The organism is Streptomyces sp. NPDC004752 (genome assembly GCF_053601275.1).
In genome coordinates this window covers 1-55,507 of record NZ_JBSGBN010000035.1, presented here as the reverse complement: position 1 = coordinate 55,507, position 55,507 = coordinate 1, and the positions used below count along the sequence as shown (strand labels likewise).

At 71.2% G+C, this 55,507-nt stretch carries 54 protein-coding genes, 1 tRNA gene and 1 riboswitch (1 of these 56 cut by a window edge); of the genes, 23 read left to right on the top strand and 32 right to left on the bottom strand.

Annotation, left to right across the window (positions count from 1 at the left end):
• A protein-coding gene (locus ACWEKM_RS17130; protein ID WP_451621985.1) for an LCP family protein crosses the window boundary here: on the bottom strand, positions 1-674 show its 5' portion. Its footprint begins 646 nt before the window's first position; only the first 674 of its 1,320 coding nucleotides appear in the window; the start codon lies at positions 672-674; its stop codon lies beyond the left edge, outside the window.
• 309 nt (positions 675-983) lie between these two features.
• Here ACWEKM_RS17130 and ACWEKM_RS17125 point away from each other — a divergent pair, with 309 nt between their 5' ends.
• Together ACWEKM_RS17125 and ACWEKM_RS17120 are read left to right on the top strand one after the other, a co-directional pair.
• The gene (locus ACWEKM_RS17125) at positions 984-1,535 is read left to right on the top strand and encodes an acyl-CoA thioesterase (protein ID WP_451621984.1); all 552 of its coding nucleotides are present in this window, start codon (positions 984-986) and stop codon (positions 1,533-1,535) included.
• Positions 1,536-1,906: 371 nt separating this feature from the next.
• Positions 1,907-3,250, top strand: a complete 1,344-nt coding sequence (locus ACWEKM_RS17120; protein WP_451621983.1) for a UDP-glucose dehydrogenase family protein — start codon at positions 1,907-1,909, stop codon at positions 3,248-3,250.
• Between the two features lie 269 nt (positions 3,251-3,519).
• Here ACWEKM_RS17120 and ACWEKM_RS17115 read toward each other — a convergent pair whose 3' ends face one another.
• From ACWEKM_RS17115 to ACWEKM_RS17105, 3 genes are read right to left on the bottom strand one after another with little or no spacing between them, the layout of a single operon-like run.
• Positions 3,520-4,698, bottom strand: a complete 1,179-nt coding sequence (locus ACWEKM_RS17115) for a dipeptidase (RefSeq protein ID WP_451621982.1) — start codon at positions 4,696-4,698, stop codon at positions 3,520-3,522.
• Positions 4,699-4,703: 5 nt separating this feature from the next.
• Positions 4,704-5,201 carry a 5-(carboxyamino)imidazole ribonucleotide mutase gene (gene purE / locus ACWEKM_RS17110; RefSeq protein ID WP_451622001.1) on the bottom strand — a complete coding sequence of 166 codons (498 nt, stop codon included), beginning with the start codon at positions 5,199-5,201 and terminating at the stop codon, positions 4,704-4,706.
• 20 nt (positions 5,202-5,221) lie between these two features.
• A complete protein-coding gene (locus ACWEKM_RS17105) occupies positions 5,222-6,361 on the bottom strand; it encodes a 5-(carboxyamino)imidazole ribonucleotide synthase (RefSeq protein ID WP_451621981.1) in 1,140 nt (379 codons plus the stop codon).
• A gap of 208 nt (positions 6,362-6,569) precedes the next feature.
• On the opposite strand from ACWEKM_RS17105, the gene ACWEKM_RS17100 reads away from it, so the two are divergent.
• Positions 6,570-7,082 carry a GtrA family protein gene (locus tag ACWEKM_RS17100; protein ID WP_451621980.1) on the top strand — a complete coding sequence of 171 codons (513 nt, stop codon included), beginning with the start codon at positions 6,570-6,572 and terminating at the stop codon, positions 7,080-7,082.
• Between the two features lie 349 nt (positions 7,083-7,431).
• Here the strand turns inward: ACWEKM_RS17100 and ACWEKM_RS17095 are convergent, their stop codons facing one another.
• Both ACWEKM_RS17095 and ACWEKM_RS17090 read right to left on the bottom strand, forming a co-directional pair.
• Positions 7,432-8,703, bottom strand: a complete 1,272-nt coding sequence (locus ACWEKM_RS17095) for an ATP-binding protein (protein ID WP_451621979.1) — start codon at positions 8,701-8,703, stop codon at positions 7,432-7,434.
• Positions 8,704-8,734: 31 nt separating this feature from the next.
• Positions 8,735-9,412, bottom strand: coding sequence for a response regulator transcription factor (locus ACWEKM_RS17090; protein ID WP_451621978.1), 678 nt, complete (start codon positions 9,410-9,412; stop codon positions 8,735-8,737).
• Between the two features lie 485 nt (positions 9,413-9,897).
• Between ACWEKM_RS17090 and ACWEKM_RS17085 the strand changes: the two genes are divergently transcribed.
• Together ACWEKM_RS17085 and ACWEKM_RS17080 are read left to right on the top strand one after the other, a co-directional pair.
• The gene (locus ACWEKM_RS17085) at positions 9,898-11,394 is read left to right on the top strand and encodes an oligopeptide:H+ symporter (RefSeq protein WP_451621977.1); all 1,497 of its coding nucleotides are present in this window, start codon (positions 9,898-9,900) and stop codon (positions 11,392-11,394) included.
• A gap of 613 nt (positions 11,395-12,007) precedes the next feature.
• Positions 12,008-12,529 carry an NUDIX domain-containing protein gene (locus ACWEKM_RS17080; RefSeq protein ID WP_451621976.1) on the top strand — a complete coding sequence of 174 codons (522 nt, stop codon included), beginning with the start codon at positions 12,008-12,010 and terminating at the stop codon, positions 12,527-12,529.
• A gap of 361 nt (positions 12,530-12,890) precedes the next feature.
• On the opposite strand, the gene ACWEKM_RS17075 is transcribed toward ACWEKM_RS17080, so the two are convergent.
• Positions 12,891-13,427 carry an ATP-binding protein gene (locus tag ACWEKM_RS17075; RefSeq protein WP_451621975.1) on the bottom strand — a complete coding sequence of 179 codons (537 nt, stop codon included), beginning with the start codon at positions 13,425-13,427 and terminating at the stop codon, positions 12,891-12,893.
• 245 nt (positions 13,428-13,672) lie between these two features.
• Positions 13,673-14,050, bottom strand: a complete 378-nt coding sequence (locus ACWEKM_RS17070) for an STAS domain-containing protein (RefSeq protein WP_451621974.1) — start codon at positions 14,048-14,050, stop codon at positions 13,673-13,675.
• A gap of 305 nt (positions 14,051-14,355) precedes the next feature.
• On the opposite strand from ACWEKM_RS17070, the gene ACWEKM_RS17065 reads away from it, so the two are divergent.
• Positions 14,356-15,231 carry an RNA polymerase sigma factor SigF gene (locus tag ACWEKM_RS17065; RefSeq protein WP_451621973.1) on the top strand — a complete coding sequence of 292 codons (876 nt, stop codon included), beginning with the start codon at positions 14,356-14,358 and terminating at the stop codon, positions 15,229-15,231.
• 106 nt (positions 15,232-15,337) lie between these two features.
• Here the strand turns inward: ACWEKM_RS17065 and hutI are convergent, their stop codons facing one another.
• The 4 genes from hutI to hutU form a co-directional block, all read right to left on the bottom strand.
• Positions 15,338-16,546 (bottom strand): imidazolonepropionase, encoded by a 1,209-nt coding sequence (gene hutI, locus ACWEKM_RS17060; protein WP_451621972.1) that lies wholly within the window; start codon positions 16,544-16,546, stop codon positions 15,338-15,340.
• 35 nt (positions 16,547-16,581) lie between these two features.
• The gene (locus ACWEKM_RS17055) at positions 16,582-17,946 is read right to left on the bottom strand and encodes a formimidoylglutamate deiminase (RefSeq protein ID WP_451621971.1); all 1,365 of its coding nucleotides are present in this window, start codon (positions 17,944-17,946) and stop codon (positions 16,582-16,584) included.
• Positions 17,943-19,148 carry an allantoate amidohydrolase gene (locus ACWEKM_RS17050; protein ID WP_451622000.1) on the bottom strand — a complete coding sequence of 402 codons (1,206 nt, stop codon included), beginning with the start codon at positions 19,146-19,148 and terminating at the stop codon, positions 17,943-17,945. The genes ACWEKM_RS17055 and ACWEKM_RS17050 overlap by 4 nt, the downstream gene beginning before the upstream one ends.
• Before the next feature lie 116 nt (positions 19,149-19,264).
• Positions 19,265-20,983 carry a urocanate hydratase gene (hutU, locus tag ACWEKM_RS17045; protein ID WP_451621970.1) on the bottom strand — a complete coding sequence of 573 codons (1,719 nt, stop codon included), beginning with the start codon at positions 20,981-20,983 and terminating at the stop codon, positions 19,265-19,267.
• Positions 20,984-21,122: 139 nt separating this feature from the next.
• On the opposite strand from hutU, the gene ACWEKM_RS17040 reads away from it, so the two are divergent.
• From ACWEKM_RS17040 to ACWEKM_RS17020, 5 genes are all read left to right on the top strand, one after another.
• Positions 21,123-22,598: a diaminopimelate decarboxylase gene (locus ACWEKM_RS17040; protein ID WP_451621969.1), complete on the top strand. Its 1,476-nt coding sequence runs from the start codon at positions 21,123-21,125 to the stop codon at positions 22,596-22,598.
• Between the two features lie 202 nt (positions 22,599-22,800).
• Positions 22,801-23,190, top strand: coding sequence for a hypothetical protein (locus tag ACWEKM_RS17035; RefSeq protein ID WP_451621968.1), 390 nt, complete (start codon positions 22,801-22,803; stop codon positions 23,188-23,190).
• On the top strand, positions 23,187-24,002 hold the full coding sequence (locus tag ACWEKM_RS17030; RefSeq protein WP_451621967.1) for a transcriptional regulator: 816 nt from the start codon (positions 23,187-23,189) through the stop codon (positions 24,000-24,002). Before ACWEKM_RS17035 ends, ACWEKM_RS17030 begins: the two co-directional genes overlap by 4 nt.
• A gap of 31 nt (positions 24,003-24,033) precedes the next feature.
• A complete protein-coding gene (locus ACWEKM_RS17025; protein WP_451621966.1) occupies positions 24,034-24,537 on the top strand; it encodes a roadblock/LC7 domain-containing protein in 504 nt (167 codons plus the stop codon).
• Between the two features lie 17 nt (positions 24,538-24,554).
• Positions 24,555-24,929, top strand: coding sequence for a hypothetical protein (locus tag ACWEKM_RS17020; RefSeq protein ID WP_451621965.1), 375 nt, complete (start codon positions 24,555-24,557; stop codon positions 24,927-24,929).
• Positions 24,930-24,981: 52 nt separating this feature from the next.
• Here ACWEKM_RS17020 and ACWEKM_RS17015 read toward each other — a convergent pair whose 3' ends face one another.
• The gene (locus ACWEKM_RS17015) at positions 24,982-25,566 is read right to left on the bottom strand and encodes a hypothetical protein (RefSeq protein ID WP_451621964.1); all 585 of its coding nucleotides are present in this window, start codon (positions 25,564-25,566) and stop codon (positions 24,982-24,984) included.
• A gap of 97 nt (positions 25,567-25,663) precedes the next feature.
• Complete coding sequence (locus ACWEKM_RS17010; protein WP_451621963.1) at positions 25,664-26,506, bottom strand: MurR/RpiR family transcriptional regulator; 843 nt, start codon at positions 26,504-26,506, stop codon at positions 25,664-25,666.
• A 335-nt stretch (positions 26,507-26,841) separates the two neighbouring features.
• Here ACWEKM_RS17010 and ACWEKM_RS17005 point away from each other — a divergent pair, with 335 nt between their 5' ends.
• Entirely contained in the window at positions 26,842-27,288 is a 447-nt protein-coding gene (locus ACWEKM_RS17005) for a hypothetical protein (protein ID WP_451621962.1), read from the top strand.
• A 457-nt stretch (positions 27,289-27,745) separates the two neighbouring features.
• Here ACWEKM_RS17005 and ACWEKM_RS17000 read toward each other — a convergent pair whose 3' ends face one another.
• On the bottom strand, positions 27,746-29,137 hold the full coding sequence (locus tag ACWEKM_RS17000) for a cystathionine beta-synthase (protein WP_451621961.1): 1,392 nt from the start codon (positions 29,135-29,137) through the stop codon (positions 27,746-27,748).
• 162 nt (positions 29,138-29,299) lie between these two features.
• Between ACWEKM_RS17000 and ACWEKM_RS16995 the strand changes: the two genes are divergently transcribed.
• The 3 genes from ACWEKM_RS16995 to ACWEKM_RS16985 all read left to right on the top strand — a co-directional run bounded on the left by ACWEKM_RS16995 (position 29,300) and on the right by ACWEKM_RS16985 (position 32,834).
• Complete coding sequence (locus ACWEKM_RS16995) at positions 29,300-30,340, top strand: SGNH/GDSL hydrolase family protein (RefSeq protein ID WP_451621960.1); 1,041 nt, start codon at positions 29,300-29,302, stop codon at positions 30,338-30,340.
• A 183-nt stretch (positions 30,341-30,523) separates the two neighbouring features.
• A complete protein-coding gene (locus tag ACWEKM_RS16990; protein WP_451621959.1) occupies positions 30,524-31,744 on the top strand; it encodes an acetyl-CoA C-acetyltransferase in 1,221 nt (406 codons plus the stop codon).
• 292 nt (positions 31,745-32,036) lie between these two features.
• On the top strand, positions 32,037-32,834 hold the full coding sequence (locus ACWEKM_RS16985) for a hypothetical protein (RefSeq protein WP_451621999.1): 798 nt from the start codon (positions 32,037-32,039) through the stop codon (positions 32,832-32,834).
• 508 nt (positions 32,835-33,342) lie between these two features.
• Here ACWEKM_RS16985 and ACWEKM_RS16980 read toward each other — a convergent pair.
• Positions 33,343-33,654 (bottom strand): hypothetical protein, encoded by a 312-nt coding sequence (locus ACWEKM_RS16980; RefSeq protein WP_451621958.1) that lies wholly within the window; start codon positions 33,652-33,654, stop codon positions 33,343-33,345.
• Positions 33,655-33,753: 99 nt separating this feature from the next.
• Between ACWEKM_RS16980 and ACWEKM_RS16975 the strand changes: the two genes are divergently transcribed.
• Positions 33,754-33,984, top strand: coding sequence for a DUF4287 domain-containing protein (locus tag ACWEKM_RS16975; RefSeq protein WP_121890605.1), 231 nt, complete (start codon positions 33,754-33,756; stop codon positions 33,982-33,984).
• A gap of 142 nt (positions 33,985-34,126) precedes the next feature.
• Here the strand turns inward: ACWEKM_RS16975 and ACWEKM_RS16970 are convergent, their stop codons facing one another.
• The 3 genes from ACWEKM_RS16970 to ACWEKM_RS16960 form a co-directional block, all read right to left on the bottom strand.
• Positions 34,127-34,993, bottom strand: a complete 867-nt coding sequence (locus tag ACWEKM_RS16970; RefSeq protein ID WP_451621957.1) for a Bax inhibitor-1/YccA family protein — start codon at positions 34,991-34,993, stop codon at positions 34,127-34,129.
• 272 nt (positions 34,994-35,265) lie between these two features.
• Positions 35,266-35,481: a hypothetical protein gene (locus ACWEKM_RS16965; RefSeq protein WP_451621956.1), complete on the bottom strand. Its 216-nt coding sequence runs from the start codon at positions 35,479-35,481 to the stop codon at positions 35,266-35,268.
• The gene (locus tag ACWEKM_RS16960; protein WP_451621955.1) at positions 35,478-36,140 is read right to left on the bottom strand and encodes a CGNR zinc finger domain-containing protein; all 663 of its coding nucleotides are present in this window, start codon (positions 36,138-36,140) and stop codon (positions 35,478-35,480) included. Before ACWEKM_RS16960 ends, ACWEKM_RS16965 begins: the two co-directional genes overlap by 4 nt.
• 38 nt (positions 36,141-36,178) lie before the next feature.
• Here ACWEKM_RS16960 and ACWEKM_RS16955 point away from each other — a divergent pair, with 38 nt between their 5' ends.
• Complete coding sequence (locus ACWEKM_RS16955; RefSeq protein ID WP_451621954.1) at positions 36,179-37,522, top strand: MFS transporter; 1,344 nt, start codon at positions 36,179-36,181, stop codon at positions 37,520-37,522.
• Between the two features lie 136 nt (positions 37,523-37,658).
• Here ACWEKM_RS16955 and ACWEKM_RS16950 read toward each other — a convergent pair whose 3' ends face one another.
• The 4 genes from ACWEKM_RS16950 to ACWEKM_RS16935 all read right to left on the bottom strand — a co-directional run bounded on the left by ACWEKM_RS16950 (position 37,659) and on the right by ACWEKM_RS16935 (position 39,061).
• A complete protein-coding gene (locus tag ACWEKM_RS16950) occupies positions 37,659-38,204 on the bottom strand; it encodes an ATP/GTP-binding protein (protein ID WP_451621953.1) in 546 nt (181 codons plus the stop codon).
• Positions 38,205-38,526: 322 nt separating this feature from the next.
• On the bottom strand, positions 38,527-38,682 hold the full coding sequence (locus tag ACWEKM_RS16945; protein WP_451621952.1) for a hypothetical protein: 156 nt from the start codon (positions 38,680-38,682) through the stop codon (positions 38,527-38,529).
• Positions 38,679-38,870 carry a hypothetical protein gene (locus tag ACWEKM_RS16940; protein WP_451621951.1) on the bottom strand — a complete coding sequence of 64 codons (192 nt, stop codon included), beginning with the start codon at positions 38,868-38,870 and terminating at the stop codon, positions 38,679-38,681. The genes ACWEKM_RS16945 and ACWEKM_RS16940 overlap by 4 nt, the downstream gene beginning before the upstream one ends.
• A 108-nt stretch (positions 38,871-38,978) precedes the next feature.
• Positions 38,979-39,061 (bottom strand) — tRNA-Leu (locus ACWEKM_RS16935).
• A gap of 426 nt (positions 39,062-39,487) precedes the next feature.
• Between ACWEKM_RS16935 and ACWEKM_RS16930 the strand changes: the two genes are divergently transcribed.
• Positions 39,488-40,261, top strand: coding sequence for an ABC transporter ATP-binding protein (locus ACWEKM_RS16930; RefSeq protein ID WP_451621950.1), 774 nt, complete (start codon positions 39,488-39,490; stop codon positions 40,259-40,261).
• Between the two features lie 33 nt (positions 40,262-40,294).
• Positions 40,295-42,823 (top strand): ABC transporter permease, encoded by a 2,529-nt coding sequence (locus ACWEKM_RS16925; protein ID WP_451621949.1) that lies wholly within the window; start codon positions 40,295-40,297, stop codon positions 42,821-42,823.
• Positions 42,824-43,045: 222 nt separating this feature from the next.
• Here ACWEKM_RS16925 and ACWEKM_RS16920 read toward each other — a convergent pair whose 3' ends face one another.
• Entirely contained in the window at positions 43,046-44,335 is a 1,290-nt protein-coding gene (locus tag ACWEKM_RS16920; RefSeq protein ID WP_451621948.1) for a class I SAM-dependent methyltransferase, read from the bottom strand.
• A 284-nt stretch (positions 44,336-44,619) separates the two neighbouring features.
• Here ACWEKM_RS16920 and ACWEKM_RS16915 point away from each other — a divergent pair, with 284 nt between their 5' ends.
• Both ACWEKM_RS16915 and ACWEKM_RS16910 read left to right on the top strand, forming a co-directional pair.
• Positions 44,620-44,772, top strand: a complete 153-nt coding sequence (locus ACWEKM_RS16915) for a hypothetical protein (protein WP_451621947.1) — start codon at positions 44,620-44,622, stop codon at positions 44,770-44,772.
• A 17-nt stretch (positions 44,773-44,789) separates the two neighbouring features.
• The gene (locus tag ACWEKM_RS16910) at positions 44,790-44,933 is read left to right on the top strand and encodes a hypothetical protein (RefSeq protein WP_451621946.1); all 144 of its coding nucleotides are present in this window, start codon (positions 44,790-44,792) and stop codon (positions 44,931-44,933) included.
• A 220-nt stretch (positions 44,934-45,153) separates the two neighbouring features.
• Here ACWEKM_RS16910 and ACWEKM_RS16905 read toward each other — a convergent pair whose 3' ends face one another.
• Positions 45,154-46,551, bottom strand: a complete 1,398-nt coding sequence (locus ACWEKM_RS16905) for an NAD(P)/FAD-dependent oxidoreductase (protein WP_451621945.1) — start codon at positions 46,549-46,551, stop codon at positions 45,154-45,156.
• A gap of 525 nt (positions 46,552-47,076) precedes the next feature.
• Here ACWEKM_RS16905 and ACWEKM_RS16900 point away from each other — a divergent pair.
• Positions 47,077-47,349: a type II toxin-antitoxin system Phd/YefM family antitoxin gene (locus ACWEKM_RS16900; RefSeq protein WP_451621944.1), complete on the top strand. Its 273-nt coding sequence runs from the start codon at positions 47,077-47,079 to the stop codon at positions 47,347-47,349.
• The gene (locus tag ACWEKM_RS16895) at positions 47,346-47,615 is read left to right on the top strand and encodes a type II toxin-antitoxin system RelE family toxin (protein ID WP_451621943.1); all 270 of its coding nucleotides are present in this window, start codon (positions 47,346-47,348) and stop codon (positions 47,613-47,615) included. Before ACWEKM_RS16900 ends, ACWEKM_RS16895 begins: the two co-directional genes overlap by 4 nt.
• Positions 47,616-47,619: 4 nt before the next feature.
• On the opposite strand, the gene ACWEKM_RS16890 is transcribed toward ACWEKM_RS16895, so the two are convergent.
• The 7 genes from ACWEKM_RS16890 to ACWEKM_RS16860 form a co-directional block, all read right to left on the bottom strand.
• The gene (locus ACWEKM_RS16890) at positions 47,620-48,585 is read right to left on the bottom strand and encodes a Ppx/GppA phosphatase family protein (RefSeq protein WP_451621942.1); all 966 of its coding nucleotides are present in this window, start codon (positions 48,583-48,585) and stop codon (positions 47,620-47,622) included.
• Positions 48,582-49,157, bottom strand: a complete 576-nt coding sequence (locus ACWEKM_RS16885) for a DUF501 domain-containing protein (protein WP_451621941.1) — start codon at positions 49,155-49,157, stop codon at positions 48,582-48,584. The genes ACWEKM_RS16890 and ACWEKM_RS16885 overlap by 4 nt, the downstream gene beginning before the upstream one ends.
• A 28-nt stretch (positions 49,158-49,185) precedes the next feature.
• On the bottom strand, positions 49,186-49,662 hold the full coding sequence (locus tag ACWEKM_RS16880; RefSeq protein WP_451621940.1) for an FtsB family cell division protein: 477 nt from the start codon (positions 49,660-49,662) through the stop codon (positions 49,186-49,188).
• Positions 49,663-49,773: 111 nt separating this feature from the next.
• Positions 49,774-51,060, bottom strand: coding sequence for a phosphopyruvate hydratase (gene eno / locus ACWEKM_RS16875; protein WP_451621939.1), 1,287 nt, complete (start codon positions 51,058-51,060; stop codon positions 49,774-49,776).
• A 619-nt stretch (positions 51,061-51,679) separates the two neighbouring features.
• Entirely contained in the window at positions 51,680-52,423 is a 744-nt protein-coding gene (locus tag ACWEKM_RS16870; RefSeq protein ID WP_451621938.1) for a transglycosylase family protein, read from the bottom strand.
• 4 nt (positions 52,424-52,427) lie between these two features.
• A riboswitch (cyclic di-AMP (ydaO/yuaA leader) is annotated at positions 52,428-52,595 on the bottom strand.
• Positions 52,596-52,777: 182 nt separating this feature from the next.
• Complete coding sequence (locus ACWEKM_RS16865) at positions 52,778-53,905, bottom strand: transglycosylase family protein (protein WP_451621937.1); 1,128 nt, start codon at positions 53,903-53,905, stop codon at positions 52,778-52,780.
• A gap of 194 nt (positions 53,906-54,099) precedes the next feature.
• Positions 54,100-55,380 (bottom strand): cytochrome P450 family protein, encoded by a 1,281-nt coding sequence (locus ACWEKM_RS16860; protein WP_451621936.1) that lies wholly within the window; start codon positions 55,378-55,380, stop codon positions 54,100-54,102.
• Between the last annotated feature and the right edge of the window lie 127 nt (positions 55,381-55,507).

The following is a 55,507-nucleotide window of genomic DNA, read 5'->3' as shown; positions in this document are numbered from 1 at the left end:
CTCGGGATCTCCACGTCCGAGTCACGCGGCAGCGAGATCAGCGTGTCGCCGTTGTCGCCGACGTGCAGGATCATCATCGAGTCGGTGCGCTGCCCCTCGGCGGAGCCGGTGTGCAGCTTCTTCTTGTCCTCGTCCGACATGCCCTTGCGGCTGTCGGAGCCGACGATCAGGTAGTTCGTGCCCTGGCCCGACTCCGGGCGGTCGATGACCGTCGAGAGGTCGACGTCCCGGTTGAGCTTGGAGTCGGCCCAGAAGTAGGTCGCCACGGTGGTGACGACCAGCACGCCGACCACGGTGATCGCGGTCCACTTGATCCGGCGCCGCCAGTTCGGCGCGGGCCGCGGCCTGCGGGAGGCCGCGTCGGCCGGCCCGCCCGGACCGCCGCCGCCCGGACCGCCGTAGACCTGCCCGGTGTTGTAGCCGCTGTCGTACCCGTGCGGGTCACCGTAGTCGTCGTAGCCCTGGCCGTCGGAGTACGTCGGCTGCTGCGGGACCTGGCCGTGCGGCGGCGCCGACGGGCCGGGGCCGCCGTACCCGCCCTGTCCGGGCGGGGCCGGCCGGCCGCGCCGGACCTGGCGCATCACGCGGGCGCCCTCCGGCTGCGCGCCAGCACTGCCGCGTCCGTAGCGGCTGCCGCGGTTGTCGTCGGACCATCCCTCGGGCCAATCATTCATGCGCCCCAGTGTGCAGGGCAGGGCTGTATGGCTTACAAGGGCCGTCGGAAAATAAGAGCGCCGCTGTTGCCAATCTGACACAAACTCTTCCGATATCGGCTCGGCATAAGGTGGAGGCCATGACAGACCAGGCCCGCCCAGCAGAAGCAGACATTTCGGGCAAGTCCCTGCCCCTGCCTCTGTCGGCGCCCCTGTCCCTGTCGGCGTCTCGCACCACGCTCAGCCACATCATCGTGCGGCGAGGGCGCACAGGGCGGCCCCGACAGGGTCGGAGCATGGCGCCGGGACCGTCCGCTTATGGTGGTGAACATGACTGATCAGGGCCCCTCGTCGGCAGGGGACGACCTTCCCGGCAAGCCGACATCGGCGTCGCGTACGACGCTGTCGCACATCATGACGGCGAACGAGACGAACCTGCTCGGGACCGTGCACGGCGGCGTGATCATGAAACTCGTCGACGATGCGGCCGGGGCGGTCGCGGGGCGGCACTCGGGCGGGCCCGCCGTCACCGCTTCCATGGACGAAATGGTGTTCCTGGCGCCGGTCAGGGTGGGCGATCTCGTTCATGTGCGGGCGCAATGCAACTGGACGGGGCGCAGCTCCATGGAGATCGGCGTACGGGTCCTCGCCGAGCGCTGGAACGAGTCGACGCCGCCCACGCAGGTCGGATCGGCGTACCTGGTATTCGCGGCGGTCGACGCGGACGGGAAGCCGCGCCGGGTGCCGCCGGTGATCCCGGAGACGGAGAAGGACAAGCGCCGCTACCAGGAGGCCCAGATCCGCCGCACCCACCGGCTGGCGCGACGACAGGCGATCACGGAACTGCGGGAGAAGCGGGCGGCGGAGGGCTTCGAGGACTGAGAGCTGCGAACAGAATGGGAGTCCGGCGGGCAAACGCGAGCCGCCGAGGGCGGGCCCACTCGCTCGGATAATTCGGGTGGCGGTGCCGACTCTTGAGGACCGGCTGGGGCGCTGTACCCGGTCCGCACCCCATCTGGAGATGCGCGACGAGTACCTGCGCTCCGATCCGCTGCCCGGATCGTGTCGGAGCCCGCGCCGGACCACATCTGGCGATGACGCTAATTACCGTTAAGTAACCCAGTGTTCAGGGGACCGCCCGCCGGGCGCCTGTGTGAGCTGGGCGACCGTGGGAAAGTTGCCCGCCGGAGGGCGCACACAGCCCCCGACTATGCTCGGGCCTCGCATCGCATTCGTTTCCCCCTGGAGCACCCATGAGCCTGAAGATCACCGTGATCGGAACCGGCTATCTCGGCGCCACACACGCCGCGGCCATGGCCGAGCTGGGCTTCGAGGTGCTGGGGCTCGACGTCGTGCCCGAGAAGATCGAGCTGCTGCAGCGGGGCGAGGTCCCGATGTACGAGCCGGGGCTCAGGGAGTTGCTGCGGCGGCACGTGGCCGGTATCGAGGGCGCCACGGGGCGGCTGCGGTTCACCCTGGACTGGGCCGAGGTGGCGGACTTCGGCGATGTGCACTTCGTCTGTGTGAACACCCCGCAGAAGCACGGCGAGTACGCGGCGGACATGTCGTACGTCGACGCGGCCGTCGCCTCCCTCGCGCCCCATCTCACCGGTCCCGCCCTCGTCGTCGGCAAGTCCACCGTGCCCGTCGGTACCGCGGACCGCCTGGCCGCCTATCTGGCCGCGCACGCGCCCGCCGGGGCCGACGCCGAGCTGGCCTGGAACCCGGAGTTCCTGCGGGAGGGCTTCGCCGTCGAGGACACCCTGCACCCGGACCGGATCGTGGTGGGCGTGCGCAGCGAGCGGGCGGAGAAGCTGCTGCGCGAGGTGTACGCGACGCCGGTCGGTGAGGGCACCCCGTTCGTGGTGACCGACTTCCCGACCGCCGAGCTGGTGAAGACCTCGGCGAACTCCTTCCTGGCCACCAAGATCTCGTTCATCAACGCGATGGCGGAGCTGTGCGAGGCCGCCGGCGGCGATGTGGTCCGGCTCGCCGAGGCCATCGGCTACGACGACCGGATCGGGAAGAAGTTCCTGCGCGCCGGGATCGGCTTCGGCGGTGGCTGTCTGCCCAAGGACATCCGGGCGTTCATGGCGCGGGCCGGCGAGCTGGGCGCCGACCAGGCGCTGACCTTCCTGCGCGAGATCGACTCCATCAACATGCGCCGCCGCGGCCAGATGGTCGAGATGGCCCGGGAGGCGCTGGGCGGTGGCTCCTTCCTGGGCAAGCGGGTCGCGGTGCTCGGCGCGGCCTTCAAGCCCGACTCGGACGACGTCCGGGACTCGCCCGCGCTCAATGTGGCGGGCCAGATCCATCTCCAGGGCGGTCAGGTGACGGTGTACGACCCGAAGGGCATGGACAACGCCCGCCGGGTCTTCCCGACGCTCGGATACGCGGACTCGGCGTCGGCGGCCGTGCGGGGCGCGGACATCGTCCTGCACCTCACGGAGTGGCGGGAGTTCCGCGAACTGGACCCGGCCGAGCTGGGCGAGGTCGCGGCGGCGAAGGTGATCCTCGACGGCCGTAACGCCCTGGACCCCGGGCTGTGGCGCCGGGCCGGCTGGACGTACCGCGCGATGGGCCGCCCGACCGCGTAACGGCACCACCGCGTAACGGCATCGCCCGGCAACTCAGACGTACGACGCCGGTTCGGCCGAGGCTCAGTCGGCCGAACCGGCGTCCTGGTGCATTCTGCCCCACCGGGCCGGGGCGCGGCCGACGAACCGGGCGCATAGCACGCCTCCCTGGCCGGCCACCTGTTCCGCCTGTGCGCCCGCTGACCGGGACCGGTCGGTCATGTACGGGACCGGTCCGTCATGTATGTGGGCGGGGCGGACGGCCACCACGGCCGCCCCGCCCCGGGCGGTCAGCCGTCCAGCGACTCGATCGTGGCGTTGGACGGAGCGCGCGTCGCCTGGAGCGAGCGGGCCACGTCCTCGGCCGCGCCCAGCACCCGTACCGCGTTCTGCCAGGTCAGCTTGGCCAGGTCGGCCTTGGACCAACCGCGGTCGAGCAGTTCGGCGATCAGGTTCGGGTAGCCGGAGACGTCGTTCAGGCCATCCGGGGTGAAGGCCGTGCCGTCGTAGTCGCCGCCGATGCCGAGGTGGTCGACGCCCGCGACCTCGCGCATATGGTCCAGGTGGTCGGCGACGGTGGCCACCGTGGCGACGGGACGCGGGTGCGCCTCCTCGAAGGTCCGGTGGACCTTCATCGCCTCCTCCGTCGTGTCGAGGTGGTGGAAGCCGTGCGCGTGCATGTTCTCGTCGGCCGCGGCCGTCCAGTCCACGGCGGCCTGGAGCACGAACTTCGGGACGAACGTCACCATCGCCATGCCACCGTTCGCGGGCAGCCGTTCGAGGACATCGTCCGGGATGTTGCGCGGGTGGTCGCACACGGCACGGGACGAGGAGTGCGAGAAGATCACCGGCGCGGACGTCGCGTCCAGCGCGTCCCGCATCGTCGTCGCCGCCACATGGGACAGGTCGACGAGCATGCCCAGCCGGTTCATCTCCCGCACGACCTCACGGCCGAAGGCCGACAGGCCGCCGACGTCCGGCTCGTCCGTCGCCGAGTCCGCCCACGGCACATTGTCGTTGTGGGTGAGCGTCAGATAGCGCACGCCCAGGCCGTACAGGCCGCGCAGGGTGCCCAGCGAGCAGGCGATGGAGTGGCCGCCCTCCGCGCCCATGAGCGAGGCGATACGGCCGTCCGCGCGGGCCGCCGCCATGTCGGCGGCGGTCAGCGCGGGCGCCAGGTCCTTCGGATAGCGGGCCAGCAACTGCCGTACGCAGTCGATCTGTTCGAGGGTGGCCGGGACCGCGTCGGGCAGGTCCGAGCGGACGTACACCGACCAGTACTGCGCGCCGACCCCGCCCTTGCGCAGCCGCGGCAGGTCGGTGTGCAGATGGGCGTTCTGGTGGCCGGCGAGGTCACGGGCGGCAAGGTCGTAACGGACCTGCTCGCGCAGCGCCCACGGCAGGTCGTTGTGGCCGTCGACGACGGGGAACTCGCGCAGCAGCGCCCTGGCTTCGTCCAGTGAGGTCATACCCGTTACTTCCCGAAGCCGAAGCCGTTCGACCCTTCGGCCTTGGCGCGCAGCCGTTTGCCCTTCTCGGTCGCCTGGTCGTTCAGCTCCTGCTGGAAGTCCCGCATGCGGGCGAGGAGTTCGTCGTCGTGCGCGGCGAGGATACGGGCCGCGAGCAGACCGGCGTTGCGGGCGCCGCCGACGGAGACGGTCGCCACCGGGACGCCGGCCGGCATCTGCACGATCGACAGCAGGCTGTCCATGCCGTCGAGGTACTTCAGCGGGACCGGGACGCCGACCACCGGCAGCGGGGTGACCGAGGCGAGCATGCCGGGCAGATGGGCGGCGCCGCCCGCGCCCGCGATGATCACCTTCAGCCCGCGCTCCACCGCCCGCTCGCCGTACGCGATCATCTCGCGCGGCATACGGTGCGCGGAGACGACGTCGACCTCGTAGTCGATCTCGAACTCGTCGAGGGCCTTGGCGGCGGCCTCCATGACGGGCCAGTCGGAGTCCGACCCCATGACGATGCCAACAACGGGGCTCATTCGGTGATGGTGCCTCTCAGGTAGCCGGCTGCGTGACGGGCGCGCTCCAGCACGTCGTCCAGGTCGTCGCCGTAGGTGTTCACGTGCCCCACCTTGCGGCCGGGCTTCACGTCCTTGCCATACATATGGATCTTGAGCTGGGGGTCGCGGGCCATGCAGTGCAGATACGCCGAGTACATGTCGGGGTAGTCGCCGCCGAGCACATTGACCATGACGGTCCACGGCGCGCGCGGGCGCGGGTCGCCCAGCGGGAGGTCGAGGACCGCGCGGACGTGGTTGGCGAACTGCGACGTGATCGCGCCGTCCTGGCTCCAGTGGCCGGAGTTGTGCGGGCGCATCGCCAGTTCGTTGACGAGGATGCGGCCGTCGCGGGTCTGGAACAGTTCGACGGCGAGGTGGCCGACGACGCCGAGTTCCTTGGCTATGCGCAGCGCCAGCTCCTCGGCCCGCAGCGCGAGCGACTCCTCCAGGCCGGGGGCCGGGGCGATCACCGTGTCGCAGACCCCGCCGACCTGCCGGGACTCCACCACCGGGTAGGCGACGGCCTGGCCGTGCGGGGAGCGCACGACATTGGCGGCCAGCTCGCGGACGTAGTCCACCTTCTCCTCGGCGAGTACGGGGACGCCGGCGCGGAACGGGTCGGCGGCCTCCTCAGCGGTCTCCACTACCCACACGCCCTTGCCGTCGTAGCCGCCGCGCACGGTCTTCAGGACCACCGGGAACCCGTCGCCCTCGGCCGCGAAGCGGACCACGTCCACCTGGTCGGCCACGATCCGGTGCCGTGGGCTCGGGACGCCGATGGCGTCGAGTTTCGCCCGCATCACCCCCTTGTCCTGGGCGTGCACCAGCGCGTCGGGGCCGGGGCGGACGGGGATGCCGTCCGCCTCCAGCGCCCGCAGATGTTCGGTGGGTACGTGCTCGTGATCGAAGGTGATCACGTCGCAGCCCCGCGCGAACGCGCGCAGCGTGTCCAGGTCGCGATAGTCGCCGATGACGACATCGCTGACGACCTGCGCCGCAGAGTCCTGTGGGGTGTCACTGAGGAGCTTGAACCTGATGCCCAACGGGATGCCCGCCTCGTGTGTCATACGAGCGAGCTGCCCCCCGCCGATCATGCCGACTACCGGGAACGTCACGCCCCTAGGGTATCGGCCGCGCCACGACGGCCGGATTCCGCTCCCCTTTCGCCGTCCTCTCCCCCTTGTTTCCCCCCTCCTTTCCCCCCTTCTTTCCCCTCTTTTCTCCCTCTCTTGCCGACCCGTGGCCGGATGCGGAGGCGGGAGCGGGAGCCGCTGGTTAGCATGGCTGGGTCGACGCAACCTACGGACAGGAGCCTGCACGACCATGGAACCCGGTTCCTCGGGGCTGCGAAGGCTTGTGCACGAGGTCGCCAAGTTCGGCGCCGTGGGCGGCGCGGGACTTCTCGTCAATCTGGGCGTATTCAACCTGGTACGGCATGTGACCGCGCTGCCGGTCGTCCGGGCCAGCATCATCGCCACCGTCGTCGCGATCGTCTTCAACTACATCGGCTTCCGCTACTTCGCGTACCGGGACCGCGACAAGGGCGGCCGCACCCGGGAACTGACCCTGTTCCTGCTGTTCAGCGTGGTCGGCCTGGTGATCGAGAACGGCGTCCTGTACGCGGCGACGTACGGGTTCGGCTGGGACAGCCCACTGCAGAGCAACGCCTTCAAGTTCTTCGGCATCGCCGTCGCGACCCTGTTCCGCTTCTGGTCGTACCGCACCTGGGTGTTCCGGACCCTGCCGGCCCGGGAGACGGTGGTCGGCACGGGTCCGAACCTGGCCACGGAAACCACGGAAACCACGAAATCCCGCCAACGCCAGCGCATCTCCTAGGCAGCGGGACCGACAGCGCCCCAAACCAGCGCCCAAGGGGCGCGGGGAACTGCGCGACCAGCCACCACCCAGCCGCAGCCGAAACACAGCCGAACCCTGCCTTGCCCTGCCCAACCCTCCCCTCTCAGCGGAGCGTCACCGCACTGTCGACTGCTTGCTCTCCAGCCGAGCGTCCCAAGGAGCGCGGGGAACTGCGCGACCAGCCACAACAGGCCCGCACACGACCACCGACCCGGTCACGCCCCACCCAGCGGAGCGACTCCGCGGGGAACTGCGCGACCAGCCACGACGCAGCCGCAGCCGCAGCCGAAAGACAACCCGAACCGGCTGAACCCAGCGGAGCGAAGCGTCACCGGACCGTCGGCTGCTCCCCGTCCGGCTTCTTCAGCGGCGGCGTACGCGACAGGAACAGGCCAAACACCGGCGGCTGGGCCTGGAGGAGTTCCAGCCGTCCACCGTCCGCCTCCGCGAGGTCGCGGGCCACGGCCAGGCCGATCCCCGTGGAGTTCCGCCCGCTGATCGCCCGCTCGAAGATCCGGGCGCCGAGGTCGGCCGGCACCCCGGGCCCCTCGTCGGTGACCTCGACCACGGCCTGGTTGCCGGTGACACGGGTGCGCAGCGCGACCGTGCCGCCGCCGTGCATCAGCGAGTTCTCGATCAGCGCCGCCAGCACCTGGGCCACCGCGCCCGGCGTGCCCACCGCCCGCAGATGCCGCTTGCCCGAGCTGACGATGGCCCGGCCCACGTTGCGGTAGGCGGGGCGCCACTCGGCGAGCTGCTGCTGGATGACCTCGTCGAGATCGAAGGTGACCGCTGAGCCGGTGCGCGGGTCGCGGGAGTTCGTCAGCAGCCGCTCCACGACGTCCGTCAGCCGTTCGACCTGGGTGAGCGCCACGTTCGCCTCGTCCTTCACCGTGTCCGGGTCGTCGGTGAGGGTGATCTCCTCCAGCCGCATCGACAGCGCGGTCAGCGGCGTACGCAGCTGGTGGGAGGCGTCGGCGGCCAGCCGCCGCTCGGCGGTGAGCATCCGGGCGATGCGCTCGGCGGAGGAGTCCAGCACATCGGCGACCCGGTCCAGCTCGGGCACCCCGTACCGCTTGTGCCGGGGGCGCGGGTCGCCGGAGCCGAGCCGTTCCGCGGTCTCCGCGAGGTCGGTCAGCGGGGAGGCGAGACGGTTCGCCTGGCGCACCGCGAGCAGCACCGCGGCGATCACCGCGAGCAACGCCACCGCCCCGATGATCAGCAGCGTCCGGCCCACCTCCCGGGTCACCGAGGAGCGCGGCTCCTGGACGGTGACCCGCTCGCCCTCCTCGCCGTCGGCGCTGGCCCGGATGACGTCGCCCTGCGGCCTGATGCCGACCGTGATCGGCGGCCGGCCGGGCATCCGGATGATCGCGTACTGGTCCTTGCCGATTTGGTTGCGCAGTATGTCGGCGGTGACGTCCTCCGCGCCGAGGATGCGGCTGTCCACGATGCTGGCCAGCCGCAGCGCCTCGGAGTCCACCCGCTCCTGGGCGCTGTTGCTGATCGTCCGGCTCTCGACGATGACGAGGGACACACCGAAGACGGCGATCACCACGAGCACCACGGCGAGCGTGGACTGGATCAGTCGGCGGCGCATGTCCTCTTACCCGGTGGATCCCCGAAGGGGCTCAACTCTTCTCGAAGCGGAAGCCGACGCCGCGCACGGTCGCGATGTACCGGGGGTTCGCGGCGTCGTCGCCGAGCTTCTTGCGCAGCCAGGAGATGTGCATGTCGAGCGTCTTGGTCGACGACCACCACGTCGTGTCCCAGACCTCGCGCATCAACTGGTCGCGGGTGACGACCCGGCCGGCGTCCCGGACCAGGACCCGCAGCAGGTCGAACTCCTTTGCGGTGAGCTGGAGTTCCTCCTCGCCCATCCATGCGCGGTGCGACTCGACGTCGATCCGCACGCCGTGCGTGGCCGGCGGCTGCTGCGGCTCGGCGGCGCCGCGTCGCAGCAAGGCCCGGACGCGGGCGAGGAGTTCGGCGAGCCGGAAGGGCTTGGTGACGTAGTCGTCGGCGCCCGCGTCCAGGCCGACGACGGTGTCCACCTCGTCGGCGCGCGCGGTCAGGATGAGGATGGGTACGGCGTGGCCCTCGGCGCGCAGCCGGCGGGCGACCTCCAAGCCGTCCATGCCGGGCAGGCCCAGGTCCAGCACGACCAGATCGACGCCGCCCTGCACTCCGGCGTCGAGCGCGGTGGGGCCGTCCTCGCGCACCTCCACCTCGTAACCCTCCCGGCGCAGGGCACGGGCCAGCGGCTCCGAGATGGACGCGTCGTCCTCGGCGAGCAGTACACGGGTCATGGGGTGATGGTAGTCCGCCCGCACACCGTGCTGGGGTGTGATCGGCGCCCGGGATTCTTACCTTGGGTCACAGCGGTACGCACCCATGGCCGGAAGATGCGATGGGGGGAGACCTTCGGATGTGTGCCCCCGGTTCCGCCGACGCCTGTGATTCATGTCTCAAGTCCTTCCATATCCGGCACTGTCCTGCCGTATGGTGACCTGAGAACGCCTGTGTTGACCGGGGACCTTTGGCGCGTATTCGACGCTGGAGGTCTCCTTTTGTGTGCGGGTCGGCCCGCGCCGGCCTCGAAGGAATGACCTCTGGCCGGGCTCCGGACGCATCGCCGCGTGCGGGGCGTGGAACCCGGTGGTCGCCGTCCGTCGTCCCGCGATCCGGGGCGGACACCCCGTGGGCGTGGGGGTGGACGGCCCGATCCGCCGGGGCCGGCCGCCCCACCGGGCGCGCAGTGCTCCACGCGCGTCCCGACCAGCAAGGAACGACCATGGCGTCCAGCCTGACGAAGGACTCGATCCAGCCGGGCACCCCCGGCACCGGGCAGACCTTCTTCGGCCACCCCCGCGGACTGGCCACTCTCTTCATGACCGAGATGTGGGAGCGTTTCTCCTACTACGGCATGAGGGCCCTGCTCCCGCTCTACCTGGTGGCCCCTGCCGGGCTGCACCTCGACGCGGCCACGGCGACCGCGATCTACTCGGTGTACCTCTCCCTCGTGTATCTGCTCGCCCTGCCCGGCGGCTGGTTCGCGGACCGCGTCCTCGGCCCGCGCAGGACGGTCGCCGTCGCCGGCGCGGTGATCATGCTCGGCCACCTCACCCTGGCGCTGCCGAGCGCAGGCACCTTCTACGCCGGTCTCGGCCTGGTTGCGATCGGTTCCGGCCTGCTGAAGGCCAACATCTCGACGATGGTCGGCCACCTCTACGACGGTCCGGAGGACCCGCGCCGCGACGGCGGCTTCACGCTCTTCTACATCGGCATCAACCTGGGGGCCTTCGCCGCGCCGCTGGTCATCGGCACCGTCGGCCAGAAGGTCAACTGGCACCTGGGCTTTGCGCTCGCCGCGCTCGGCATGGCGCTGGGTCTGGCCCAGTTCCTGCTCGGCACCCGGCATCTGAGTCCGCGCTCGACCGTGGTGCCGACGCCGCTGTCGGCCGCGGAGAAGGCCGCCACGCTCCGCAAGGCGGCCTTGTGGGCGGCCGTCGCCGTCGTCTTCTACACCGTCGTCGGCATCTCCGGCGCCTACACCCTGAACTGGGTGATGGTCCCGATCATCGTCGCCGGCCTGGTCATCCCGGTCATGGTGCTGGCGCGCATCAAGCGGGACAAGGAACTGGACCGCACGGAGCAGTCCCGGATGTCGGCGTACATCTGGTTCTTCGTCGCCGCGGCCGTGTTCTGGATGATCTACGACCAGGGCGGTTCGACGCTGTCGATCTTCGCCGACGGCCGGGCCGAGAACAGCATTCTCGGCTGGCACTTCCCGGTCTCCTGGTACCAGTCCGTCAACCCGGTCATGATCATGGCCTGCGCGCCGGTCTTCGCCGCCCTGTGGCTCGCACTGGCCCGGCGCGGCAAGGAGCCTGGCACGGCGACGAAGTTCGCCCTGGGCCTGATCCTGATCGGCGCGTCCTTCTTCCTCTTCCTGGCCCCGCTGTCGATCGCCGAGGGCGGTCACAAGGCGGCCGCGATGTGGCTGGTGGCGATCTACTTCGTGCAGACCGTCGGCGAGCTGCTGCTCTCCCCGGTCGGCCTGTCGGTCACCACGAAGATGGCGCCCGCGAAGTACGCCTCCCGGATGATGGGCGTCTGGTTCCTGGCCGTCACCGCCGGCGACGCCACGACCGGCCTGCTCGGCGTGGCGGGCGTCAACCTGGACAAGATGGGCATCGTGGCCCTGGAGGCGGCCCTCGCCGTCGTCGCCGGTACGGCGGTGTGGAAGTACCGCAGCAAGGTGAAGCACCTGATGGGCGACGTCAACTGACGGCCCCTGCGGGCCCGACGCCATTGATCGGGGGGGCCACCGCATCGCTGACCGAAGGACCACCTCGTGACGGCACGCGGCGGTTCTCACGGAGACGCCTGTGGTGTGTCCGGCGGTGGTGGCGATGGTGTCCCCCTGAGTTGTCCCCCTGGGGCCCTTCGCCATGTCCGGACCCGTCCGCCCCACAGCACGGGCGTGTGGCCGTCCCCGGCAGCCAGGCGACTGATATGGGGTGGCTGGCCGCGTACGGGCTCGGTGGCCTGGTCGGGGGTAGGCGGCCGTCGAGCTCGGTGACCAACGACTGATCGCTGTAGGCGATCTCCACCCACTCACGTGGGCTGAGGTCCGGGGGGACCGGCCGCCACAGGCCGGTGTCGCCATCGGCGAGGGAGCTGGACGCTGCGGTGCACGCCGCACACGCGTTGTTGAGCACAAGCCCGACCCTGGGGTCTGTCCGGGTCGTACGGCAGCTCGACGAGTTGCGCCGGCTACTGGAGCAACACAAGGCGTATCAGCCAGTGCGCGAGTACCTGGTGCGCTTCGACGATGCGCGCAGGGCCAGAATGCTTCTCCTGGCCGATTTGATCCCGCCATCACCGGGAGGCACCCCCGCATGAGGACGACCGCACCCGACCCCGGCGACACAGACGCCTGGAACGCCTACCTTGCCGAAGGCAACGCCAAGCAGGCCCGCAAACGCGTCGCGGCTGATGTCCTGTTGCGCGATCCGGCCGGGCGCGTACTTCTGGTGAATCCCACTTACAAACCCGACTGGGACTTGCCGGGCGGCATGGCGGAGTCGAACGAGCCGCCCGAGGAGACGGCAGGCCGCGAACTCCTCGAAGAGCTTGGACTGAAAATCACGGTGAATGGGCTGCTGGTGGTGGACTGGGTGGCGCCGCACGGTCCATGGGATGACCAGATCGCGTTCATTTTCGACGCCGGCGTGCTGCCCCAGGACCAAGCCGACCAGTTGCATCCACGGGACGAAGAGCTTTCCGAGGTCGCGTTCGTCGAGCCGGAAGAGGCCCGCGCCAGGCTCGGCGAACGCATCCGGCGCCGCTTCACGGCTGCTATGACCGCCCTCACGGCGGGACACCCGCTTTATCTGCGCGACGGCGTACCAGCACCCTGAAGGGAAGACACACAGAGTGGACGCATAGACCGCCGGCCAAAGGGATCGGCTCTCCCGCAGTCCCGACGCGCTGTTCTGCTACGGCGCTCCAGTTCAACGCCGTACTCGGCGCCCTGTTGGGGCGCATACCCGCCCGCTAGTCCTGCCTCCGCGCAACATGAGCGGCTGACGGCCCCGGAGTTGTCGCACTGGCACACACGACGGTGACCGCGGCATCGCGCGACCGGGCCGACGCGTCCGACGTGACCGCGGGGGACGCATGGGTCAGACCGGCCAGGGACGTACGTACGGACCAGACCGGCCCGGAGACGTACGGGTCAGTCGGCGCGCCCAGCCGGGTAGGTCGGCGCGTCCAGTCCGCTCAGGCCGGCGCGCCCAGTTCGGCCCAGACTCGCTTGCCGGACACCCCCGGGGTCCGCACCACGCCCCAGTCCAGACAGAGCCGCTGCACGATGAACATGCCGTGGCCACCGGGCCGTCCCGCGCGGTGCGGGGTACGAGGAGCCGGCTGACCGGTACCGCGGTCGGAGACCTCGATGCGGATCACCTTGTTGTCGAGGGCGAGGAACAGTTCCTCGGGGCCCTCGGCGTGCAGACACGCGTTGGTGACCAGCTCGGAGACGACGAGCAGCACGTCCTCGGCCGCCGCCCGCTGATCGGCGGAGGCGGCGGGCAGCCAGCCCCACGCGTACAGCGCCTGGCGGGTGAAGTCACGGGCGAGCGGTACGACGCCGCTCTCGCCGTCCAGACGGAGTCTGCGGGCCTGTGGACCCCCCGGCGGTACGGCCGCTGCCCCCGTGGACGCGCCGTAAACCGGCGCTCCCCCCTCGGACGCCCCGGAAACGCCGCTCGGCTCCGGGCCGCGGTCGCCCGGCGGGTAAGGCCGGGTGGTGCTCATCAGCGCTTCACCTCACCGATTCACCAGTTCCCGATCGAGTAGTTCACGATCGGGCAGTTCAGGATCGAGTAGTTCACGGTCAGTAGTCAGTAGCGGTCGACTTCCATCGGCACACACGTCGTCCGCAGGTCGTCGATCGGTTCCGCGACGCCCCCGGAGGCCGACCGGTCCAGGATGTCTCCTGCCCGGCACACAGGACGAAACACCCCCCGATTCGGGGTGTCCGGGAAGATCCACGGCAGATCTCAGCCGGTCTCGTCGACCAAGGCCGCCTCGACGGAGTCATGGACGGTGAAGACCGCCTCCGCCCCGGTGATCTCGAACACCCTGGCCACCACCGGCTGCATGGCCGCCAAATGCACCCCACCCCCGGCGGCCTCCGCTTTCAGACGGGCGCCGAGCAGCACGTTGAGGCCCGTGGAGTCACAGAACTCCAGCCGTGAACAGTCCACGACGAGTCGGGAGAATCCTTTGTCGAGGAGGTCGTCGAGGGGCTCGCGCAACAGATCGGCGGTGTGGTGATCCAGCTCACCCGCCGGTGCCGCCACGGCGCTGGAGCCCGCTTCCCGCACCTCCACCAGAAGCCGACCCGACTGTGCGCTGCCGACCGTCTCGCGGTCCATGCCGTCTGTCTCCCGAGGTCGTGGCTGCTGACTGATGCCCCGCCGATGTCCCGCTCATGTTCTTGCGCATGCGTTGCCGGGGCTCCGCCGGTGCCCTCGAACACTACGCCTTCCGTGCGCGCTCCGACACCCGAACAACCGCACACAAGCGGACATACACTCACAAAAGCCACTTGCAACGGCCTTGGTGAAGCGGGTAGGGCTAGAGAGGACACACAAACCGACACGGCCGGCTTTGGAGGCGCCGCACACCGCAGTGCACGCATGGCTTCGGCAGCCCAATGCCGAGAACGATGGAGGACACCATGTCACCCCGGCTCGACGCATCGCATACCCCGACCGCGACGTCGACACCCCCACCGGAACAGCTGGATCCCATCGCGGGGCTTCCCGAGATCCCCCCGTACGACGAAGTCGGCCCCGTCGACGCACGGGCCCTGTCCAAGACCCTCTTCGACCGCCTGGAGTCGCTGGAGGAGGGCACCCACGAATTCGCGTACGTCCGCAACACCCTCGTCGAACTCAACCTCGCGCTGGTCAAGTTCGCCGCCTCCCGCTTCCGCTCCCGCAGCGAGCCGATGGAGGACATCATCCAGGTCGGCACGATCGGCCTGATCAAGGCGATCGACCGCTTCGAGCTCTCGCGCGGTGTCGAGTTCCCGACCTTCGCGATGCCGACCATCATCGGCGAGATCAAGCGTTTCTTCCGGGACACCTCGTGGTCCGTGCGCGTACCGCGCCGACTGCAGGAGCTGCGCCTCGACCTGGCCAAGGCGGGCGACGAACTGGCCCAGCAGCTGGACCGCGCGCCGACGGTGGGTGAGCTCGCGGAGCGGCTCGGCATCTCGAACGACGAGGTGGTCGAGGGCATGGCGGCCTCGAACGCGTACACCGCTTCCTCGCTGGACGCCCAGCCCGAGGAGGACGACGCCGAGGGCGCGCTCGCGGCCCGCATCGGCTACGAGGATCACGGGCTCGAAGGCATCGAGTATGTCGAGTCGTTGAAGCCGCTGATCGCCGAACTCCCGCCCCGGGACCGGAAGATCCTCTCCCTCCGGTTCGTGGCCGGCCTGACCCAGTCGGAGATCGGCGACGAACTCGGCATCTCACAGATGCATGTGTCGCGGCTGCTGTCACGGACGTTGGTACGGCTGCGCAAGGGGCTGACGCTGGAGGAATGAGCGTCCCGGCGCCCTGGCGCCCCTTGGGCCACCGACAGAACTCCTTTCTGCGGAATGTCTCCCCCTGCCGGGCGTGGGCGGTGGGCGGTGGGCGCGATGGTCCGGGTCACAGGACGCGGATGCCTCGGCGCCAGACGCCGGACACCAGGGGGACGCCCGGTCGGTAGGCCAGGTGTACGTGGCTCGGGGCGTCCAGGAGGATCAGGTCGGCGTAGGCGCCGGGGGTGAGGCGTCCGATGTCGGTGCGGCGCAGGGCCGCGGCGCCGCCCGCCGTGGCCGACCAGACCGCCTCGTCCGGCGTCATGCCCATGTCCCGCACGGCCAGCGCGATGCAGAAGGGCACGGAGGACGTGAAGGACGAGCCGGGGTTGCAGTCCGTCGACAGCGCGACCGTGACGCCCGCGTCCAGCAGCCGACGGGCGTCCGGCCACTCGGCGCGGGTGGAGAACTCGGCGCCGGGCAGCAGCGTCGCGACCGTGCTGCCGCTCGCGAGGGCGTCGACGTCCGCGTCCGTGAGGTGGGTGCAGTGGTCGGCGCTCGCCGCGTCCAGTTCGACCGCCAGGCCCACGCCGGGGCCGTAGGAGAGCTGGTTGGCATGGATGCGGGGGTGCAGCCCCTTCGCCCTGCCCGCCGTGAGGATCGCCCGTGCCTGGTCGCCGTCGAAGGCGCCCTGCTCGCAGAAGACGTCGATCCAACGGGCGTACGGGGCGCAGGCGTCGAGCATCTCGCCGGTGACGAGGGCGACGTAGGCGGCCGGGTCGTCGGCGTAGTCCGGGGAGACGATGTGCGCGCCGAGGTAGGTGACCTCGTCGGTGTGGGCGGCGGCGATGCGCAGCGAGCGCGCCTCGTCGGTGACCGTCAGGCCGTACCCGGACTTCGTCTCGAACGTGGTCGTGCCCTGGCGCAGTGCCTCGGACAGGTAACGGGTGAGGTTCGCCGTCAGTTCCCCGTCCGATGCGGCGCGGGTGGCCGCGACCGTCGTCCGGATGCCGCCCGCCTGGTAGGGGCGGCCGGACATGCGGGCGTTGAACTCGGCGGTGCGGTCGCCCGCGAAGACCAGGTGCGAGTGGGAGTCGACGAAGCCCGGCAGCACCGCCCGGCCGTCGGCGTCGACCCGATTGTCAGTGGCGGGTGCTTTGCTGGATTCACCGGTCCAGACGACCCGGTCGCCGTCGATGACGACGGCCGCGTCCTGGATCAGACCGAGGGGGGATCCTCCCCCACTCTCGAATGTGCTTGAGCGGGGGGACCCCTGTCCGAGGGAGGGATCGTTGGTGACCAGCGTGGCGATGTGGGTGATGGCGGTGCTGCTCATGGCGTCCTTGTCGGTGGGCGGGCTGGTCGGGGGCGTCAGGCGCGCAGGGCTTCGACCGCTGCCGCCAAGGCCTGCGGGACATCGGGGACGAGCGTGTGTGCCCCGTCGCGCACGACGTGCCGGCCCGAGACGACCGTGTGCCGCACATCCGCCGCACTCGCGGCGAATACGGCGGTCTCGGCGCCGAGCCTGGGCAGCGGCCCGGCCGTCCTGACCGAGTCGAGCGCGATCGTCGTGAGGTCGGCGAGCGCGCCGGGCTCGATGGTGCCCGCCTCGTCCCAGCCGAGGGCGGCGTGGCCGTCGGCGGTGGTGGCCCGCAGCAGGGCGGCGGCCGTCCAGTGGCCCCGGGCGCGGGTGCGCAGGCGCTCGTTCAGCTCCATGGCGCGCGCCTCTTCGAGCAGGTCGATGACGGCGTGACTGTCCGAGCCGAGGCTGAGCGGGGAGCCCGCGCGTTGCAGGGCCGCCGCGGGGCCGATGCCGTCCGCGAGGTCCCGCTCGGTCGTCGGGCACATGCAGGTGCCGGTTCCGGAGCCGCCGAGCAGGGCGATGTCGTCGCCGGTGACATGGGTGTTGTGCACGCCGGTGGTGCGCGGGCCGAGGACGCCGTGGTCGGCGAGGAGCCGGGTGGGGGTGCAGCCGTGCGCCACCAGGCATGCCTCGTTCTCGGCGGTCTGCTCGGACAGGTGCACATGGAGCGGGGCCCGCCGCTCCTGCGCCCACCGCGCCACCGTGGCCAACTGTCCGGCGGGCACGGCCCGTACGGAGTGGACGGCCGCCCCGATCCGTGCGTGATCCCGCTCCTTGAGAAGTGAACAGCGTGTGGCCCATGCCTCGGCGGTGCCGTCGGAGAAGCGGCGCTGATGGGTGGTGGGCGGGCTGCCGAAGCCGGCGGAGAGATAACAGGTGTCGAGGAGGGTGATGCGGATGCCGGCTTCGGCGGCGGCGTCGATGAGCGCCTCGCCCATGGCGTTGGGGTCGGCGTAGGGGGTGCCGCCGGGGGCGTGGTGCAGGTAGTGGAACTCGCCGACCGCCGTGACGCCCGCCAGCGCCATCTCCGCGTACACGGCGCGGGCCAGCGCGTGGTAGCTGTCCGGGGTCAGCCTGTCGGCGAACGAGTACATGACCTCGCGCCAGGTCCAGAAGGTTCCGGAGCCGACCTGGACGGTGCCGCGCAGGGCTCGGTGGAAGGCGTGGCTGTGGGCGTTGGCCAGCCCGGGGAGCGTGAGGCCGCGCAGGATGGCGGCGCCGGGCGGCGGGGCGGGCATGGCGGTGCGGACGGCCGCGATCCGGCCGTCCCGTACGTCCACGGCCACCCCCGGTTCGACGTTGGCGTCGAGCCAGGCGTGCTCCAGCCAGTACGTCCGGGTGGGCGGGGTGGGTGGTTGCTGCGTTGACGTCACCTGCCGGCCAGTCCTTCCAGTACGTCGGCGAGCGCGGTCACCCCGGCCACGCAGTCGTCCTCGGCGGCGAACTCGGCCGGGGAGTGCGAGACCCCGGTGGGGTTGCGCACAAACAGCATGGCGGTCGGGACGCTGCCGGAGAGGATGCCCGCGTCGTGTCCGGCACCGGTCCCCAGGACGGGCACGTTCAGGCGGTCGTTCGCCGTCCCGAGGATGCGGGCGAGTTCGTCGCGCAGGGCGTGGTCGAACTCCACGACGGGCGTGAAGGACTCGCGGACGACGTCGAGGTCGACGCCGTGGGCGGCGGCGTACTCGCGCGCGGCCTTCTCCACGGCCGTGACGACCGTGTCGAGGGCCGTCCGGTCGGCGGCGCGCGCGTCGAGCCAGCCGCGCACCAGGGAGGGGATGGCGTTGACCCCGTTCGGCTCGACGGCGATCTTCCCGAAGGTGGCGACGGCGCCGGCCAGCCATGCCTCGCGGCGGGCGGCGAGCACGGTCTCGGCGTACGGCAGCATCGGGTCGCGCCGGTCCGCGAGCCGGGTGGTGCCGGCGTGGTTGGCCGCGCCCCGGAAGTCCAGCCGCCATCGCCCGTGCGGCCAGATGGCGCCGGCGATGCCGACCGGGTCGCCGGACACGTCCAGTGCCCTGCCCTGCTCGACGTGGAGTTCGACGAACGCGCCGATGCGGGCCAGCCGCTCCGGGTCCGGCCCGATGGCGTCGGGGTCGTATCCGGCGGCGGCCATGGCCCGGCGCAGCGTGATGCCGTCGGCGTCGGTCAGCCGGTGCGCCTGTTCGACGGTGAGCGCTCCGGCGGTGAGCCGGGAGCCGACACAGGCGAGCCCGAACCGGGCGCCCTCCTCGTCGCCGAAGTTCACGATGGCGAGGGGGCGGCCGAACCGCACGCCCCTGCCGCGCAGTTCGTCGAGGGCGGCGAAGGCGGACACCACGCCGAGGGGTCCGTCGAAGGCCCCGCCGTCGGGTACGGAGTCGAGGTGCGACCCGGTGATCACGGCGTCCCCCGCGGCCGGGTCCCCCAGCCAGGCCCACTGGTTGCCGTTCCGGTCGGTCTCGTACGCGAGCCCGCGCCGCTCGGCCTGCTCCCGGAACCAGGACCGGCATTCGGCATCGGCCCCGGTCCAGGCGTAGCGCCGGTAGCCGCCGGAGCCGGGGTGCCGGCCGAGGGGAAGCAGCTCGGCCCACATGTCCTGGAAGGAGGGCGCTTGGTGGCCGACGGCCCCGCCAGGGCACGCCGGAGCCGTGGGCGGCGAGGGGACCTCGGCCCCCGCCGAGGAGCCGCCGTGCCCACCGGGATCCCGGCTCACGCGTCGTCACCCTCGCGCATGGGCACGCGTACCCCGTGCTCGGTGGCCACGGACTCCGCGATGTCGTACCCGGCGTCGACGTGCCGGATGACGCCCATGGCCGGGTCGTTGGTGAGGACGCGGCGGATCTTCTCGCCGGCGAGCTTGGTCCCGTCGGCCACGGTCACCTGGCCGGCGTGGATGGAGCGGCCCATGCCGACGCCGCCGCCGTGGTGGATGGAGACCCAGGAGGCGCCGGAGGCCACGTTGACCATGGCGTTCAGCAGCGGCCAGTCGGCGATCGCGTCGGAGCCGTCGAGCATGGCCTCGGTCTCGCGGTACGGGGAGGCGACGGAGCCGCAGTCGAGGTGGTCGCGGCCGATGGCGAGGGGGGCCGCCAGTTCCCCGGAAGCCACCATGTCGTTGAAGCGCTCGCCGGCCTTGTCGCGCTCGCCGTGGCCGAGCCAGCAGATACGGGCGGGCAGGCCCTGGAAGCGGACGCGCTCACCGGCCAGCCTGATCCAGCGGGCCAGGGACTCGTTCTCCGGGAACAGCTCCAGGATCGCCTTGTCGGTCCTGGCGATGTCGGCCGCCTCGCCCGACAGGGCCGCCCACCGGAAGGGGCCCCTGCCCTCGCAGAACAGCGGGCGGATATAGGCGGGGACGAAGCCGGGGAAAGTGAACGCCCGGTCGTATCCGGCCAGTTGGGCCTCGCCGCGGATCGAGTTGCCGTAGTCGAAGACCTCCGCGCCGGCGTCCAGAAAGCCGACCATGGCCTCGACGTGCTGGGCCATGGACGCGCGGGCGCGGGCGGTGAAACCGGCCGGGTCCCCGGCGGCGGCGGAGGCCATGTCCTCGAAGGCGACGCCCAGCGGGAGGTACGACAGCGGGTCGTGGGCGGAGGTCTGGTCGGTGACGATGTCGACCGGGGCGTTCATCGCGAGCAGCCGCGGCAGCAGTTCGGCCGCGTTGCCGAGGACGCCGACGGACAGCGGGCGGCGGGCGTCGCGCGCCTCGACGGCCAGGCGGAGGGCGTGGTCGAGCGAGTCGGCCCGCACATCGAGGTAGCGGTGCTCGATGCGCCGCTCGATGGCGCGCGGGTCGCAGTCGATACAGAGGGCGACACCGTCGTTCATGGTCACGGCGAGCGGCTGGGCGCCGCCCATGCCGCCGAGCCCCGCGGTCAGGGTGATCGTCCCGGCGAGGGTGCCGCCGAACTTCTTCGCGGCGACGGCGGCGAAGGTCTCGTAGGTGCCCTGGAGGATGCCCTGGGTGCCGATGTAGATCCAGGAGCCGGCGGTCATCTGGCCGTACATGGTCAGCCCGAGGGCCTCCAGCCGGCGGAACTCCTCCCAGGTGGCCCAGTCGCCGACGAGGTTGGAGTTGGCGATCAGGACGCGCGGGGCCCACTCATGGGTCTGCATCACGCCCACGGGGCGGCCGGACTGGACCAGCATGGTCTCGTCCTGCTTGAGGGTCCTCAGCGTGCGGACCATGGCGTGGAAGGAAGGCCAGTCGCGGGCGGCCCTGCCGGTGCCGCCGTAGACGACGAGCTGGTCGGGGTGTTCCGCGACCTCGGGGTCCAGGTTGTTCTGCAGCATCCGCAGGGCGGCCTCCTGCTGCCATCCCAGGGCGCTCAGTTCCGTGCCACGCGGCGCTCGGACTCCACCAGGGGGCGGCCCGGAGGGCCTCGCAGGAGGGTGGTGGAGGGAGACGGGCGGGCGGGGTCCTGACATGGTCTGCCTCCTGGCGGATCGCTCCCGATGGGTACCTGCGACATGTTGCTGTGGTTATTCACATCCTGGCGACATGAATATGGCTAGTCAATACGGCGGCGGGGACTCACGGATGCGTCACGAATGTTTGGCTGGACGCATGGGATCGGACAACGACTGGACGGGGGGTGCCATGGACACCGGTGAAGGCGAGCACACGGACGGGACCCACGACGGGATACGCGAGACGCACGACGGGGCGCACGGGGACGAGCGGCGCGGGGACGACGCCGAGCGGGTCGCCCGGCGCGACCGGGCGGTGCGGGCCGCCGTGGAGCAGGGGCTGCTCGGGCCCGCGGCACCCGTCGTCGGGCTGCTGGACGTCACCGGTATCCGGGACTCGGCGGCGGCGCTGCGGGCGGCGTTCGACGCGGTGGTGGCACCGGGCACGCCGGTGCTGCACGCCTTCGCCGTGAAGGCGACCCCGCTGGTGGCGGTCCTGCGGCTGCTGGACGCCGAGGGCATCGGCGCGGAGGTGGCCAGTCCGGGCGAGCTGGCGCTGGCGCGGGCGGCCGGGGTGCCGCCGCGGCGCACCGTGCTCGACTCGCCCGCCAAGACGTCGGCCGAGCTGCGCGAGGCGCTGGCGCTGGGGATCGCGGTCAACGCGGACAACCCGCAGGAACTGGACCGCATCGACGGCCTGGTGCGGTCGGCGCCCACCCGCTCCCCGCTGGGCATCCGGGTCAATCCGCAGATCGGCGGGGGTTCCATCGGGGCCACCTCGACGGCGACGGCGACCTCCAAGTTCGGGGTGGCGCTGCGCGACGAGGGGGCGCGCGAGTGGGTCGTACGGGCGTTCCTGGACCGGCCGTGGCTGACCCGGCTGCATGCGCACACCGGCTCTCAGGGCATCCCGCCGGCGCTGCTGGCGCGGGGCGTGGCGGAGACGTACGCGCTCGCCGAGGAGATCAACGCGCGTGCCGGGCGGCGGCAGATCGACACGCTCGACATCGGCGGCGGACTGCCGGTGAACTTCGAGTCGGACGCGACGTCGCCGACCTATGCGCGGTACGCGCGCGTGCTGCGGGAGGCCGTGCCGGGGCTGTTCGACGGGCGGTACGGGCTGGTGACCGAGTTCGGGCGGTCGCTGCTGGCCAAGCACGGCATCGTGGTGGCGCGGGTGGAGTACGCCAAGAGCGCGGGCGGGCGGCGGGTCGCGGTGACCCACGCGGGCGTGCAGGTGGCGACGCGGACGGTGTACGCGCCGGCGGCGTGGCCGCTCAGGATCGCCGCATACGACGCGAAGGGGCGGCCCAAGTCCGGGCCCGAGGTGGTGCAGGACGTGGCCGGACCGGCCTGCTTCGCGGGCGACCTGCTGGCCGAGGGGCGCGCGCTGCCGACGCTCGACCAGGGGGACTACGCGGCGGCGCTGGACACGGGCGCCTACTACTTCGCCCACCACTACGCGTACAACTCGCTGGCCCGGCCCGGGGTGTACGGCTTCGCGCCGGACGGCACGGGCGGGCTGGCCTTCGCGACGGTGCGGGCGCCGCAGACGGTCGAGGAGATCGTGGCCGAGTCCGGAGGGTCGCACGCCTCCGCGCTCACCACCCTCCGGGCGCCCGAGCACCCCTGACGCGCCCCCGACGCACCGCTGACGCACCCCTGACGCGTCCCCGGGCACGAGGGCCAACTGGCTTGTGGCGCACCACAGTTGACGCACCCTAGTTCATCGGCCGCATGTTCCAGTGGAAAATGCCAGAAGACTCATCCCTCCCGCGCACCTTGCGTAGTGTCGTCGTCACACAACCGGAGTCCCAGGCGGGAGGGGAGCCACGGTGCCGGGAATCGACGAGTGCCTGCTGGAAGCCATGCAACTGCCCGGTGCCCGGGGCGCCGCGCTGGTCGACTGGACGAGCGGGCTGGCCCTGGGCACCGTCGGGGAGGCCCCCGGCGAGGACCACGAGACATCCGCGGCGGAGGCCGCCGAACTGGCCCGGCTGGCCGCCGAGCACGGAGCGTTCGCCGCCGCCGACCCCGGCGGTGAACGCCCCCCGGTCGAGGACCTGATCGTCAGCAACCGGGACAGCTACCACCTGCTGCGGTTCGTGGACACGCCGTTCGACAGCACCGTCTTCCTGCACCTGTGGCTGGACCGCACGGACGGCAACCTCGCGCTCGCCCGCATCCGGCTCGGCGAGCTGGCCGAGCGGCTGGTGCTGGAATGACCATGGTCGCCACACCACCACCGCCACCTCCGCTGCCCGTGCGGGACGGGGCGACCGCGGGGGAGCGGACCCGCGGCGCTCTCTCCCCGATGCTGACCCGGCTCGCCGAGGAGCGGGCCACCGGGGCCCTCGTGCGCGAGCACGGCACGCTCCTGCTGCACGAGGGCCGGGTGATCCACGCGGAGAGCCCCTTCGCGCCCGGCCTCGACGTGCTCCTCACCGCCCGGGGCGCGCTCGACGAGGTCCTCTGGCGGCAGGCCGCGGACCGGGCCGCCGACCCGCCCGGCGCCGTCCGGCTGCTGCTCGACGCCGGCCGGCCGGCCGCGGGCGCGCTGGAGCTGTGCCACCTGGGCGCGCTGTACGACGCCGGGTACTTCGCGCTGGCCCCCAGCAGCGCCCCCGGCCACTTCCGCTACGAGGCCGTGTCCCGGCCCGGACCGCTGCGTCCGGTCCCCGTGACGGCCCTGGGGCGGGAGACGCTGCGCCGCCGCCGACTGCTGCACCGCATCTGGCCCGACCCGGCGGTCGACGGGGCGCCGCTGATCCGGGCCGACCCCAGCGCGGCCCCGCCGCTCCCCCCGCGCAGACGGGCGGTGCTGGACCGCGCGGACGGCGTCCGCACAGCCCCTCAGATCGCTCGTGAGCTGGGCAGACATACGTTCCACACCCTGGTGGACGTACGACGGCTCGCGGCGGCCGGACTGGTGTCGCCAGGCCCGTCGACGGCCGCCGCTCCCCCATCCACCCCCGAGGTCACCGACCCCGACATCGCGCTGCTGAAGAGGCTCAGGGATGCGCTGGAGGCCCTTTGAACGGCACCGTCCCGCCGAGAGGAGACACCTGATGGCGGCCGAATCGGACATCCTCGACGAACTGCGCCGACTGCGCACCCGCGTCCCCCAGCTCACCGGCGCCCTCGCGGCCGGCGTCGACGGTCTCGTGGTCGCCGAGGACACCCCCGGGGTCGACCCGGAGGGCCTCGCCGCGCTCACCGCCGCCGCGCTCGGCGTCGCCGTGCGGCTCGCCGACGCGACCGGCCAGGGCGGCCTGCGGGAATTACTCGTCCGCGGTTCCGGCGGCTATGTCGCCACCTACGCGGCGGGCCGCACAGCGGTCCTCACGCTGCTCACCCAGGACCGGATCAACGTCGGCCGACTGCACCTGGAGGGGCGCCGGGCCGCCGCCCGGATCGGCGAGCTGGTCGACGCCGCGGAGAGCGCCAGGGAGAGCACCGCGGCGGAGCGGGCCGGGAAACCGGCGGCGGGCCGCAGCGCCGCCGCACGTACCAGAACCACGCGCGCCCAGGGCACCGCCATGACCGAGGCACGCACCGCAACCGACAGTTGACGAAAGGAACGACCGCCATGGCCAACACCGAAACCGCGCTGAAAGAAGCGATCACCTCCATCGAGGGCGCCACCGGCGTCGCGCTCGTCGACTACACCAGCGGGATGGCGCTGGGCACGCTGGGCGGCAGCAAGACCTTCGATCTGAACGTGGCCGCCGCCGGGAACACCGATGTCATCCGGGCCAAGATGCGCACCATGGAGCACCTCGGCCTGAAGAGCGAGATCGAGGACATCCTGATCACGCTGACCAACCAGTACCACCTGGTCCGACTGCTCAAGGGGCGGGGCGGCAACGGCCTGTTCCTGTATCTGGTCCTGGACTCCGACCGGGCCAACCTCGCGATGGCCCGGCACCAGCTGAAGAAGATCGAGCAGGATCTGGAGGTCTGAGGCGAGGCCGGGCCGAGCCAGGTCAGGTCAGGTCAGGCCAGGCCATCCCAGGTCAGACGAGTGCCGCGGTGCGGCGGCGCGACCCCCCCGGGGCCGCGTCGCCCGCCGCGATGCCCGTGCCGCGGTACGCCTTGACCGCCTGTCCCGCCGGGCGGCCGCCGCGCCGGTCGAGCCAGTCGACCCGCACCCACAGCAGCGCATCCCCGACCCGTTCGTGCCGCCCGAGCCAGGCGGCCTTGAGCCGCAGCCCGGCACCGGTCCCGGCCAGCAGCATGCCGCCGGCCGCGGGCACGGCGAACGAGCCGCCGAGCGCGACGAGGAAGGCGAGCAGCAGCCACCAGCGGTGGCCGCGGCGCCAGTTGCGGACCGTCACCGCCCGGTCCTGGAGCACATCGTGCTTGCCCGCGCGGGCCGCTCCGGCGGCGAGAGCCGTATAGCGCCGCCGCCGGGCGAACGCCACGACGGCGGCGCCGACGATGAACAGCGCGGCCCCGCCGAGCACCCCGATCCGGCGCCCGGTCACACCCGGCGGAAGCACGCCGACACCGGCCGCGAACACCCCGAGCCACCACAGCGGTGCCGCACCGGCCCGCACCACGACGGCCACCCGGGCCAGCCCCTGTCCTCCGCGTGCCACGTCCGGCCTCCCGTCTCCCGGCTCCTTCTGGTGCCTGCCAGTACCTGCGCGCAGGCACGGTAACGGGACAACGTGAGACCAGTCTGAGAGCGACAGGTCACTCGACGAACAGCCCGCGTGCGGCCGCCTTCGTGTCGAACTCCTCCAGCCTTGCCTGGGCGTCCGGCAGGTCGTCGCACATCGCCTCCAGCAGCACCCGCCCCAGCAGCATCGGCGCGCACGCGGTGTCGAAGGCGAGCCCCGTGCCGACGGCGGCGGGCAGCAGCAGGTCGCAGTGGCGGGCGACGGGCGCGAACGCCGAGTCGGCGACGGTGACCACGGTCAGCCCGGCGTCCTTGGCATACGCCAGGGTGTCCACGACCTCGCGCGGATGCCGTGGCAGGGCGAAGCACAGCAGCGCGCTCGCGCCCGCCCGGACAGCTGCGTCGACCCGGTCGTGGATCATGGTGCCGCCCTCGTTGAGCAGCCGGACGTCCGGGTGCACCTTGGCGGCGAAGTAGGCGAAGCCGTACGCCTGCGCGGCTGCGGCACGCAGCCCGAGGACCGGCAGCGGCCGGGAGGCGGCCAGGAGGCGGCCGGCCCGCTGCACCGGCCGCGGGTCGGCGAGGGCCTCCGCCAGCTGCCGCAGGTTCTCGATCTCGGCCTCGACGGCCTGCTGGTACTCGTTGCAGGAGGCCGCGTCCGGGGCCGATTCGGCGGGCACGACATCGCGCAGGTGCCTGCGCAGGGCGGGGTAGCCGTCGAAGCCCAGGGCAACCGCGAACCGAGTCACGGACGGCTGGCTGACCCCGGCCAGTTCGGCCAGCTCCACGCTGGACAGGAACGGCACGTCGGCGGCCCGCCGCACCATGCTGTGCGCGATGCGCCGCTGGGTCGGCGTGAGCCGGTGCCCCTCGAAGAGCGCCTGCAGCCGGGTCGCAGGGCTGTCGGTCACGCTCATCACGTGCTCCCCCTCCAGATGTGTACGACGTCCTCTGTGCACGACGTCCTCTGTGTACGGCGTCCTCTGTGTACGGCGTCCTCGACGCGGAGGCCGACCCCGTCGAGGATCATGATCCGAGTCGACCTATTCAGACATCAAGAACTCTGCATGACGTTATACAGCCGGACAAGGGACATCGCATGATCCAGTTCGCGGTCGTTCGCGAGCGGCACGACCGTCCCGGCCGACCGCCCACCCTGCGCACCCACACCGCCTGGGGCTCTGCCGCCCCGACGCCAAGAGGGGGGCTAGCCCCCGTGCGGCGGACGACCCGGCCCCCTACCGTGGCCCGTATGACCGGAATCGAGGCGCGAGACGCCGAGCTGAAGAAGGAACTCGACGCCACCCTGCAGGCGCGCCGGGAACTCGGTGAGGACTACGAGTCCGCGCTGGTCGACTCGTTCCTGGAGAAGGTCGACCAGCGCATCGACGGCGCGGTGGAGCGCCGGATGCGCAGACAGCTCGCCGAGCAGCAGATGCAGGTCGCGCGTGGCACCCGGTCCCCGAAGCCGACCGACTCCTGGGGGGAGCGGTTCGGCTTCGGCATCGTCTCGCTGGTGCTGGCGGTCCCGCTGTCGGCGATCGGCGGCGCCGTCGGACAGCTGCCCGGTCTGATTGTCACCTGGGTGGGCATCGTCGGCGTCAACACGGTCCAGGCGGCGCGCACCACCCCGGGCCTGTTCGGCCGGCTGAGCCGCCGCTCGGGCTCGTCCTCCGGGGACGACATCTGGGAGGACTGACGACCGACCGGTCCACGCGCCCGGCCGGGACGAAAGTGGAACGGGGCACGCAGCGCACTCGCGACGATACGCAAGCACACCCGGCACGCCGCAAGCAGGACAAGAAAGAAGCGCACCGGTCACGCCGGAAGAAAGATGTGGCGGGGACCGCCGCACCCCCGTTGCCGGGGGGCGGGACGACGGCGGTCCCCGCGAGGGACGCGGGCCGGGTCAGGGCCGGGCTTGCGCGTCCGTGGCGTCCATGGAGGTCCGGGAGCCGCTCCGGAGGTCCGTGGCGCCGTTCGGCGTCGGCCGGGGCGGGGAGCCGCTCCCGCCCTGCCGACATCCACCAATGTGCCGGACGCGTGTTAAGCGGGTGCTGCGCGCACATGACGCGCTCGTACCACTTGCGAAACGGCTGCGAAGCCGCCGGACACCGCAAGTTCGCCGCGGACGCCGGCGGTTCACCGGACATTCGCTACTGCTTTCCGCCCTTGGCGAGAAAGGCCAGCAGGTCCTGCCGGCTGACCACGCCGGTCGGCTTGCCCTCGACGAGCACGATCGCCGCGTCCGCCGCGCCGAGCACCGACATCAGGTCGGCGACCGGCTCGCCGGAGCCGACCTGGGGCAGCGGGGCGCACATGTGCTTCTCCAGCGGATCCTCCAGCGAGGCCCGCTTGCTGAACAGGGCGTCGAGCAGCTCCCGTTCCACCACCGAGCCCACGACCTCGGCGGCCATCACATCGGGGTGGCCGGCGCCCGGCTTCACGACGGGCATCTGCGAGACGCCGTACTCGCGCAGCACCTCGATGGCCTGGCCGACGGTCTCGTCCGGGTGCATATGGACGAGGGACGGAATGTGGCCGCCCACCTTGTCGTTGAGGACGTCGCCGACGCGGGCGCTCGGGCCCTCGTCCTCCAGGAAGCCGTAGTCGGCCATCCACTCGTCGTTGAAGATCTTGCTGAGGTAGCCGCGGCCGCTGTCGGGCAGGAGGACGACCACGATGTCGTCGGGGCCCAGCCGCTCGGCGACCCGCAGCGCGGCCACCACCGCCATGCCGCAGGAGCCGCCCACCAGCAGGCCCTCCTCCCGCGCGAGCCGACGGGTCATCTGGAAGGAGTCCTTGTCGGACACGGCGATGATCTCGTCGGCGACGGTCCGGTCGTAGGCGGTCGGCCAGAAGTCCTCACCGACGCCCTCGACCAGGTACGGCCGCCCGGAGCCGCCGGAGTAGACGGAGCCCTCCGGGTCGGCGCCGATCACCTTGACCCGGCCGTCGCTGGCGTCCTTCAGATAGCGGCCGGTGCCGGAGATGGTGCCGCCGGTGCCGACGCCCGCCACGAAGTGGGTGATCCGGCCGTCGGTCTGCTCCCACAGCTCGGGCCCGGTCGAGTGATAGTGGGAGAGCGGGTTGTTGGGGTTGGAGTACTGGTCCGGCTTCCAGGCCCCGGGGGTCTCGCGCACCAGCCGGTCGGAGACGTTGTAGTAGGAGTCCGGGTGCTCGGGCGCCACGGCGGTCGGGCAGACGACCACCTCGGCCCCGTACGCCCGCAGCACGTTGATCTTGTCCGTGCTCACCTTGTCCGGGCACACGAAGATGCACCGGTAGCCCTTCTGCTGGGCCACGATCGCCAGGCCCACGCCGGTGTTCCCGCTGGTCGGCTCGACGATCGTGCCACCGGGCTTCAGCTCCCCGCTCTGCTCGGCGGCCTCGATCATGCGCAGGGCGATGCGGTCCTTCACGCTCCCGCCCGGGTTGAAGTACTCCACCTTGGCCAGGACGGTCGCCGAAATGCCCTTGGTCACGCTGTTGAGCCTCAGCAGCGGGGTGTTGCCGACGAGGCTGATCATCGAGTCGTGGAATCGCACCGTTGTCTCCGGTCGCTTGCACAAAGAGTGGTTGTAGTAGGTGCCGTCAGCCTAAAGCCAGCGGCAACCGGCCGGGCGGCCGTTCACTCGCTGTTGAGATTGGCCGACGGGCGGTACGGGGCAAGGAGTGGATGTAGGGCTACGAGGAGGTGGCGGCGACGCATGACGAGCATGTCGAGGGCGAGGGTGGCCCGGCGGATCGCGGCCGGCGCGGCATTCGGCGGCGGCGGGGTCGGACTGGTCGGCGCGGCCGCCGTCGGCCTGCTGCTGGCCGAGGTGCAGCTGGCCAAGCGCCAGGTGGGCAACGGCACCGGCGACCGGGTCCCGTCGGCGGAGGGACGGTACGGCCGTGGCTATGACGTGCCCGGCGAGCCACCCCTTCGGCTGGCCTTGCTCGGGGACTCCACGGCGGCGGGCCAGGGCGTGCACCGGGCGGGCCAGACGCCGGGCGCGCTGCTGGCGTCCGGTCTCGCGGCGGTGGCGGAACGTCCGGTGGAGCTGCGCAACGTGGCACTGTCGGGGGCCCAGTCCGACGATCTGGACCGTCAGGTGGCCCTGGTGGTGTCCGCGGGCGTGCCCGTCCCGGATGTCTGCGTGATCATGATCGGCGCGAACGACGTGACCAACCGGATGCCGCCGACGCGTTCGGTCAGACATCTGTCGGCGGCGGTGCGGCGGCTGCGCACGGCCGGCGCCGAGGTCGTCGTGGGCACCTGCCCCGACCTGGGCACCATCGAGCCGGTGCAGCAACCGCTGCGCTGGCTGGCGCGCCGGGCCTCGCGGCAACTGGCGGCGGCCCAGACGATCGGGGTGGTGGAGCAGGGGGGCCGCACGGTGTCGCTCGGCGATCTGCTCGGCCCCGAGTTCGCCGCGAACCCGCGCGAGCTGTTCGGCCCGGACAACTACCACCCGTCCGCGGAGGGCTACGCCACGGCCGCGATGGCGTTGCTGCCGACGGTGTGCGCGACCCTCGGCCTGTGGCCGGCGGACGAGGAACGCCCGGATGTGTCGCGGCGCGAGGGCTTCCTGCCGGTGGCCCGTGCGGCGGCGGAGGCGGCGTCCGAGGCGGGCACCGAGGTCACGGCGGCGATGCCGACGGGTCCGCGGGGGCCGTGGGCGCTGCTGAAGCGGCGGCGCAGGCGCCGGGTCAGCGAGCCGGAACCGACGTCCGCGCCCACCGCGCCCACCGCGCAGCCCTCGTGAGGCAAGCCGTCGCCACACCGGGAGCCGAAAGCAGGGAGGGGGGAGGAAGGAAGGAGGGAAGGAAGGGAAAGCAAGCGCTTGGACAACTGCGGTCAGTGTCACACCGCGCCGCCGGTGACCGTGACCGTACGGACAGGTAGCTTCCCAAGCAGCCCTGTCCATCCGTACGCCAATGGAGCCGTGATGCCCGAAGCAGTCATCGTCTCGACCGCCCGCTCCCCCATCGGTCGCGCCTTCAAGGGCTCCCTGAAGGAACTGCGCCCGGACGACCTCACCGCCACGATCATCCAGGCCGCCCTGGCGAAGGTCCCCGAGCTGGACCCGAAGGACATCGACGACCTCATGCTCGGCTGCGGCCTGCCCGGCGGCGAGCAGGGCAACAACCTCGGCCGGATCGTCGCCGTACTGATGGGCATGGACCACCTGCCGGGCTGCACCATCACCCGCTACTGCTCCTCGTCCCTGCAGACCAGCCGGATGGCCCTGCACGCCATCAAGGCCGGCGAGGGCGATGTCTTCATCTCGGCCGGTGTCGAGATGGTCTCGCGGTTCGCCAAGGGCAACTCCGACAACTGGCCGGACACCCACAACCCGGTCTTCGCCGAGGCCGAGGCGCGCACCGCCGCGGTCACCGAGCAGGAGGGCACGACCTGGCACGACCCGCGCGAGGACGGCCTCGTCCCCGACGCCTATATCGCGATGGGCCAGACCGCCGAGAACCTGGCCCGCTGGAAGGGCATCACCCGCCGGGACATGGACGAGTTCGGCGTCCGCTCACAGAACCTCGCCGAGGAGGCCATCAAGAACGGCTTCTGGGAGCGCGAGATCACCCCGGTGACGCTCCCCGACTCCACGGTGATCAGCAAGGACGACGGTCCGCGCGCGGGTGTGACCCTGGAGGGCGTGCAGGGCCTCAAGCCGGCCTTCCGCCCGGACGGGCTCGTCACCGCCGGCAACTGCTGCCCGTTGAACGACGGCGCCGCCGCGGTCGTCATCATGTCCGACACCAAGGCGCGCGAGCTGGGTCTGACCCCGCTCGCCCGGATTGTGTCGACCGGCGTCTCCGGGCTGTCCCCCGAGATCATGGGCCTCGGCCCGGTGGAGGCGTCCCGGCAGGCGCTGCGCCGCGCCGGCCTCACCCTCGACGACATCGACCTGGTCGAGATCAATGAGGCATTCGCCGCCCAGGTGATCCCCTCCTACCGCGAACTGGGCATCGACCTCGACAGGCTGAACGTCAACGGCGGCGCCATCGCGGTCGGCCACCCCTTCGGGATGACCGGCGCCCGCATCACCGGGACGCTCATCAACTCGCTCCAGTGGCACGACAAGCAGTTCGGCCTGGAGACGATGTGTGTCGGCGGCGGCCAGGGCATGGCGATGGTCATCGAGCGCCTCAGCTGATCACACCGGGGTCCCGCACAGTGACCACCGAGGGACCCAACGTGACGGACCGGACCCGGCGTTCAGGGCGTTCCGAACGCCGGGTCGATTTGTGATCCAATCTCCCCCATGATGTGACCTATCTCCCTTCCGGGGGATATCCCGCAGGTCAGAGCGGTTATGGAGCTAAACCCCAGGCCCAAAGTCCTGTCCGTTTCGTGACGTTACGCACTGACAGCTGGTTAGTCCACCCTTCAAGCTGATGTAGGAAGTCGGGGGTCGACTTTGAACCGGGAGTACGTCAGTGAGCACCATGCCGATCGCCCTGCTGCTCACCACGGCCGCCACGGGCGCCGTGGGCGTCGCCGTCCTGCGCACCGTTCTCGTCCTGCGTCGCCAGGTCACGGCCCTGCACACCCAGCTCGCGGAGAGCCAGGCAGCCGCCACGCGCGCGCTGCTGCCCGGCGCCCGCACCACGACCGAGACCGAGCAGATACGCGCCGCCGTCGCCGAGGCGCTCGCCGAGGAACGGGAGCGGGAGCTGGCCGAGGCGCGCGCCTTCTGGGCCGCCCAGGAGGCCCGGGACGCCTCCGACGCGCCCTCGCTGCTGGGCCTCGCCGACAACGAGTCGTTCCTGCCCCGGCAGGCCGATTTCGCGGGCCTGGAGCCGATCATCGAGTCGGTCATCGAGTCCGTGGCCGAGCCGACGACGGACGCCGACGAGTTCTCCGGTGAGTCCCCGGAGCTGGCCGCGGCCCGCCGTCGGCACCCTTCACATCCGGACTTCGTGCCGGTGCACTCACCGGTCGTCAACGACCACGAACGCACCGTGTCCACGCTGGAAGAGCTCGCCGAGTCCCGCGTCGAACTGACCGACGTGCGCCCCGGCCCCCTCGGCACCCTCGACGTCTATGTGTTCGCCGACGGCACGACCCTGTGCATGACCCCGGGCCACCGCGAGACCGCGGAACGGCTGGCGGCGTTCCTGCGCTGCGGCGTGGCCCCGGTCCTGCTGGGCGGCTCGGGCATCTCGGGCGCGTACACGCTGACCTTCGCGTGCGGCGAGGAGAACGTGTACATCCTGGCCGACCGGGTCATCGCGTCTCTGTAGCAGGAGTCACGGAGCATCTCTTGTAGGCAGGAGCCACGGGTCGTCCCTGTGGCGGGAGTCACGGAGCATCCCTGTAGCAGGAGCCGCTGAACCGGCCGCGCGCCCCAGCCGGAGCGGCCCCGAGACCGGCCCCCTGGCGCCCCAGCCGCAGCGCCGCCGAGGCCGACCCCCTCCCGAGGGGCGAGTGAGACCTCCAAGGGGCGAGTGAGGTCCCCGAGGGGCGAGTGAGGCTCCCGAGGGCAGACGAGGCCCCCCGAGGGCAAGCGAGACTCCCCGGGGCCAGCGAGACCGCGTCAGGAGCGGGGCGCACTCTGAGGTCGGCGCCCGCGTCCCTTCAGCGGCAGCATCCACACCCGGCAGGAGCGAGGCCCACTCGTCGCGGCCACCCTCTCCAGCAGAAGCCGCACCCGGCCGCACGGAGCCGACGCGTACGTGCGACAGCCGCACCCTCCGTGCCACAGCCGCGCCCTCCGGGCGAGAGCCGGAGTGGCGGCTACCGCGCGTCGGCTCACACGCCCGCGCGTTGCCGAGCCTCGTCGACCAGGCGCACCGCCTCCACCACCTCGGCGTCGCTCGTCAGCACGAGCGCCAGGTCGTGCCCGGCCACGGTGATCTGGTCCGCGGCGGCGAACATGCCGGCGTCCGGCATCTCCCGCGGCTCCGCCGAAGGGTCCTCGATCCGCTGCGCGCGCACGGCCAACTCCCTTGCCAGGCCCAGCGCCTCGGCGGCGGCGTTGCGCTGCAACCGGCTCTGCGGGGCGGCCCGCAACCGGTCGGCGAAGTGATCCACGGCAAGAGTCAGGGGCGTCGTATCAACCACGCGGTGAGCGTAACGCGTCGCACCTGGAGTGTTGCCAACACGCCAACGCTCAGGCACGGTGACGTGAAGGACCGGCTTCGAATGCGTCCGGAGGCGCCGATGTCCCAAGTCTTCTCCGAAGAGACCCATCGCAATCTGCTCGCCCGCATCCCGCACTGCACCGGTCGTGAAGTATCCGACTGGCTGCGCACCGTCGAGGAAGGCCCCGCTCTCTTCCGCTTCGAGGAGAAGGTCAGCTGGCTCCGACAGGAGCACAACCTCGCGTACGGCCACGCCAAGGCGCTTGTTCATGAGTACGACTTGAGGAGGGCCGCGCGCAAACTGCTCTAGGCGCGCACATCGGAACATCGAAAAGGGCCCCGGGACAAACCCGGGGCCCTTCGCGCTGGTACCGAACAGCCGACTGGTCGTTACGGCCGGTCGTTACGGCTGGTCGTTACGGCTGGTCGTTACGGCTGGTCGTTACGGCCGATCAGTCACTGCTACTGAAGATCGCCACCAGTCGCAGCATCTCCACGTAGATCCACACCAGGGTCATGGTGAGGCCGAACGCGGCCAGCCACGCCTCGTTGCGCGGGGCGCCGTAGGCGATGCCGTCCTCGATCTGCTTGAAGTCGAGGGTCAGGAAGAACGCGCCGAGCAGGATCGCGATGATGCCCACGATCGCGCCGAGCGGGCCGAAGCTGCGCAGGCCGCCGTCCTCGGCGACACCGAAGACCACCAGGAGCAGGTTGACCGCCATGACCGCGACGAACGCCATCGCGATCACGAGGCCGATGCGGGCGTAGCGGGCGGTGACGCGGATCCAGCCGGCCTTGTAGACGAGCAGGGTCGCGCCCGAGACCGCCATGGTGCCGAGCACCGCCTGGAACGGGGCGCCGCTCCACTGGCTGTTGTACATCTCGCTGATCACACCGAGGAAGACGCCCTCGAAGGCGGCGTATCCCAGGATCAGCGCGGGGGACGGGGTGCGCTTGAAGCTCTGCACCAGCGCAAGGACCATCGCGATCAGCGCGGAGCCGATCGCGAGACCGAAACTGCCGGACGAGACCGGAAGCAGGGCCCAGGCGAGGACGGCACCGACGGCGACCACGCCGAGCGTGGTGGCCGAGCGCAGGACGACATCGTCCATCGTCATCCGGTCGGTGGTGACCGGGGCCTGCGGCGGGGCGCCGTACTGCTGGTCCTGCTGGGCGTAGGGGTTCGTCGCGTACGGATTGCCGGCTTGGGCGTAGGGGTTGCCCTGCGCGTACCCGGCCTGCGGCGCGGTGTTGAAGCCCGCGTAGCCGTTGTCGCGGCTGAACCCCCGTCGCGAGAAGACCGGGTTGCTGCTCCTCATTTCACTCCTCCATGGCCGCCCTGCGCGGCCTTGGCTCAAGAGTAATAGGTTGGCAAAAGATTGACCCTAGTACCTGGGGAGGATCTTTCCCCAGCCGTGCTGCGCAACACGCTAACCGGCCGCCTCATTCCCGGCCATGGTGGGGCCCCTTCCATGACGGTTCCGCTACATGAGCGAAACCGGCCGGAGACGGGGTGCGCTGGGCCGGTCGTGGCAGGGGCCGCTGTCGGAGAGTCAGCCGAGCGGGGCCCGAGCAGGCGCCCGTGTACACCTCATGCAGCAGGGTCGCGCAGCAGGATTGCCATGTCGTGGAGCGCCATCACGTCGTAGAGCATTGTCACGTCGTCGAGCGTTGTCACGTCGTCGAGCACCTCATGTCGTCGAGCGCCGTCATGTCGTAGGAGAAGCGCTCGGACTGCTGGACGCGGCGCGGACTCGGCGCCGGTCGGCGGCACGATGTGCGCGGTGAGATCTCCTATCTCCGTCACCCGCGCTGCGGACTCCGGGTGGCTCCGGGGCCGCCGGTCGCCCGATCGGCTGCGTCCGGCGCCGCAGTGGCGCGGGCGCGGTGGGCCGCGACGCGCTCGCGGGTCGCGCAGCGACGGGAGCAGTAGCGGCGTTCCGGGCCGCTGCCCTGGGTGAGGAAGACGTCGTGGCAGGCGGCTGACGCGCAAACGGCGCCGGGCGGGCGCTGGCGGTCCCAGACAAGGACGGTCAGGGCCAGGCAGGACGAGGCAAGGAACCACTCGTCCCAGGAAGCGTCGTCATCGCGGTCGAGGTGCGGGTGCCAGGGCGTGCCGCCGTTGTGCGAGGCGAGCCGGAGCCGTCCGGTGTGCGCGCGCAGCAGCCCGTTGAGCGCGGTGGCGGCGGCGTCGGTGTCCTCGGCCGCGAAGACCTCCCGCAGTCGGTCGGCGGCGACGCGCATCAGGTCGACGTCCCGGGGCGTGAGGTCGAGGGGACCCACCTCGCCGTAGGCGCGGAGCACCTCGGCAACGACGCCGGGGGTAGGGGTGGGGGCGTCCGGGCTCAGCGCGTTGACCAGGGCGGCGGCGCGGCGCGCGGTGGTCAGCACGGAGTGCCGGGTGGACCAGTCGTCGGGGGTGGCGGGCACGTCGGAGGTGGCGGGCACTGGCCGAATGTAACGCACATTGCGGAGTTTTACGCTACCTACGTAACGTCCCATCAATGACAAAGCGTTACGTGACGCACGGCTCGAACCGCTGCAGAACGGCGTCCCATCACGCCGGAGCGCTGGTGGCCCGTACCGGGGACGAGATGTCGGGACCCGCGCTGATGCTGGCGGGGCCCGCCCTCACCGGATCGGCCGCCGCCGGGGCCGCACTGCTCGCGGGCATCACCGTCGCCGCGGCGGTCGGCGGGCCGCTGCTCGGCGCGTTCCTGGACCGGGCGGTGCGGCCGGGTCGCCTGCTGGCCACGGCGCTCGTGCTGTACGCGGCCGGCCTGACCCTGGTCCTCCTGGGGCTCGGCCGGCTCCCGTTCGCCGTCACTGTGCTGCTCGCGGTGGTCACGGGACTGCTGGGCCCGGCGCTGTCCGGCGGCTGGACCGCCCAACTGCCCCGCGTCGTACCGGCCGACCGACTGCTGCGGGCGAACGCGCTCGACGCCATGACGTTCGGCGCGGCGAGCCTGGCCGGACCCGCCCTGGCCGGGGGCACGGCGGCGGTGCTGGGGGCGCCGACGGCCGTCCTGGTCTCCGCGGCGCTGATCGGCGCCGCGGTGCCCGCGGCGTGGCTGCTGCCCGCCCGTCCCGGTGCGGTACGCGGCCCGCGGGACGCGTCCGTGCCCGGCGACGACCTGCGGGGAGTCTCCGTGCCCGGCAACAGTCCGCGGGGCTCCTCCGTGCCCGCCGACCTCGCCGCCGGGATACGGGCCCTCGTCGCCGGCCACCGGCTGGGCCGGGCCACCCTCACCTCGGTCGTCTGCTGCGTCGCACAGGGCATGCTGACGGCCTGTCTCCCGCAGCTGGGCGCACGCGTACTCGGCGGGGCCGACCGCGGCACCGCCCTCCTGTCCTGCGCGGCGGCCACCGCCCTCGGGGCAAGCGCCCTGCTCGCCCGTTTCCCGCGCGCCGTCACCCCCGACACGGTCCTGTGGACCACCCCCCTGATCCAGGCGTCCGCGGCGGCCCTGGCCGCGCTGTCCCTGCCCGCGTCCGGCGGCGGCTCCGCGCTGCACGTCCTGCCCGCGTCCGGCGGCCCGGCCCTGCTCGTCGTGGCCGCGGCCTTGACGGGCGTCGCCGAAGGACCCGCCCTGACGGCGCTGTTCGCGGTGCGTCACGCGGAGGCGCCGGGCCATCTGCGCGGCCAGGTCTTCACGACCGGCGCCAGCCTGAAGATCACCGCCTTCGCCCTGGGCGCGGCCCTGGCCGCCGCCCTGTCCCCCCGCTCCCTCCCCCTCACCCTGACCCTGTCCACAACGACGGCAGCCGCGGCGACCCTGCTGTTCTTCACCTTCCCGACGCCCGCCCGCGAAGGCACCGTCCCACCACCGAGGACCTCCGACCACTGACCCTCGCGGCGACTTGCCCACCCCGACCGGTCCAGTCGCCCAGAAGCCCGGCCCCACGCGGGTGGAACGGGTCCGGCCCGGCCACTGATGGTCGGTGGGACGGGGTGACCGTTCATGGGGACGGGCGAGGAGGCATTCACAACGTGGCCCGGGAGATCACTGAGCTGACCGCGGCGACGCGGTGGGACAGGTCGTCGGCGGGAATGTCGATGAGCTCGTAGCCGAACGCGCGGTAGCTCTGTTCATGGATCTTTTCGAAGACCAGCGACTCCTCAAAACTGATCCGGCGGGCCGCGGTGGGCTCGCAGAAGCCCAGATTGCGAACGAAGAGCACTTGCCGCTCGTAGACCCCCATGGAGGTGATCCGTTCGAGCTCCGCGGCCAACGCCCGGGACACCGGCCGCCCCAGGTAGGTGGCGAGTGCGTGGGTGCAGACCGGCGACCGGTCGAACACCTGGACAGAGCCGGTGAAGCCGGCCTCCAGCTGCCGCTGTCGCTGCAGAGCGACGATCTCGTCGATGAAGGACGCCCGTGTCCATGGCTCGTCCTCGCCCTGATCCTGCGCTTGTGCGATGACCGCGGATGCCGCCTCCTCGACAACCGGGTAGCCGAGCTCGGCCAGGCGTCGCAGGATCGAAGTCTTGCCCGCGCCTGGCGTGCCCGTGAGAACGTACCGTCGCATGATCCGAAAGCCTTTCGCAGATGTCGAGACGAGACGCACTCCTCCTCGACGGGACCTCTGGTGGAGGCGTCTTGGGAGGGGAGTGAAGCCGTGGGGATGGAGTAGAGGGAGAGAGGCGGATCCTCAACGGCATCGCCGGTGAGCTGCACTCGCACCTCCTCGAAGGTCTGGACGCGGAGCGGATCACGCTCACTATGCGTCAGGAGCCCGAGGCTGCTCCCGCACAGTCCGCCTACGCAGCGTGGGGATACCGGAAGATCGGGGTATCCCGCCCATGGCCGGGGGCGCCGCTCTACGACTGCATGATCCGCGAGCTACGCACTCAGGCGTTGTAGCCCTCCTGCCGGACATGCGGCGTCTCCAACTCCCGCACGCAGTGCTGCCGGTAGCTCTCCTCGGCGACCATCTGGTTTTTGATGCATTCGCGCGCGAAATCGTCGAGCCTGTACTGCACTTCGTCGTCGGCGAAGAGGGTCAATTGGCCCTTCCCTTGCCCAAGCCGGGCGGCCACCGCTGACCGTGCTCGTCAACGGCGTCCCTGAACACCTCGGCGGACGTCTCGTCGTCGAAGCGCTCGTTCTGCCTCGGGGCCGTACGGCCGCCGCCGAGTCGCCATTTCGCCCGGTAACTCGCGACCATTCCGTCACTGTTGGTCCACTTTGCCACGCCATGAGCGGACTTCAGCGAGACGTGTTCCCGCGGTGCTCCCAAACAGAAAAACAAGAGCGGCGTCTGACAGGTGTTCGCGCTGGTCAGACGCCGTCGTGCGGGATGTGCCCGGAACCGGACTTGAACCGGTACGCCCGCGAGGGGCAGCGAGGTTTAAGCTCGCCGTGTCTGCATTCCACCATCCGGGCAGGCCGTAGGCTCCGCTGTCGAAGTCCCGAGCCTATCGGGATACCTCCCCCGAACTGCGGGCGGGCGGACCGATGTTGTCTTATTTTATTGAGGTCTGAGGGAGCATCAGCCCACGGTATGCGCCATCCGCACTTGCCAATAGCGTGACGGCCGGTGGGTACGCGCGTACGTGGAATGACGGATTTTCACCGTCCGGACCAGGGCGCTCAACCCGTTCGCGGTACGTCGCCACGCCGCCCCCTTCAGCGGCGGCCCTCCTGCTCTCGGCCCGCTCCGCCGTCATCCCCAGGTATGAGACGGCAGCCTCCCGTCCGACCGTGGTCGCCCCCGGGAACCGGAACAACGGCTGACTCCCGGGGCGCGGACGGCCGTCACGATGGAGACAGTCCCCACGAACGTCGTCGTCCCGACAGGAGCGCCCTCCCGTGACCACCACACCCATCGCCGCCGACCGGACCACCGCCGTGGCCGCGCGCGCCACGGAGCTGTCGAAGATCTACGGGCAGGACGAGACCCAGGTGGTCGCCCTGGACCGGGTCTCCGTCGACTTCCGGCAGGCCGAGTTCACCGCGATCATGGGGCCGTCGGGCTCCGGCAAGTCCACGCTGATGCACTGCGTCGCGGGACTCGACACCTTCTCCTCCGGCTCCGCGCGGATCGGCGACACCGAGCTGGGCTCCCTGAAGGACAAGCAACTCACCAAGTTGCGCCGGGACAAGATCGGGTTCATCTTCCAGGCGTTCAACCTGCTGCCGACCCTGACGGCGCTGGAGAACATCACGCTCCCGATGGACATCGCCGGCCGCAAGCCGGACAAGCAGTGGCTGGACACGGTGATCGAGATGGTGGGCCTGTCGGGGCGGCTCAGCCACCGGCCCTCGCAACTCTCCGGCGGCCAGCAGCAGCGCGTCGCCGTCGCCCGCGCCCTGGCCGCCAAACCGGAGATCATCTTCGGTGACGAGCCGACCGGCAACCTCGACTCCCGTTCCGGCGCCGAGGTGCTGGGCTTCCTGCGCAACTCGGTGCGCGAACTGGGGCAGACGGTGGTCATGGTCACCCACGACCCGGTCGCGGCGGCCTACGCCGACCGGGTGGTGTTCCTCGCGGACGGACGCATCGTCGACGAACTGTACGGGCCGACCGCGGACTCGGTGCTCGACCGGATGAAGCGGTTCGACGCCAAGGGCCGCACGAGCTGACCCCCGACCCCACCACGGACTGAAGAGAACACGATGTTCCGTACTGCCTTGCGCAACGTACTCGCGCACAAGGCCCGGCTCCTCATGACCGTGCTCGCCGTGATGCTCGGCGTGGCCTTCGTGTCGGGGACCCTGGTCTTCACCAACACCATCACCGACGCCTACCAGAACAGCTCCGCCAAGGGCTTCGACGGCGTCGACGTCGCCGTCTCGGCCAAGTACCGGGAGGCCAAGGGCGACGAGCCCGGCGACCACCCCGACCTGGACCAGGCGCTGCTCGACAAGAGCGCCGGGGTCCCGGGCGCCGCCTCGGCCGTCGGTGTCGTCAGCGGCTTCACGGCCATGGCCGACAAACACGGCAAGCTGATCGGCAACGGCTGGCAGACCCAGGGCGGGAACTACTGGGGCACCGACGACAGCCGCTACCCGCTGACCAGCGGTCACGCCCCGCGCGGCGAGAACGAGGTCCTCGTCGACGCCAAGACCGCCGAGCGCGCCGGCTACCGGGTCGGTGACACCGTCCGCCTGTCGATCGACGGGCCGGTCCTGAGCCCGAAGATCGTCGGCGTGTTCACCACCGACGACGGCAATGTCGCCGCGGGCGGCAGCCTCGCCCTGTTCGACACGGCGACCGCACAGAAGCTGTTCGGCAAGGCCGGCGGCGGCTACGACGAGATCGACGTGCGGGCGAAGCCGGGCACCAGCCAGGCCGCGCTCAAGTCCCAGCTGGACAAGGCCCTGCCGAAGGACCTCACGGAGACCACCACCGGGCAGTCGCTCGCCGACGAGCAGGCACGGCAGATCGCCAACAGCATGAGCGGCATGCGCCAGGGTCTGCTGGTCTTCGCCGGGATCGCACTGTTCGTGGGCACCTTCATCATCGCCAACACCTTCACCATGCTGGTCGCCCAGCGCACCAAGGAACTGGCCCTGCTGCGGGCGGTCGGCGCCTCCCGCCGCCAGGTCACCCGGTCGGTGCTGATCGAGGCATTCGTGGTCGGCGCGGTCGCCGGGGTCACCGGTCTTGCCGTCGGTGTCGGCATCGGGGCCGGACTGCGCGCCCTGCTCGGCTCGTTCGGGGAGACCATCCCCGACGGTCCGCTGGTCGTCACGCCGGGCACGGTCGTGGCCGCCCTCGTGGTCGGCGTCGTCATCACCATGCTGGCGGCGTGGCTGCCGGGCCGCCGGGCCGCGAAGATCCCGCCGGTCGCCGCGATGAGCAGCCTGCACGCACAAGCCACCACCAAGTCGCTGGTACTGCGCAACACCCTCGGCGCCCTGTTCTCGGCGGCCGGCGTCGCCGTCGTCCTGGCCGCGACCACGATGGAGGGCAGCGACGGTCAGGCGCCGATGGGCCTGGGCGCCGTCCTGCTGATCATCGGCGTGTTCATCCTGACCCCGCTGCTGTCCCGCCCGCTGATCGCGGCGGCCGCCCCGGTGCTGCGCGTGTTCGGCACGTCCGGCAAGCTGGCCCGGCAGAACGCGGTCCGCAACCCGCGCCGCACCGCCGCCACGGCCTCCGCGCTGATGATCGGCCTGACCCTGATCACCGGCATGACGGTGATGGCGGGCAGCCTCCAGACCGCGATCGACAAGATGGCCAGCTCGGCGCTGCGCGCGGACTACGTGGTGCGGATGGCGAACGGCAACAACCTCTCCCCGGACGTCGACCGGAAGCTCGCCGCCGTGGACGGCGTCTTGGCCACCAGCCCGATGCGCGACACGATCGCCCGGATCGACGGCGAGTCGGAGTACCTGACCGGCGTCAACGGCTCGGCGATCGGCAAGCTGACCGATCTGAAGGTCGACGAGGGCGCGTTCACGGTGGCCGGCACGAAGATCGTGGTCGACGACAGCACGGCCAAGTCCCGCGGCTGGAAGGCCGGCACGCAGTTCACCGCGCACTTCGAGGGCGGCAGGAACGAGCGGCTGACGGTGGCCGGTGTCTACGAGGGCAATGAGCTGATCCAAGGCGTCCTGGTCGACACCGCGGCCCTGCCGAAGCTGTCCGACAGCCGTGACATGCGGGTCATGGTCAAGATGAACGGCGGCGCCTCCGACGCGGCCAAGGACAAGCTGGAGAAGGCCCTCGACTCCAACCCGGGGATCCGGGTCGAGAGCAAGAAGGACCTGTCCGACTCCATCGCGCAGATGTTCACGCTGCTGCTCAACATGCTCTACGGCCTGCTCGGCATGGCGGTGCTCGTCGCCGTCCTCGGTGTCATCAACACCCTGGCCATGTCGGTCTTCGAGCGCTCCCAGGAGATCGGCATGCTGCGCGCGATCGGCCTGGACCGCCGGGCCGTCAAGCGGATGGTCCGGCTGGAGTCGCTGGTCATCTCCCTCTTCGGCGGGGTGCTGGGCATCGGTCTGGGCGTGTTCTTCGGCTGGGCCGCCGGTCAGCTGATCGGCTCGCGGATGCCGACCTACGAACTGGTCCTGCCCTGGACCCGGATGGGCATCTTCCTGCTGCTGTCGGCGGCGGTCGGCGCCCTGGCCGCGCTGTGGCCGGCCCGGCGGGCAGCACGGCTGAACATGCTGGCCGCGATCAAGTCCGAGTAGCCGTACGGCAGTTGCCGGGCCCGCTCCGCCGCGGACGCCGGCTGCCGCCCGCGCATCCGGGGCCCGCTTGACGACGGCCCGTACGACCCCGTCGGGGTGGTGCGGGCCGTCGTCGTGATCGGGGCGGGGGCCTTCGCAGCGCTCCGCCCCGCTGGATGAGATCCAGCGGGGCGGAATGACCCGACGGCGTCCGCCGGGGAAGGGGGGGCCGGGCGGCTGCCGTCAGTTCCAGGTGCGGGCGCGCAGCGGCAGCCCGGACCTCCCCGACTCGGGGGTGCGTACCGCGAGGACCTGGTTGACGCCGATGCGGTTGCGCTCGAAGGCCAGCGCGGACGCCGCCATGTACAGGCGCCAGACGCGGGCACGGCCGGGCCCGGCGAGGCGCACCGCACGGTTCCAGTCGGCCTCCAGGCGGGCCACCCAGCGGCGCAGGGTGCGCGCATAGTGCTCGCGGATCGACTCCACGTCCCGGACCTCGAAACCGGCCCGCTCCAGCAGCGACACGGTGCTGCCGAGCGGGGCCAGCTCCCCGTCGGGGAAGACATAGGAGTCGATGAACCTGTCGACGTGGTACGCCGATTCGTCCCGCAGCGGGCGGCGGGCGATCTGATGGTTCAGGAGCCGTCCGCCGGGCTTCAGCAGGCCGTACAGATCGGTCGCGTACTCCAGGTACGGTTCGACGCCGACGTGCTCGGCCATGCCGATGGAGGAGATCGCGTCGTAGGGGCCGTCGGCGACCTCCCGGTAGTCCCGCACCCGGATCTCCACCCGGTCCGCGAGCCCTTCCTCGGCGACCCGTTTACGGGCGTGGGCGGCCTGCTCCTGGGAGAGGGTGACGCCGACGACGTGGACGCCGTGCTCGCGGGCGGCGTGGATCGCCATCGAGCCCCAGCCGCAGCCGACGTCGAGGAGCCGCTGTCCGGGGGTCAGAGCGAGCTTGCGGCAGACCAGTTCGAGCTTGTCGCGCTGGGCGGACTCCAGGGTGCCGGCCTCCTCCCAGTAGGCGCACGAGTACACCATGGACGGGCCGAGGACGATCTCGTAGAAGTCGTTGCCGACGTCGTAGTGGTGGCTGATGGCCCGCCTGTCGCTGTGCTTGGTGTGCAGGTGTCGGTGCCTGCGGACCTCCTCTCGGGGCGGGGCCGGCGGGATCGGCGGCCCGGCCAGCTTCAGCAGCTCACGGGCGGCGGCGCGCACCTCGGGGTCGCGCAGCGCCTGGGTGAGGCCGCGGGTGCTGCCCTCCTCGCGCTCCCACACCAGCGGGGACATCAGCGCGAGTGCCGTGTAGAGGTCTCCGTCGATGCCCAGGTCGCCCGCGACCCAGGCCCGGGCCAGGCCCAGTTCGCCGGGCTTGAACAGCAGTCGGCGCAGGGCCCGTCGGTTGCGCAAGACCAGGACCGGCGCGCCCGGCGGACCGGACTGCGAACCGTCCCAGGCGCGGACGCCCACCGGGAGCGGGACTCCCAGCACCTGCTCGGCAAGACTCGTCAGCCGCGACGCGGCGTCGGCCATGATGCACACCTCCGGGAGAGGAATCGTGTGTGAAGGAATCGGCCACGGGATTCGGTCACCTGGGGCAACGGTCGCGCCCATCGGCGTCATTCCCCGGCGCCCGCCACCGTCGTCACCATGCCCGTACCGTCACATGGCCGCCACAGCGACGCCGCGGTTCAGCCACAGGACACCCGAATAGGCGGATGGGGCCGGTCCGGGACCGCCGGGCGGCGCCGTGCGACACACCGGCCGGGCCGGTCGTTCGAGCAGCGCCCCGCGAGGGTGCACGACACCATCCCGCCATGAATTCCGAAGCGCCGCGGCGCCGCACACGGGGGGCGTGGGCGATCCTGGCGCGGGATCGGCCGGACAGCGCGGCGGCTCGGTCCGCGGGCCTGCTGTCGCTGGTCCCGCTGCCGCGCGGGGAGCGGCTGCGACCGCACAGCGCCTCCTGATCGGACGCTTCCGCTGCGTGCTGCTGTCGGCGCCGCATCCGGACGACGAGCCGGGTGCGGCCACCGAGTTGGCGGTCACCCTGCTGCACGAGTACCGGCACTCGGCGCCCTACGGGCTGATGCGCAGCTCGTCCTGGAACAGGGCACGGAAGGAGTCGTAGGGCATCGAGCGGACGCTCTGCAGGGCGTCGACGACCTCGCCGCGGATCCTGCGCCGGATGGCTTGTTTCCGCGGATTCCCCGGTTCATCCGCCGGTTCCCCGGTTCAACCGTCTCAACCGTCTCAGCCGTCGAACCGGCGCTCCGTGGCCCGCATGCCGAAGGGGCCGCCCGCACCACGGATGGCGGGCGGCCCCTTCGGGCGGCTGGACGGTGCCTGAGTCAGGACGCCTTGGCCTTCGCCTCGGCCTTGGTGGGCGTGGCCGAGGCCGCGGCGGCGATCGGCGTCGGCTTGGCGGCCTCGTAGAACTCTTCGCGGGGGTTCTGCATGGCGCCGAGGGAGACGACCTCGCGCTTGAGGAACATGCCGAGGGTCCAGTCGGCGAAGACGCGGATCTTGCGGTTCCAGGTCGGCATGGCCAGGCCGTGGTAGCCACGGTGCATGTACCAGGCGAGCCGGCCCTTGAGCTTGATCTTCATCTTGCCCATGACGATCATCGCGACGCCCTTGTGGAGGCCGAGGCCGGCCACCGCGCCCTTGTTGGCATGCGCGTACTCCTTCTGCGGGAAGCCCCGCATGCCGGAGATGACGTTGTCGCCGAGCACCTTGGCCTGGCGCAGCGCGTGCTGGGCGTTGGGCGGGCACCAGGCGTTCTCGTTGCCGGCCTTGCGGCCGACCAGGTCGGGCACCTGGGCGTTGTCACCGGCGGCCCAGATGTAATCCGTGCCCTGCACCTGGAGCGTGGGCGCGGTGTCCACGTGGCCGCGCGGGCCGAGCGGCAGGCCGAAGCGGGCCAGGGCCGGGTTCGGCTTGACGCCCGCGGTCCACACGACGGTGTTGGAGTCGACCTCCAGCCCGTTCTTCAGCACCACGTGGCCGTCGACGCAGGAGTCCATCGAGGTGGAGAGGTAGATCTCCACGCCGCGGCTCTCCAGGTGCTCCTTGCCGTACTGGCCCAGCTTGGGGCCGACTTCGGGGAGGATCTTGTCGGCGGCGTCGACGAGGACGAACCGCATGTCCTCACGGGAGACGTTGTTGTAGTACTTGGCCGCGTCCCGGGCCATGTCCTCGACCTCACCGATGGTCTCCGCGCCCGCGAAGCCACCGCCGACGAAGACGAATGTGAGCGCCTTGCGGCGGATCTCCTCGTCGGTCGTGGAGTCGGCCTTGTCGAGCTGTTCGAGGACGTGGTTGCGCAGGCCGATGGACTCCTCGATGCCCTTCATGCCGATGCCCTGCTCGGCGAGGCCGGGGATCGGGAAGGTGCGGGAGACCGCGCCGAGCGCGATCACCAGGTAGTCGAAGGGCAGCTCGTACGCCTCGCCGACCAGCGGGGCGACGGTGGCGACCTTGCGGTCCTGGTCGATGGTGGTGACCCGGCCGGTGAGGACCTCCGCCTTCGGCAGCACGCGTCGCAGCGGGACGACGACATGGCGAGGGGAGATGTTGCCGGCGGCGGCTTCGGGAAGGAAGGGCTGGTAGGTCATGTACGACCGGGGGTCGACGACCGTGACGGTCGCCTCGCCGTAGCGCATCTTCTTGAGGATGCGCCGAGCCGCGTACAGGCCTACGTACCCACCGCCTACTACGAGGATCCTGGGACGCTCCGTGGTGCTCATGGCATCGAGTATCCACCCGCCCCCAGGGGGTGGCTCGTGCGCCCCTTCACAAGCTCCTACGGCCCCTGTGCTAAACTCCGCGGCCCGCCTGACCCAGGCCATGACCGCGCAAAGACGCCCCTGCCCGATACCGACCGTTGTCAATGCCGCGTGAGCTGCCCGTCCGGGTCCGCGGAGGGTGCGAACGACCCCTTTTCCACACCGCCGTGCGACCCCTTCGGATCGCCCTCCCGCGCATGTTCGCAGGGATGTTGAGCCCCGGATAGGGCCTACTGGGCCCATTCGGCCCGCCGGCCGGGCCAGATTCCTTGTGAAGAACTTCACGAACTTTCCCGACGGCACGTCGCCGACCGTCGCACCACACCCTCCCCGACCCGCTCATGCGTTGTCCGCACTGCTCAGCGGAGTACTTCCGACGGAAGAAAAGGCGGCTACGCCAAGGACCACGCGATGCCGTCGAGGATCGCTCACGAAAGCGACTCCCCGAACCGGGCACGTGTACACGAGAATGCGTACACTAATCTCATGACTGAGAACACCGTGACCGTACGGGAAGCCCGCGCGCACCTCGCCGACCACATCAACCGGGCCGAGGAAGGCGTTCCGACCGTCATCACGCGCAACGGCGCTCCGGTGGCAGCAGTAGTCCCGATCGCGGACTTCGAAGCGCTGGAGGAAGCAGCCGACGTCATGCTGGCGCGCGAAGCCGAAGCGGTCCTGGCCGAGGGCGGTCCCACAATGACGATGGCGGAACTGCTGGCAGACCTGTTCACCGAGCAGGACGGCGAGGCGGCGTGAAGTACGCCTTCCGATTCACCTCGGCGGCGCAGCGGCAGCTCCGGGCCATCAGCCGGCCCGACGCCATGCGCATCCTGACCGCGCTGACCGCGCTCGGTGACGACCCGTACCGCGAGGACGCCGACGTCAAGAAGCTCACCGGCCCGTCCGGGCTCTACCGGCTCCGGGTCGGAAGCTACAGAGTCGCCTACCAGATCAACGACGGTGAACTCGTCATCCTCGTCGTCAAGGTGGGCGACCGGCGGGACGTGTACCGCAACCTGTAGGCGGTCAGGCCAAGGACCACGCGATGCCGTCGAGGATGTCGTGTTCGCTGACGACGACCTCGGGGGCGCCGGTTCGGTCCATGATCGCCAGTAGGACGAGGGCGCCCGCCCCGATGACGTCGACACGCCCCGGGTGCATGGACGGGATCGCGGCCCGCTCCGCGTGCGTGGACCGCAGCAGCCATCCGGTGATCTCGGCGACCCGGTCACGGGAGATCCGGGAGTGGTGGATGCGGGCGGAGTCGTAGGCGGGCAGTTCCTGCGCGATCGCCGACACCGTGGTCACGGACCCCGCGAGCCCCACGAGCGTGCGTGCCTCGCGCAGCGGGACCGTCTTCTCGGCGAGGTCCAGCGCCGCCTCGATGTCGGCCCGCATCGCGGCGACCTGTTCCTCGGTGGGCGGGTCGCTCACCACGCCCTCGCGCACCAGATGCCGCTCGGTCATCCGCACACAGCCCACGTCGACGGAGCGCGCCGCGCGCACCCGCTCGTCGCCGACCACGAACTCGGTCGAGCCGCCGCCGATGTCCACCACCAGATAGGGCCGGGCGAGGTCGTCGCGGCCCTTGAGCCCCCCGGTGGCCCCGGTGAAGGAGAACTCGGCCTCCTGGTCCCCGGAGATCACCTCGGGCTCCACGCCCAGGATGTCCAGCACACCGCGCACGAACTCGTCCCGGTTCTCCGCGTCCCGGGAGGCGGAGGTGGCCACGAACCGCAACCGCTCGGCGCCGTGCTCCTTGATGATCGCCGCGTACTCCCGGCAGGCGGCGAAGGTCCGCTGCAGGGCCTCGGGGGCGAGCCGGCCGGTGCGGTCGACGCCCTGGCCGAGCCGCACGATGGTCATCCGCCGGTCCAGGTCGACGAGTTCACCCGTCGGCCCCGCGCCGGAGGCGCTCCGGGACACGGTGGCGTCGGCGACGAGCAGCCGGATCGAGTTCGTACCGCAGTCGACGGCGGCCACGCGGGTCACTGGTCGTCCCCCTCCGGGGTGTGGTCGGTGTCGTCCGAGGGGACCGTGACGTCGGCCGAGGGGACCGTGACGCACGGGCCCTTGCGCCACCACTCGGGCAGCATGGCGATCGCCTCGTCGCCCAGCGGGTTCACCCCGGGCCCCGCGGCCAGCGAGTGGGCGACCAGCACGTGCAGGCACTTCACCCGGTCCGGCATGCCGCCGGCGCTCGGGAAGCCGGTCAGCTCCTCGATCTCGTCCCTGCGCCGGATGTAGTCCTCGTGCGCCAGGCGGTAGGCGGCTGCCAACTCCGGATCGGCGGCCAGGCGGTCCGTCATCCCCTTCATGACACCGTTCGCCTCCAGTGTGCCGATCGCCGAGGAGGCGCGCGGGCACGTCAGGTAGTACAGCGTCGGGAAGGGGGTGCCGTCCGGCAGCCGCGGGGCCGTCTCCACGACGTCCGGCTGCCCGCAGGGGCAGCGGTGGGCGATCGCGCGCAGCCCCCGCGGCGGTCGGCCGAGCTGCTGCTCGAAGGCCGCGACGTCCGCGTCGGTGGGCTCGGTGCGCGAAGTGGTCGGCGGAGGCGTTTCCATGACTGTGTTCGGGTGTCTTTCTGTCGGTTCACTGGTCGGCGGCGTCGGACTTGTCGACCCCGTCCCAGACGTTGGCGTACCACGGGCGGTGGGCCGCCCCGAGGTCGGCACGGGCCTGCTTGGCCGCGTTCGGGTCGATCACGACGTAGCCGGTCTCGCCGGGCAGCACATAGTGCAGCCGCTGCCGGATCTGCTGCTCGGCGTACGCGTCGTCCTGCCAGCGCGCCTTGAGGTCGCGCAGCTGCTCGACCCGCTCCTTGGCCTGCCGCTGCTGCCGTTCCAGGTCGGCGATCTCCGCCCGCTGGGACACGTACTGCCGCATCGGGTAGGCGAGCGCCACCACCATGGTGCACAGGACGAGCGCGAGCAGCGCGGCCCGGCCGGTGAGGCGGGAACGGCGGGCCTGGCGGCGGGTCTGGGAGCGGTAGACCCGGGCCGCCGTCTGCTCCCCCAGTACCCGCAGCCTGGTCGCGGTGGAGAACCGGTCCCGGTCCTTCGCGGCCATCTCCCGCCTCCCCTTGCCTGCCTGCGTCATACGCGCGTACGTCCCCGGACACGGTACGGGACCGGGTACGGGGACGTACGTACGACTGGCTGTGCCTTACCCCTCGCCTGATCAGCCCTTGAAGCGCGGGAACGCGCTGCGGCCCGCGTACACCGCGGCGTCGTCGAGGATCTCCTCGATGCGCAGCAGCTGGTTGTACTTGGCGACGCGCTCGGAGCGGGCCGGGGCGCCGGTCTTGATCTGACCGCAGTTGGTGGCGACGGCCAGGTCGGCGATGGTGACGTCCTCGGTCTCACCGGAGCGGTGGGACATCATGCACTTGAAGCCGCTGCGCTGGGCCAGCTCGACGGCGTCCAGGGTCTCGGTCAGCGAGCCGATCTGGTTGACCTTGACGAGCAGGGCGTTGGCGGTGCCCTCCTCGATGCCGCGGGCGAGGCGCTCGGGGTTGGTGACGAACAGGTCGTCGCCGACCAGCTGGACCTTGTCGCCGAGCTTGTCCGTGATGACCTTCCAGCCGGCCCAGTCGTCCTCGAACAGCGGGTCCTCGATGGAGACGAGCGGGTAGGCCGCGACCAGCTCCTCGTAGTACTCCGTCATCTCGGCGGCGGAGCGCTCCTTGCCCTCGAAGACGTACTTGCCCTCCTTGTAGAACTCGGAGGCGGCGACGTCGAGCGCCAGGGCGATCTGCTCGCCGGCGACGTACCCGGCCTGCTTGATCGCTTCGAGGATGAGGTCGAGGGCCTCGCGGTTGGAGCCCAGGTTCGGGGCGAAGCCGCCCTCGTCGCCGAGGCCGGTGGACAGGCCCTTGGACTTCAGGACGGACTTGAGGGTGTGGTAGACCTCGGTGCCCCAGCGCAGGGCCTCGGAGAAGGACTCCGCGCCGATCGGGGCGATCATGAACTCCTGGATGTCCACGTTGGAGTCGGCGTGCGAGCCGCCGTTCAGGATGTTCATCATCGGCACCGGCAGCAGGTGCGCGTTCGGGCCGCCCAGGTAGCGGAAGAGGGGGAGGTCGCTGGCCTCGGAGGCGGCGTGGGCGACGGCGAGGGAGACGCCCAGGATGGCGTTGGCGCCGAGCGAGCCCTTGTTGTCGGTGGCGTCCAGGTCGAACATGGCCTGGTCGATCAGGCGCTGCTCGGTGGCGTCGTAGCCGACCAGCTCCGGGCCGATCTGCTCGATGACGGCGAGGACGGCCTTCTCGACGCCCTTGCCCTGGTAGCGGTTGGGGTCACCGTCGCGCAGCTCGATGGCCTCGAAGGCGCCGGTGGAGGCGCCGGACGGGACGGCGGCACGACCCGTGCTGCCGTCGTCGAGGCCGACCTCGACCTCGACCGTGGGATTGCCTCGGGAGTCCAGGATTTCCCGGGCTACGACGACGTCGATGGACGGCACGAGCATCTCCTTCTTGGAATGTGACGCTGGAAGTGCGGGGCTGTGCGCCTTGCGACTAGAGCCTAACCGGCCCGGGGCCCCCGGCCGATCGCCGACCGCCCCGTGGACAGGGTGACGACAGGCTGACGGTACACATTGTTTCCGAACGGAACAAAGGGTGGGGCCGTTGGGGCTGAGAGGGGCGGCCTGGGCGGGCCTGGGGCGGGGCTGGACATGGGGCGGGCCGAGGGAGCGGGCCGGGAAGGGGGCGGGCCGGGAGAAGCGGAGGGAGCCGAGCCGGGACGTGGGGGCGGGCCGGGAGAAGCGGAGAGGGCGGGCCGGACATCGGAGCGGCCGCGAGAAGCAGAAGGAGCAGGCCGGGAAACGGTGACGGCCGGAAGGAGCAGAAGGAGCAGGCCGGGAAGGGGGCGGGGCAGAAAGACCCCGCCCCGGCGCGTACGGGGGAGAACGCGCCGGGGCGGGGAGCCCGTGGGGACGGGGGCGGGCCCGGGGCACCCGCTACGGGGGAGGGCGCGGCCGGGCCGGGGGTCGGGGCCAGGGTCGTAGCCGAAGCCAGGGTCGTAGCCGGGGTCGCGGCCGTGACCGGGGCCGGAGTCGGAGCCGTGCCCGGACTACCGTCCGGCTGTCACTTCAGGTGCAGTTGCTGGCCCGGGTAGATGAGGTCGGCGTTCTCGATGATGTCCTTGTTCAGCTGGAACAGCTTCTGCCAGCCGCCCTTCACGCCGTGCTGCTCGGCGATCGAGCTGAGGGTGTCGCCCTTGACGACCTTGTACTCGCCATCGCCCTTCTTGACCTTCTTGCCGGTCGGGGTGGTGACGGTCTTGCTCGCGGCCGGGCGGTCGGCGGAGCGGGAGGCCGCCTGCCGCTCGGTGGAGCGGTCGGCGCCGGCGTTCGAGGAGCCGGTGTCCGTGGGGGCGTTCGAGGAACCGCTGCCGGTGGTGGTGTTCGAGGAGCCGGTGTCGGCACCGCCGCCGGATGCGGAGCCGCCGGAGTAGGAGGCGCTCGACAGGCCCTTGCCGCAGACCGGCCAGGCGCCCTTGCCCTGGCCGGCGAGGACCTTCTCGGCGATCGCTATCTGCTGTGCCTTGCCGGCCTTGTCGGCGGTGGCCGCGTACTGAGTGCCGCCGTATGCGGCCCAGGTGGAGGCCGAGAACTGCAGGCCGCCGTAGTAGCCGTTGCCGGTGTTGATGGACCAGTTGCCGCCGGACTCGCACTGGGCGACGGCGTCCCACTCGGAGGCGGTGGCGGCGGAGGCGTTGCCGGCCGCCATCAGCGGGGCGGCGACGGCGGCGCCGGTGACACCGGCGAGTGCCACCACGCGGGTGGCCTTGGACGGACGACGGTGCTTGCCCTTGCCGGAAAACAGCATGGATGGATCCCCTCACCGACGCCTGCGAGGTGAGCTGTCGGGTTCGGGCCGGTTGAGTTGCCCGGCCGCACCTCCCTGTGGAGGCGCGACTTCACCCCGAGCCGCTTCGGTCAACCGACCGGCGCGGCACTTACCTTGGGTCCCCCGCTCCTGCCTACGGCGCTTGACGCGACGGCTGTTCCCGGACGGCCGCTGGCAGGACTAGGCGTTGCGGCAGCCGGGGCTCGCGGTGGCGAACGGTCCTGACCGTAGCCACGCGATCGGCGGAATTTCAAAGACGATCAGGGCTTCTGAGACTCATCCCACACTTTCACCAAACCGGACATTGAGCCCGAAGCGGGACGCCAACTCCCGCTACTTTTCGCCCGTTTCGGTCCCGACTTCCAGGGTCTGACCGGGGGCGATGTGGTTCGGGTCGGCACCGATGGCCTTCTCGTTGGCGGCATAGAGCGCACGCCATCCGCCGTCCACGCCACGGGAGTCGGCGATGGAGGCGAGGGTGTCGCCGACGCGGACGGTGTAGGCATGCCGACCGGACGAGCCCGACACCCGGCCACTTGCCCCGCTTGCCCTGCTTTCATCCGCGCTGTCGCCCCGATGGCGACCGCCGTTCAGGGAGCCGGTGTCGACCAGGCTCCAAGAACCGCCACTTCGCGAGGAGTTGCCCGAGGGGTCGGACTTGGGCGCCTCCGTGGGCGAGTCGCCCTCCGGCCCGGCGCCGGGGTCGGACGAGGCCGACCCGCCGGGCTCGGCGGCTCCCGTACTCCCGTCCGTCGCACCGCGGCTCGCACTCACACTGGCGCTCGCGCTCGGCGAGGGAGAGGCGAACGGCGAGGCGTCCGGGTCGACATCCGACGAGTCAGGGGATGAGGACGGGCCGGAGGACGAGGACGAACCAGCGGATGAGGTCGAGGACGAGGATGAGGACGAGTCGGACAAGCCGAATGATCCAGATGAGCCAGATGATCCAGACGAGTCGGCCGATCCCGGCGACTCGGGGGATTCGGGTGAACCCTGTGAACCCGACGAACCGGAAGCGGCTCCGGAGTCCTTCGTACCGGACGAACGGCCGTCCCCCATGCCGGTGTCGACGCCGACGGAGCCCGACTTCGAGGTGAGCCCGGAGAGCCGGGCACAGGTCGCCCACGGGGTGGTGCCCTGGTCGGCGAGGATCTTCTCGGCGACGGCTATCTGCTGCGAACGACTGGCCTGGTCCGGGGTCGTCGCATACTCAAGACCGCCGTACTTGCCCCAGTCCTGCTGCGAGATCTGCAGTCCGCCGAAGTACCCGTTGCCGAAGCTGGCGCTCCACGAGCCGCCGCTCTCGCACTCGGCCACCCGGTCCCATGTGGTGCCGTCGGCGGCGTTCGCGCCGGTGGCGCCGAGCAGCGGGATGGCGATCGCGGAGCCGGTGACTCCGGCCGCGACGACAAAGGCCGGAGCCTGACGGGGTCGACGGTGACGACCGTTCCCGGAGAGCATACGGAAGCCTTTCGCGCGACAGCACTGACCGGCGCGGCAGGCCACGCCGGGGCACCGCGCCGATGGGTGAACGTATAGGCATACGATCACCTGTCACAAGTTAATGCCGCGCAGATCACGTAAAGATCACAGACTTGAGGGTCAGTCATCTTCCGCTTCCGGCGGGCAACCCGGGAACCGCCCGCTCCGGTTGATTACCGGGCAGGCGTGAACTCCACGGGCAGAGTGCGCAGCCCCCGCATGATGAGCCCGCCGCGCCACCGCAGTTCGGCCGGATCCACCGCAAGTCGCAGGTCGGGGAGGCGGGTGAGCAGGGTGGCAAGGGCGGACTGGCCCTCCAGCCGGGCGAGCGGCGCGCCGAGGCAGTAGTGGATGCCGTGGCCGTACCCGAGGTGCTGATTGTCACGCCGGCCGAGATCGAGCACGTCCGGGTCGGCGAACCGCTCCGGATCCCGGTCCGCCGCCGCGAGGACGACGAGAACGGGGTCGCCGGGCGCGATCCGCTGCCCGCCGATGGTCACCGGCTCGGTGGCGAACCGCCAGGTGGCAAGCTCGACCGGACCGTCGTAGCGCAGGAGTTCCTCGACACCGGTCGTCAGCAGGTCACGCTCCCCGGCCGCGAGGGACCGCTGCAGTCGGCGGCGCTGCTCGGGGTGGGTGAGCAGCGCGTACGTGCCGTTGCCGATGAGGTTGACGGTTGTCTCGAACCCGGCGAACAGCAGAATGAAGGCCATCGCGGCGGCCTCGTTCTCGGTGAGGTGCTCACCTTGGTCGGAGGCGCGGATGAGCCCGGAGATGAGGTCCTCGCCCGTGGCCGGCTCGTCAGGCAGTGCCGCGCGCTTCCGGTGGATCAGCTCGGCCAAATAGCCGCGCATCTTCTTCACCGACCGGGCCACGCCGCCCCGCGGCCCTCCGCCGTGCCGGATCATCATCCCCGCCCAGTCCCGGAAGTCGTCCTGGTCCTCACGCGGGACGCCGAGCAGGTCGCAGATGGCGTAGATGGGCAGTGGGAAGGCGAACTCATGGATCAGGTCGGCGGATCCCCGGTCCGCGAACCGGTCGATGAGCCGGTCGGTGAGCTGCTGCACTCGCGGGCCGAACTCGGCGACGCGCCGCGGCGTGAACGCCTTGCTGACCAGCCGGCGCAGCCGGGTGTGGTCCGGCGGGTCGATGTTGAGCAGATGCGTCATCAGCTCGGCCTTGCGCTCCCCCGGAATCCCGGTCTTGCCCCGGGCGTGTTCGGGTTCGTCGTGGTGCGCCGGGTTCTTCGACAGCCGCTGGTCGGCCAGGGCCTGCTTGGCGTCGGCGTAACGGGTGACCAGCCATGCCTCGACCCCGCTGGGCAGCTCCGTCCGGCGCACCGGGGCGTGCTCGCGCAGCCAGGCGTAGGCCGGGTAGGGGTCCGCGGCGAACTCCCAGGTGAAGAGGTCGGGCGCGGCGGGGACGACGTTCGGGGGGTGGGGCTGGTCGGTCACTCCCCGACCGTATCGGGCGGCGCGGGGTGGGTCAGGCTCATCAACTTCATTAAGTATCCCTAGTGTTGTGCATGTATATTTGCGTGCATGGAGTTGCTGCGCATGTCCAAGGCTGCGAAGCGTCTCG

Coding starts and splice junctions, on each gene's coding strand:
- ACWEKM_RS17005 (WP_451621962.1), top strand. CDS start 26,842: ATGACCGGAATCGAGGCGCGAGACGCCGAGCTGAAGAAGGAACTCGAC.
- ACWEKM_RS17115 (WP_451621982.1), bottom strand. CDS start 4,698: ATGACCTCACTGGACGAAGCCAGGGCGCTGCTGCGCGAGTTCCCCGTC.
- ACWEKM_RS16985 (WP_451621999.1), top strand. CDS start 32,037: ATGCCGATCGCCCTGCTGCTCACCACGGCCGCCACGGGCGCCGTGGGC.
- ACWEKM_RS16885 (WP_451621941.1), bottom strand. CDS start 49,157: ATGGAAACGCCTCCGCCGACCACTTCGCGCACCGAGCCCACCGACGCG.
- ACWEKM_RS16975 (WP_121890605.1), top strand. CDS start 33,754: ATGTCCCAAGTCTTCTCCGAAGAGACCCATCGCAATCTGCTCGCCCGC.
- ACWEKM_RS17020 (WP_451621965.1), top strand. CDS start 24,555: ATGGCCAACACCGAAACCGCGCTGAAAGAAGCGATCACCTCCATCGAG.
- ACWEKM_RS16970 (WP_451621957.1), bottom strand. CDS start 34,993: ATGAGGAGCAGCAACCCGGTCTTCTCGCGACGGGGGTTCAGCCGCGAC.
- ACWEKM_RS16955 (WP_451621954.1), top strand. CDS start 36,179: ATGACAAAGCGTTACGTGACGCACGGCTCGAACCGCTGCAGAACGGCG.
- ACWEKM_RS17070 (WP_451621974.1), bottom strand. CDS start 14,050: ATGGACCGCGAGACGGTCGGCAGCGCACAGTCGGGTCGGCTTCTGGTG.
- purE (WP_451622001.1), bottom strand. CDS start 5,201: ATGGGGTCGGACTCCGACTGGCCCGTCATGGAGGCCGCCGCCAAGGCC.
- ACWEKM_RS16925 (WP_451621949.1), top strand. CDS start 40,295: ATGTTCCGTACTGCCTTGCGCAACGTACTCGCGCACAAGGCCCGGCTC.
- ACWEKM_RS16990 (WP_451621959.1), top strand. CDS start 30,524: ATGCCCGAAGCAGTCATCGTCTCGACCGCCCGCTCCCCCATCGGTCGC.
- ACWEKM_RS16995 (WP_451621960.1), top strand. CDS start 29,300: ATGACGAGCATGTCGAGGGCGAGGGTGGCCCGGCGGATCGCGGCCGGC.
- ACWEKM_RS16920 (WP_451621948.1), bottom strand. CDS start 44,335: ATGGCCGACGCCGCGTCGCGGCTGACGAGTCTTGCCGAGCAGGTGCTG.
- ACWEKM_RS17065 (WP_451621973.1), top strand. CDS start 14,356: ATGTCACCCCGGCTCGACGCATCGCATACCCCGACCGCGACGTCGACA.
- ACWEKM_RS17040 (WP_451621969.1), top strand. CDS start 21,123: ATGGGATCGGACAACGACTGGACGGGGGGTGCCATGGACACCGGTGAA.
- ACWEKM_RS17100 (WP_451621980.1), top strand. CDS start 6,570: ATGGAACCCGGTTCCTCGGGGCTGCGAAGGCTTGTGCACGAGGTCGCC.
- ACWEKM_RS17030 (WP_451621967.1), top strand. CDS start 23,187: ATGACCATGGTCGCCACACCACCACCGCCACCTCCGCTGCCCGTGCGG.
- ACWEKM_RS17080 (WP_451621976.1), top strand. CDS start 12,008: ATGAGGACGACCGCACCCGACCCCGGCGACACAGACGCCTGGAACGCC.
- ACWEKM_RS16950 (WP_451621953.1), bottom strand. CDS start 38,204: ATGCGACGGTACGTTCTCACGGGCACGCCAGGCGCGGGCAAGACTTCG.
- ACWEKM_RS16905 (WP_451621945.1), bottom strand. CDS start 46,551: ATGAGCACCACGGAGCGTCCCAGGATCCTCGTAGTAGGCGGTGGGTAC.
- ACWEKM_RS17010 (WP_451621963.1), bottom strand. CDS start 26,506: ATGAGCGTGACCGACAGCCCTGCGACCCGGCTGCAGGCGCTCTTCGAG.
- ACWEKM_RS16915 (WP_451621947.1), top strand. CDS start 44,620: ATGAATTCCGAAGCGCCGCGGCGCCGCACACGGGGGGCGTGGGCGATC.
- ACWEKM_RS17125 (WP_451621984.1), top strand. CDS start 984: ATGACTGATCAGGGCCCCTCGTCGGCAGGGGACGACCTTCCCGGCAAG.
- ACWEKM_RS17085 (WP_451621977.1), top strand. CDS start 9,898: ATGGCGTCCAGCCTGACGAAGGACTCGATCCAGCCGGGCACCCCCGGC.
- hutU (WP_451621970.1), bottom strand. CDS start 20,983: ATGTCAGGACCCCGCCCGCCCGTCTCCCTCCACCACCCTCCTGCGAGG.
- ACWEKM_RS16865 (WP_451621937.1), bottom strand. CDS start 53,905: ATGCTCTCCGGGAACGGTCGTCACCGTCGACCCCGTCAGGCTCCGGCC.
- hutI (WP_451621972.1), bottom strand. CDS start 16,546: ATGAGCAGCACCGCCATCACCCACATCGCCACGCTGGTCACCAACGAT.
- ACWEKM_RS17095 (WP_451621979.1), bottom strand. CDS start 8,703: ATGCGCCGCCGACTGATCCAGTCCACGCTCGCCGTGGTGCTCGTGGTG.
- ACWEKM_RS17090 (WP_451621978.1), bottom strand. CDS start 9,412: ATGACCCGTGTACTGCTCGCCGAGGACGACGCGTCCATCTCGGAGCCG.
- ACWEKM_RS17025 (WP_451621966.1), top strand. CDS start 24,034: ATGGCGGCCGAATCGGACATCCTCGACGAACTGCGCCGACTGCGCACC.
- eno (WP_451621939.1), bottom strand. CDS start 51,060: ATGCTCGTGCCGTCCATCGACGTCGTCGTAGCCCGGGAAATCCTGGAC.
- ACWEKM_RS16900 (WP_451621944.1), top strand. CDS start 47,077: ATGACTGAGAACACCGTGACCGTACGGGAAGCCCGCGCGCACCTCGCC.
- ACWEKM_RS16870 (WP_451621938.1), bottom strand. CDS start 52,423: ATGCTGTTTTCCGGCAAGGGCAAGCACCGTCGTCCGTCCAAGGCCACC.
- ACWEKM_RS17050 (WP_451622000.1), bottom strand. CDS start 19,148: ATGTGGGCCGAGCTGCTTCCCCTCGGCCGGCACCCCGGCTCCGGCGGC.
- ACWEKM_RS16880 (WP_451621940.1), bottom strand. CDS start 49,662: ATGGCCGCGAAGGACCGGGACCGGTTCTCCACCGCGACCAGGCTGCGG.
- ACWEKM_RS17075 (WP_451621975.1), bottom strand. CDS start 13,427: ATGAGCACCACCCGGCCTTACCCGCCGGGCGACCGCGGCCCGGAGCCG.
- ACWEKM_RS17120 (WP_451621983.1), top strand. CDS start 1,907: ATGAGCCTGAAGATCACCGTGATCGGAACCGGCTATCTCGGCGCCACA.